This window comes from Cupriavidus sp. 291-E7 (assembly GCF_057798835.1).
The window spans coordinates 563,343-620,135 of record NZ_JBYOJV010000002.1 but is presented as its reverse complement, the minus strand read 5'-3'; the positions used below and the strand labels follow the sequence as shown (position 1 = coordinate 620,135).

Sequence of the window (56,793 nt, the reverse complement as noted above, 5' to 3'; positions counted from 1 at the left end):
CTTCACCCTTGGCCAGCGAACGCAGCAGACGGCGCATGATCTTGCCCGAGCGCGTCTTCGGCAGGTTGTCGCCAAAGCGGATGTCCTTCGGCTTGGCGATCGGACCGATCTCCTTGCCCACCCAGTTGCGCAGTTCGGCGGCGAGCTTAACGGCTTCTTCGCCGGTGGGACGCGAACGCTTGAGCACCACGAATGCACAGATGGCCTCGCCGGTGGTGTCATCGGGGCGGCCCACCACGGCGGCCTCGGCCACGATCGGGTTCGACACCAGCGCCGATTCGATCTCCATCGTGCCCATGCGGTGGCCCGAGACGTTCAGCACGTCATCGATGCGACCCATGATCGTGAAGTAGCCCGTCTCCTTGTCGCGGATCGATCCATCGCCGGCCAGGTACAGCGTGCCGCCCAGTTCCTCGGGGAAGTAGCTCTTCTTGAAGCGGTCCGGGTCGCCCCAGATCGTGCGGATCATCGACGGCCACGGACGCTTGATCACCAGGATGCCGCCACTACCATTCGGCACGTCCTGGCCGGTCTCGTCGACGATGGCGGCCATGATGCCCGGCAGCGGCAACGTGCAGGAACCCGGCACCAGCGGTGTGGCGCCCGGCAGCGGTGTAATCACGTGACCGCCGGTTTCGGTCTGCCAGAACGTGTCGACGATCGGGCAGCGTTCGTTGCCGATGTTCTTGTAGTACCACATCCAGGCTTCCGGATTGATCGGCTCGCCCACGGTGCCCAGCAGACGCAGGCTGGACAGGTCGTACTGCTTCGGGTGGATTTTCTCGTCGGCCTCGGCTGCCTTGATCAGCGAACGGATCGCGGTCGGCGCCGTGTAGAAAATGCTGACCTTGTGGCGCTGGATCATTTCCCAGAAGCGACCGGCGTTCGGGAACGTCGGCACGCCTTCGAACACGATCTGCGTGGCGCCGGCCGCCAGCGGGCCGTAGGCGATATAGGTGTGGCCGGTGACCCAGCCGATATCGGCGGTACACCAGAACATGTCTTCGGGCTTGACGTCGAAGGTCCAGCGCATCGTCATCAGCGCCCACAGCAGATAGCCGCCGGTGCTGTGCTGCACGCCCTTCGGCTTGCCCGTCGAACCCGAGGTGTAGAGCACGAACAGCGGATGCTCGGCGCTGACCGGCTCGGCCTCGCAGTGGTCGGGCTGACCCGCGGACACGTCTTCCATCCAGAGGTCGCGGCCTTCGGCCCACGCCACCTTGCCACCGGTACGGCGATAGACGATCGAATGCTTGACGGCTTCGCAGCCGCCCAGCGCCAGCGCCTCGTCGGCAATCGCTTTCAGCGGCAGTGCCTTGCCGCCGCGCATCTGTTCGTCGGCGGTGATCAATGCCACGGCGCCCACGTCCACCAGGCGTTCCTGCAGCGACTTGGCCGAGAAACCGCCAAATACCACCGAGTGCGTGGCGCCGATCCGCGCGCACGCCTGCATGGCCACCACGCCTTCGACCGACATCGGCATGTAGATGACCACGCGGTCGCCCTTCTTGATACCCAGCGCCTTCAGCCCGTTGGCAAAGCGGCTGACCTTTGCCAGCAGCTCCTTGTAGCTGACGCGCGATACCGTGCCGTCGTCGGCTTCGAAAACGATGGCGGTCTTATCGCCAATGCCCTTTTCGATATTGCGCTCGAGGCAGTTGTACGACGCATTGAGCTGGCCATCCTCGAACCACTTGTAGAACGGCGCGTTGCTCTCGTCGAGCACCTTCGTGAACGGCTTGTTCCAGTGCAGCAGCTCGCGGGCGTGGCGCGCCCAGAAACCTTCATAGTCCTTTTCGGCCTCGGCGCAGAGGGCGTTGTATGCCTCCATGCTGGGGATCGCGGCGTTCTTCGAGAACGACTCAGGGGGATTGAAAACGCGATGCTCCTGCATCACCGACTCGATGGCGGACATGGGTTGTCTCCTGGTTTGGCTTTGACTGCTTTGGGTGCAAGGTACGCCCGGCGCCTTACTTAAACCTGACGGTCGCACGCATCATCACTGCAGCGGATGCTGCGATGCAGCAGGTTTAGATGAGACGAGGTACGGGAGACTGGGGGCACAAGTGCAGTCGGCTCTACTAAGTTAGCACAGCTATAATGCGCCGGACCCAAATACCTGAATGCGGCGTACGCCCTTTCAGTCAGCTTGCGGCGCATTGCCTGGGCGCCGCGCCCGGCCCGCCAGGGCAGACCTTTCAGCGCTCGCGCCTTGCCCATTCACGCTCTCCTGTTGATCGCCGCGATGGCCCTTGTCGGTAGCAATGTCGGCCTGGGTAAATCGATCATCGCCGAAGTGCCGGTGCTGCTGTTTGCGCTGCTGAGATTCCTGATCGCCATCGTTTGCCTGTCGCCGTGGTATCGGCCGTCGCGCATGCGGCAAGTGTCGCGCGGTGAATGGCTGAACCTGTTCCTGATGGCGTTCTTTGGCACGTTCATGTTCACGCTGCTGATGCTCGGCGGCGTGCGGCTTACCAGCGCCGTGGCAGCGGGTGTGATCACCAGCACGATTCCAGCGACGGTGGCCATCCTGTCTTGGTTGTGGCTGCGCGAGCGATTGTCGCGGCGGACCGTGGCTTCGGTGTTGCTCGCGGTGGCCGGCATCGCCGTGCTCAATATCGCGCGCGGCAGCGGGCATGGCGCAGCGGGCGCTGACAGTGGCAACGCCATCATCGGCAACCTCATGATCCTCGGCGCGGTGCTCTGTGAATCGATCTACGTGATTCTGTCTCGGCGCCTGTCGCAAACGCTGGCCGCCATCGAGATCTGTGCCTACACCCATCTGATCGGCGGCGCCCTGATGCTGCCGCTGGGTATCGTGCCGCTGCTGACATTCGACTACGCCACCGTGAGCGCCACCACCTGGGCCATGCTGCTCTGGTACGCGCTGTCGGCCAGCGTGTTCTCGTTCTGGCTGTGGATGAAGGGCATCCGCCATGTGCCGGCGCAGTTGGCTGGCGTATTCACCTCGGTGCTGCCGGTGGCGGCGGCGGTCTACGGCATCGCGGTGCTGGGCGAGCAGCCCGGCTGGGCCCACGGCGTAGCGCTGGGCTGCGTGCTGGCCGGCATCGCACTGGCCAGTTGGCCGGGGCGGCTGGCAAGGCGGGCGTTCGACAGGCAGCCGCGCTAACCAATCGTTACCGGCCTGTGCTGTCAGGTGTCATGGGGTGCACGGTACAATCAGCGCCCGCCTTGATTGTCTTGTGACATTTACATTTTTCCGGCACCGTCTATGGCCCAATACGCCCCGCAACGCTCCGCCCCACTTCGCCCTATTCCTCGCATCATCTTTGCCTCGCGCTGGCTGCAACTGCCGCTCTACCTGGGCCTGATCGTTGCGCAGGGCGTCTACGTGTATCACTTCCTGGTCGAGGTCTGGCACCTGGTGTCGCACGTCACCACCTATGACGAAACCAAGATCATGCTGGTGGTGCTGGGCCTGATCGACGTGGTGATGATCTCGAACCTGTTGATCATGGTGATCGTTGGCGGCTACGAAACCTTTGTGTCGCGGCTGGGTATCGACAACCATCCCGACGAGCCGGAGTGGCTCGATCACGTCAACGCGGGGGTCCTCAAGGTCAAGCTGTCGATGGCGCTGATCGGGATTTCGTCGATCCACCTGCTGAAAACCTTCATCGACGCGGAGCAGCGCAGCCCGCACACGATCATGTGGCAGGTCATCATCCACGTGGCTTTCCTGGCTTCCGCGCTGGCGATGGCGTGGGTGGACCGGATGGTGTCCCATCCGCACGCGGCGCCGGGACATGGCGCGCCCGGCACCGATGGTGCGGCGCAGCAGGCACACTAGTCGTTCTTCCTCGCCGGGGTGATGTCTTCGCCCCGCACCGAACCCCGACAAAAGGTGTCGACGGCTGTATGCAACCCGTACAGCCGTCGCCGCCACGGTGTATCATCCCGGGCTGTGTTTCACCGCTGCCCTCCCCCCACAAAATGACAGTCATCAAGCAAGAAGACCTCATTCAGAGCGTCGCCGACTCGCTGCAGTACATCAGCTATTACCACCCGATGGACTACATCACCAGCCTGGGCCGTGCCTATGAGCTGGAACAGAGTCCGGCCGCCAAGGACGCAATTGCCCAGATCCTGACCAACAGCCGCATGTGCGCCGAAGGCAAGCGCCCGCTGTGCCAGGACACCGGCATCGTGACGATCTTCGTCAAGGTGGGGATGGACGTGCGCTGGGACGGCGCTACGATGGGCCTGTCCGACATGATCAACGAAGGCGTGCGCCGCGGTTACACGCACCCGGACAACGTGCTGCGCGCATCGATCGTCAGCCCGCCCGAAGGCGCCCGCAAAAACACCAAGGACAACACCCCGGCCGTGATCCACTACGAGGTCGTGCCGGGCAACACCGTCGACATCCAGGTAGCCGCCAAGGGCGGTGGCTCGGAAAACAAGTCGAAGTTCGTGATGCTGAACCCGTCCGATTCGATCGTCGACTGGGTGCTGAAGACCGTGCCGACGATGGGCGCCGGCTGGTGCCCGCCGGGTATGCTCGGCATCGGCATCGGCGGCACCGCCGAAAAGGCGATGGTGATGGCCAAGGAATCGCTGATGGAACACATCGACATTCAGGACATCATCGCGCGCGGCCCGCAGGACTGGATCGAAGAAATGCGCGTGGAACTGTACGAGAAGGTCAACGCGCTGGGCATCGGTGCGCAGGGCCTGGGCGGCCTGGCCACCGTGCTCGACGTCAAGATCATGGCATCGCCCACGCATGCCGCGTCGAAGCCCGTGGCAATGATCCCGAACTGCGCAGCCACGCGCCACGTGCACTTCACGCTGGACGGCAGCGGCCCCGCCAAGCTGGAAGCGCCCGACTTGTCGGCCTGGCCGAAGGTGGAGTGGGCACCGAACACCGAGACGTCCAAGCGCGTGGACCTGAACACGCTGACGCCGGAAGAAGTCGCTTCGTGGAAGCCGGGCCAGACGCTGCTGCTGAACGGCAAGATGCTGACCGGCCGCGACGCCGCGCACAAGCGCATCGCCGACATGCTGGCCAAGGGCGAGAAGCTGCCCATCGACTTCACGAACCGCGTGATCTACTACGTCGGCCCGGTCGATCCGGTACGTGACGAAGTGGTTGGCCCGGCTGGCCCGACGACGGCTACCCGCATGGACAAGTTCACCGAGACGATGCTGTCGCAGACCGGTCTGATCGCGATGATCGGCAAGGCCGAGCGCGGCCCCGTGGCGATCGAATCGATCCAGAAGCACAAGTCGGCCTACCTGATGGCCGTTGGCGGTGCCGCCTACCTGGTGTCGAAGGCGATTCACGGCGCGAAGGTGCTGGCCTTTGAAGACCTGGGCATGGAAGCCATCTACGAGTTCGACGTCAAGGACATGCCTGTGACGGTGGCCGTGGATAGCTCGGGCACATCGGTGCACAAGACCGGCCCCGCCGAGTGGCAAGCCAAGATCGGCAAGATTCCGGTCGCCGCGGCCTGATCGGCTACTGCTGTCCGGCTCCCCTCTCCCGCCTGCGGGAGAGGGGTTGGGGGAGAAGGCATTGCGGTTCGAATGGCGATGTAATTTCGCTTGAGCTGCGTGCCTTCTCCTCCGCCCCTCTCCCATGCATGGGAGAGGGGAAGAACCTCCTCCCTCTCCCGCGCGCGTGAACCCCTCCCCCATCGGCATCTTCGACTCCGGCCTTGGCGGCTTGTCCGTCCTGCGCGAAGTGCGCGCCATGCTGCCGCACGAGTCGCTGATCTACTTTGCCGATTCGCGCTACGCGCCTTATGGCGAAAAGCCCGAGCACTTTGTGGAGGCGCGCACGCTGCAGGTCTGTGAGTGGCTGGTGGCGCAAGGCTGCAAGGCCCTGGTCATCGCTTGCAACACGGCCACCATGCACGCCGTGCAGACGCTGCGCGAGCGCCTGGCAGTGCCGATCATCGGCGTCGAGCCGGGCCTCAAGCCCGCCGCATCGATCAGCCAAAGCAAGATCGTTGGCGTGCTGGCCACGGCCAATACGCTCAAGAGTGCCAAGTTCAATCGGCTGCTGGCGTCGCTTGCGCAGGAAAGCCGCTATCTGTGCGCGGCGGGTCATGGGCTGGTGTCATTGATCGAACAGGGCGATATCTCCAGCGCGGCAATCCGCGAGAAGCTCGCCGCGTATCTGCTGCCGATGCTCGACGCGGGCGCGGATACGCTCGTGCTTGGCTGCACGCACTACCCTTTCCTGTCGGACACGATCCGCGACATGGTGGGCAGCCGGCTCACGCTGATCGACACCGGCACCGCCATCGCGCGCCAGCTTGCACGCAAGCTGGCCGAGTTCGATATCGCCGCGGCCCCGGATGCGGAGCCGACGGTGCGCTATTTATCGACCAAGGACGCCGCGCATCTGCGCGACATGGCATGGTCGCTGCTGCTGGTGGAAGCCAGCGCCGAGACCGTGACGATCGAACCGGCGCCCGCCATCGACATCACTGCATGAAGCCGACGGGCTTGTGATTCCGCACGTCCGGCTTTACGGCATGTTCCTGCCGTAGCTGCGCCAGAAATTCGTCCGGCGTCAGCGCTTCTCCCAACACCACCGACTGGCGCTTGACCGTGGCGAAATCGCCCGGCGTCAGGCAATCCATGCCATTGAGATCGCGTCGAATGGCATCGGTCATGCGACTGGCATCGCCATCGAGCGCTTCGTCGACGAACATCGTCTCGCGCTGCGCGGGCTTGAGCGGCAGAAAGCGGATCTTGAACGAAAACCGCCGCAGCGCCGCCTCATCGATCCGGTCGAACAGATTCGTGGTGCAAACGAAGATGCCGTTGAAGCGCTCCATGCCCTGCAGCATCTCGTTGACTTCCGACACCTCGTAGTTGCGCACGGCCTGCTGGCGGCTTTGCATGAAGCTATCCGCTTCATCGAGCAGAAGCACGGCGCCATCCTCTTCGGCACGCGCGAACATCGCGGCGATTTGCTGCTCGGTCTCGCCCACGTACTTACTCATCAGATCGGACGCGCGGCGGATCATCAGCGGCAGGTCCAGCTCGGCGGCAATGTGTTCGGCGAGCGCGGTCTTGCCCGTGCCGGGCGGCCCATAGAAACATAGCGTGCCACGCTGGCGAGCGCCCAGCGCCTGCACGATCTTGTCCACGGCGTAGCGCGTTTCCAGGTTCAGGTTGTCCAGCCGATAGTGGGTGACGACGGGCCGCGCCTCCGCTTCGGGGCGCAAACCCATCGCACGGTCGGCATGTTCAAGCTGCCTCAGGATCAGCGCTTCCACAGGTTCATCGACATCGGGCCGTGCCAGCTCCACGAAGCGCGCCGCCGATTGCACCTGCGCCGGCGTCAGCGTCTTGCGCGCGGCCAGCGTTGCGATAAAGCCATCGCTGACCGACAGGTTGCCCAGGTGCTTGCGAATGATGTTCTCGCGCACTTGCGGCGGCGGAATCTTCAGCTCCAGATGAAACTGGAAGCGCCGCAAATAGGCCGGATCGATCTGACGAATCGAGTTCGAAATCCAGATGACCGGCACGGGATTCTGCTCGAGAGTCTGGTTGACCCATGCCTTGCCGTTGACGGAGGCGCGCGTGTCTTCCTGGCCAAACAGACTCATCAGTTCGCGCGCGCTGCCGGGAAACACGTCCTCGACTTCATCGAACAGCAGCGCCGTGCGCGGACGCCCGCGCAGAAAGGCCTGCGACACCTGCAGCGACCGGTAGCGATCCTTGCCCGACAGGCTGTTCCCGTCGCGGTCGAAGCAGTCCACCTCGTAGAGTTCGCAGCCGGCCTCGCGCGCCACCAGTCGTGCGAACTCGGTCTTGCCGGTGCCCGGCGTGCCATAGATCAGCACGTTCACGCCGGTCGCATTCTGCCGCGTGGCGTTGCCCAGCAACGCGGTCAGGTAGCGCGCATCGGTCTCGACATGCGGATAGTCGCTGGTGCCTAGCGTGGGCGGCGCGGCGGGGCGGGTAAAGACCGCCATCATCTCGGCCTCGCTCGCGTAGTTGCCAAGCAGCACGTGCAGCAGGCGGTCGGACAGGCGCATCAGATCGCCCAGATCCGTCACGCTGTTTTCGGGCAGCGGCTGTTCGATCAGGTTCAGCGTTTCCAGGCGCGATCCCGGCCGCAGCGAAGCCGCGATATCGGAGGGCGTGGCCCCCGTCAGCCCCGACAGGATCTGGAAGGCTTCCTGACTGTGCGCGACCTTGCAATCGACCATCACCGCGCGCAGATCGCGCTTGTATTTGGCCAACGCCGCATAGAGCAGCAGCTTGCGCTCGTGGTCGGGCAGGTTCAGCACGTGGCTGAGCATATCGATATTGCGCACCAGCAGTACGCGTTCGCCATCGAGCCGCGCGGCAATCGCCGCCGACGATGCGGCAAACACCGCGAACATGTCCTTGGCGTGGTGCTTCACGTATTCGTCGAGGTAGTAAAACAGCGCGCTTTCGTCGAATGCGCTGTTCCACTGGCCGTGGCGTTCCAGGAAGTCCTCGGGCGACAGGCGCGACGCGCCCTTCCAGGCCGGCATGTCAGCGCAGCGCGCGGACAGAAAGCGCTGCACGCGCAGCACCACGCCGTACGGCCACACCATCTCCTGTGCGCTGACAGTGAGCACGTCATTGATATTGCTGCGCAGGTTGAAACGCGGCCCGAGCGCGCAAACCACACGCAACGCGAATTGGGCACACATCCAGTCGAGCGCCGAGGTACCCACCGCGCCGGACGAGGCACGCAGTAGCGTGTTGCGGTCGTCCATCATGCGGTCGTCTTCAGCAAAACGGGTGAAATCCATGCTGGTTCCCTTCGCACAGGGCGTTGGGGCGCGTCCGGACCGCGGGGAGCGCCTTGCCTGTGCCGTGTCTGCCGCTAACTGGGGATTCCTTTTAATCGTAGCGCGGTTTTCCACGAGTGGGGCATCGGCGGCATGCGGCGGCGCGGCGTGGCCCACGTAACGCAAAGCCGGCATCCGCCCCGAATTGCTGCGGAACACGCAATGAAGCACGCGCAGAATACCTTCACGCATTGCACAATGTGCAACAAATAAGAATCATTATCGTTTATACTACTGCGCTGATACGCTGCCCAAGAGTGGCGCTCCCCCTGTAACCGGTTACTTCACAGCTGTGTTTCTTTGGAGCGTTATCATCATGGAATTGCTACTGAGCCTGCTGGTCGGATGTGGAATCTCGCTGATCCTCTTCTACCGCAAGTGATTGCGCCGTAAGGCGAGCACCTGTTGTTCCTCTCATGTTCGATCAACGATTTTTCAAGATCACCATCGCAGTCCTGCTGTTCCACGCCGGACTGCTGTACCTGATCCAGAGCGGGTTGGCTCGCAAGCTGACGGAAGCCATCGTCGCCCCCGAGATCATTGCCCGCATCATTCCGATGGAGCAGCCCAAGCCAGAGCCGCCTGCTCCCGAACCTCCCAAGGCGCAACCGACGCCACCCAAGCAGGTGAAGGTGGTCACGCCGCGCCCGACGCCGCCGAAGCCGCAACCGACGCCCACAGCAGTGGCCAACCTGCCGCCGACGCCGAACGCCATCGAAGCACCGCCGGCTCCGCCTGCCCCTCCGGCACCGGAACCGCCTTCCCCGCCACCGGTGGCGGCCAACTCCGCACCGCGCGCGGTTGGCATTGGCGAAATGGCATGCTCGCAACCGACACCCGTGTATCCTCGCCAATCACAGCGCATGGGTGAAACGGGCACCGCGACGATCCGACTGAACTTCGATGAGAAGGGCCAGGTCATCAAGGCAGTGGTCTCCAAGTCCAGTGGCTCGGACCGGCTCGACGAAGCCGCGCTAACGGCCGCCAAGGGAATCCGCTGCAAGCCCTATGTGGAAAATGGCCGCGCCGTGGCCGCGACCGCACAGCAACCGATCAAATTCGAGCTGAACTGATTTCCCGGAATTTTCCGATACCCTAAACACAGACACTTTCAGGAACCACCATGCAGGACCTCGGACTCTCACACCTCTGGTCGCAAGGCGATTTCGTCATGCGCGCGACCGCCATCATTCTGCTGATCATGTCGCTGCTGTCGTGGATCGTGATTCTCACCAAGGCGTGGGATCTGGTCCGCCTCAAGAAGATGGCGCATGGCGCCGAAAAGCGCTTCTGGCACTCGGACGACTTCGACCACGCGCTCGATACGCTTGGCGCCAGCGAATCCAACCCGTTCCGCACGCTGGCCGTCACCGGCAAGGAAGCCGCGCAGCATCACCGCGCCAGCCAGCCGCAACTGCATGACGCACTGGATATCTCGGACTGGCTGACCCGCTCGCTCAAGAGCTCGATCGACGAAGCCGTGGCCCGCATGCAATCGGGTCTCGCAGTGCTGGCCTCGGTCGGTTCGACCGCACCTTTCGTCGGCCTGTTCGGCACCGTGTGGGGTATCTATCACGCGCTGATCGGCATTGGCGCATCGGGCGTTCCGACCATCGACAAGGTGGCTGGTCCCGTGGGTGAGGCCCTGATCATGACCGCCTTCGGTCTGGCCGTGGCCATTCCCGCCGTGCTGGGCTACAACGCGCTGAGCCGCGGCAACAAGGGCGTGATCAGCAAGCTGAACCGCTTTGCGCACGACCTGCACGCCTACTTTGTGACCGGCGCCCGCGTGCGTCCGACCTCCGCGACCCGTGCCGCCGACGATGCGTCGATGCGCCTGGCCGTCAAGAACTGAGCGCGGATTCGTCGCGCCCAAAGGAAAGCATCATGGCATTCGGCACTCTCGACGGAGACGATGACGAGGTGATGAGTGAGATCAACATGACGCCACTGGTGGACGTCATGCTGGTGCTGCTGATCATCTTCATCATCACGATTCCCGTCATCAACCACGCGGTCAAGATCGACTTGCCGCGTGCAACGAACCAGCCCAACGACACAAAGCCGCAGAGCATCAACGTTTCCGTGGATGCCCAGGGCAAGGTGTTCTGGAACCAGGAAGCCGTGGACGAGGCGCAGCTGGAGCAACGCATCGCGGAAGCCGCCCAGCAGCAGCCGCAGCCTGAGCTGCACCTGCGTGCCGACCGCGAAGTGCGCTACGAGCGCGTGGCTGAAGTCATGGCCGCCGCACAGCACGGCGGCCTCGGCAAGATCGGCTTCATTACCGAACCGAAGCACTGATCGGCTGCATCGTTTCGCGATAGAAAGGGCACCCTGCGGGGTGCCCTTTTTGCTTTTGCGAGAAGCCTGCGGTACGCCACGTCCGGCGGTGAATCGACGTCAGCGTAGCAATGATTTCGTCACAGATGTAACTTCACTCCAAGTTACTTGTAATGATAACGGTTCTCATTTAAGATCTTGTTCATCGTGATTCGCACCGGCGAATCCAAGCAGACATCCCGTCCAGACGGAACACTTCGAACGGAGAAGACCATGAGCACCTTGAGCCTGCCGCTGTCGCAACCGCGTGAAGTCACGCGCCGCCGCCTTTCCCTGCGTCGCGTGGAGGTTGCCCCGCAGGCCCGCCGCGAAACGGCCGGGGCATCGTCAGCACTGGAATCGGTCAAGTCGGCCGTTGCCGCCCTGCCCGCCCGCCTGGAAGCGCTGATGCGCCAGGCGCCGGCCAGCAACGTCGACGCCCAGGCCGTGCCACTGGAAGCCATCATGCAAGGCGCCACGACGCTGCCAATCCTGCATAACGGCGACGTCTATACGCTGCGCGTGACGCGCTACGGCAAGCTGATCCTGACCAAGTAACGCGGGATCGCCTGCGAGCTTTGTAAAGACTTTTGTGGGGACCACCCGCCAACGGGTGTTGGGCAGTAGCCAGACGATCGGAACCCCAATCAGGCAAGCATTCCAAACCCCTTGCCCGACTGGCCGATGCCAGCCATGCCATCTTTTTATTCCGCCCCGCAGGCATTGCGCCTGCGGGGCTTTTTACTATGTGTCTGCCGCGCTAAGCCGTAGAGACCAAGGACGATCAGATACCAAGGGCCGCGATGCCGGCGCGCGCAATCTGCGCGTCTTCAGTCGACTTCACACCCGACACGCCAACAGCACCCACCACTTGGTTACTCACGACGATGGGTACACCACCCTCGAGCATGCCGTGCAGCACAGGCGCCGTCATGAACGAGTAGCGGCCATTGTTGATCATGTCTTCGTAGATCTTCGATTCGCGACGGCCCAGCGACGCCGTGCGAGCCTTTTCCGTGGCGATGTAGGCCGAGATCGGCGCCACGCCATCCAGGCGAATCGAGCCGAGCGGATGACCACCGTCGTCGACGACAACAATCGTGACAGCCCAGTTGTTGGCCTTGGCCTCGGCCTCGGCGGCGACCAGCACCTTTTTCACGTCATCAGCCGTCAGTACGGTTTTTTGCTGCATACCTCTCTCCATCGTTCAGGGTTGAGGCCGCAGTATATCGCGCTCAACCCCGGCAAAATGGCGCAATACCGGCCGCGCGAAGTTGAAACTGCTTCACCTGCGAGCGGCTTGACGCTCATCTTCCACCCTGCTCTGATGCACAGCGTCCCAATGCAAAAAGGCCCGCATCGCTGCGGGCCTTCCGTTTTGCGTTATGGCCTGCCTGATCCGGAATCAGGCCCCGTCGGTGAACGAATCGCGGCGATCGGTAACACGCGCCCCATCCGAATACACGTCGCGCTGTCCCGTGACGCGTGCACCGTCCGTATAAACGTCACGGTTGCCAATGCGTGCGCCGTCGGTATAGACGTCGCGCGTATCGGTAGCTCGCTGGCCACCGCTATAGATATCGTTTTTTACCGGCGCGGCGAATGCCGACGCCGAGAGCGCGGCGAGCGCACCAATTGCTGCGATGGCCGCAAGACGTTGTTTGAATGCCATGTGAATCCCCTTGTTCTGTTTGACGACGGGCGCCGCGCCATCAGGATGCAATTGCAGGAGGCGTTGCTGTGGGAGCGGCGTCACGTGAGGCAGTTTAGGGGGAAACCCCTAGGTCAATATCCAGATCGCTTGACTGGTCGCATCAAAAACTTTGAGCGATGAATTTCAAGGGGAACCAACACGCGCAATCTTCCACCACCGGGTACGAAAGAATTCCGGCCTTGATGAGCGCAACGCAACGCGCGGCAAAAGAAAAAGCCCCAGATCGGGGCTTTTTCTGACAAACAGCTTTCAATGACTCGCTTACGGTACCCGCTTAGTGGTGATGACCGTGGCCGTGGCCGTGGCCATGACCGTAGTAGCCACCGTGCCCACGCCAACCCGGGCCATAGTAATAACGGGGGCCACCACCGTAGTAGCGTGGCGCGCCGTAGTACACCGGTGCAGGGCGAACAACTACCGGCGGCGGGCCGTAATAAACCGGAGCCGGAGCCACAACCACCGCGGGAGGCGGTGCATAGTAGGCCGGTGCCGGCGGGTAGTAGGCGGGACCGCCCACCACGACGCCCGGAACACCGATCGCCACGTCGACGTTCACACGCGCCATTGCAGCGCCAGACGCCAGCGCGGCGGCCACACCGAATGCTGCGAACAACCAACGTTTCATGATCGTGCCTCTACGAGTTAGGAGGATTCCTGATACTCACTATTGTACGAGGTCACGGAATTGCAGGTGAAACGGCGGTATCGACATTGTTACTGGCGGTAACAGCGGGATCACAAATGGCAGGTGTTGTATCCGGCTTGCTTCCTGCGGTCGAAGCCACCACAATACCGGGCTTGCCGTGCGGTCGTGGAGAAATTGGTAGACTCAGCAGACTTAAAATCTGCCGCCTTTCCGGGCTTACGGGTTCGAGTCCCGTCGGCCGCACCAACGCTCTCCAGCTATCCGTTGCCGGAACCGATTCACACCAGAATCGCACAGAGCGCAGCGCCCACCACCATCAGGAAGACGAACAGCAAGCCCGCCAGAGCCAGTGGCTTGCGGCCAGCGCGCAGCAGATCGCCAATCCGTGTGTGCAGGCCAATGGCGAGCATTGCACAGGCCAGCAGCCAATTGTCCAGCGCGGTCAGCGCCGGCTTCCAGGTCACCGGCACCAGCGCGGCGGAATTCAGCGCCATCACGGCAACGAAACCCACCGCAAACCACGGGACAGAGCGCAGCAGCCCCTTCAGGTTCCGCGTACCACCCGCTTCCTGCGACCAGCTCGTGCGCGGCCACAAGGCCATCACCAGCAGCAGCGGACCCAGGGCCAGCACTCGCACCATCTTCGCTACCACTGCCGCATCGGCAGTGGCATCGCTCACCATCTTGCCCGACGCGATGACCTGCGCCACCTCATGCAGCGTGGCACCGGTAAAGATGCCGAAAGCGCGCTCGCTCACCGCGAGATGCCAATGCTGCGTGGCGAGTTCATACATCCACGGGTAGAGCAGCATGCCGAAGGTGCCGAACAGCACGACCGTCGCCACGGCAACGGCCGTCTGGCGGTCATCGGTGCGCAGCACCGACGACACGGCGATGGCTGCCGCAGCGCCACACACCGCGCTGCCGGCGCTTACCAGAATCGCCTCGCGGCGGCTCAGGCCGAAAAACGACGAACCCACCCAGGTACCAAACAGCAGCGTTGCCACCAGCATCAGCAACGGGACGATGACCCCACCCACGCCAAGTGCCGCGATTGCACCAAACGTCAGGCGAAGGCCATATAGGGCAACGCCAAGCCTGAGCATGTGATGGCGTGCCACCTGCATGCCCGGCGCCAGCGGCGTCAGCCAATGCTTGGGCATCGTATTGGCAGCGATCATCCCGGCAAACATCGCCAACGTCAGCGCCGACAGGCCGTATTGCGAGATGGCCGGATGACCGGCCATCACCTGGGCAAGCCAGGCAATCGCGCCAAGGGGGATCAGCGTCAGGATGCGCTTGCGCCACAGCGTGAGCGTGGACGGGGCAATGGCAACCGGGATCGAATGTGGGGCAGGAGCCGTGGACATGGCAGCGACGAGTTCTTTGTTCGATGCCTTGCAGCGTACGCACCCGTAGCTAACCCGTAAAACGGGTAATATCGTTATACCTAATTTGTTTTATCGATAAGCCTATGGACCAGCGTCCGCTCCGCCTGACCCTGCGCCAGCTGCAAGTGTTTGTTGCCGTCGCCCAGCACGGCAGTACAACTGCGGCGGCGGATGCGCTGGCCATGTCCCAGTCGGCAGTCAGCGCATCACTGGCCGAGCTGGAACGTGCCTTGAACGGCGCACTATTCGATCGCGTGGCGCGCCGACTGGCGATCAACGAGGCCGGGCGCCAGTTTTTCCCGCGCGCGCTATCACTGCTGGACCAGGCCCATGAACTGGAGCGGTTTGCGTCAGAAGGCGGCGTTCAGTTGCGGATTGCTGCCAGCAATACGATCGGCAGCTATATCTTGCCGGCGCTGCTGGCTGGCTTCCGTAACGCCCAGAGCGGCCCATGCACGCTCGACCTGCGTATCGGCAACACCCAGGACGTGCTGCACGCCCTGCTCAAATTCGAAGTCGACATCGGGCTGATCGAAGGCACCAGCCATGAGCGCGACCTGCGTAGCATGCATTGGTGCGACGACGAAATGGTGGTAGTTGTCGGGCCGACGCACCCGCTGGCGATGACCGCGGACCGCCCGGAGATATTGCACGAGATGCTGCGGGAAGCCGACTGGATCGTGCGCGAACCAGGCTCCGGCACGCGCGAAATCATCGAGGCGAGGCTGGTGCCGGCGCTCGGCGCTCTGCGCTTCGCGCTGGAACTCGGCAATGCGGAAGCTATCAAGCGCGCAGTGATGAGTGGATTCGGCGTCAGTTGCCTGTCGCTGCACGTGGTGCGGGACGAAATCGAGCGCGGACTGCTTGTGACGCTGCAAAGCGGCCTGCCGCGTGTGATCCGCCCCCTTCAGCTGGTGGTACATCAGGACAAATTTCCCACCCAGGGGCTGCTCGCCTTTACCGAATACCTGCGTGGCGCGGCCCCGGTTCAGGCTGGCTGAGGATCGCGCTGCCCATCACCATCCAGACGCGCGGAGTAGCGGTCAAGCAGATGGAACAACACTGGATTGAGCAGGATCGACAACAGCGCACCAGCGAGAATCAAGGCCTGCCCACGCTCTGGAAGAATGTTCAGGTAGACGCCAAGGCTGGCCAGGATAAATGAGAACTCGCCAATCTGCGCGAGGCTCACGGCGATGGTCAAACCCACGCGGTGGCTGTGTCCGAAAACTCGCACGATTGCCAGCGCCGCCAACGACTTGCCGACCAGAATGATCAGCAGCGTTGCGAGCACGCCCCAAGGATCGTTCACGAGCACCATCGGATCGAACAGCATGCCGACCGAGACAAAGAAAAGTACTGCGAATGCATCGCGCAATGGCAGCGACTCTTCGGCGGCACGATGGCTGAACTCCGACTCCGCCAGCACCATGCCGGCAAAGAACGCGCCGAGCGCGAACGACACACCGAATAGCGAATAGGCGCCAAACGCCACGCCCAGTGCGACGGCTAGCACGCCGAGTCGAAACAGTTCCCGGCTGCCCGTCCAGACAATGCGCTCGAGCATCCACGGAATGAAGCGCCGGCCGATCACCATCATCACCACAACGAACGCCACCACCTTGCCAAGCGTCGAGAGAATCTCGATCAGCACATCCATCGTTGCGGGTGCCGCCTTGGCCTCACCCTCCCCGCCGCCAAGCAGACCGGCCATTGCAGGCAGCAGCACGAGCGCAAGCACCATCGCCAGGTCTTCCACGATCAGCCAGCCCACGGCGATACGGCCTTGCTGCGATTCGATCAGGTCACGCTCCTGCAGCGCGCGTAGCAGCACGACGGTACTGGCGACCGACAAGGCCAGGCCATACACGAGTCCCTGCCCCCAATGCCAGTCGAAGCCCCAGGCAACCAGCATGCCCAAAGCCGTTGCAATGCTGATCTGCACGATCGCGCCGGGAATCGCGATCTTCTTCACGGCCATCAGGTCCTTGACGGAAAAATGCAGACCCACGCCAAACATCAGCAGAATCACGCCAAGTTCGGCCAGTTCCGGCGCCAGCGCCTGGTCAGCCGTGTAGCCGGGCGTGTGCGGCCCCACCACGATCCCGGCGCACAGATAGCCAATCAGGGGCGGCAGCCGAAACTTGTTGGCGATGGCCCCGAGAATAAACGCCAGCACGATGCCGCCGACAATGGTGCTGATAAGCGGGGTGGCGTGCTGCATGCGTTGGGGCTCCTTTCCGGTTGCCTGATGATCTGGGTGATGCCACTGAGTCGCCCACGCGCCAACCGCTACACCGCGCGCATTGGCACGCCGGGAGCGGGGTAACACATGAATCGCTGGTGGTACGGGAAGAGCGGCCGCGGACTGTGGGGAGCACGACAAATCGACATGCGCCACGGCAGGGGAAATGCATCGGAATACGACTACGCGAGGTGGCTTGCCACGACAGGCGCCGTCCCGAATGCGTACGGCCTGACATAATGTAACACGCTAAGCACGCGGCTCAGGATGAGAGCAATCCGAAAAAACGTAGGGATATTGGCGAATGCCGAGGCTGAAAAACATAACGGCGCCCATTGGGCGCCGTTTGCTTGCAACTGGAGGCGGAGGTCGGAATCGAACCGGCGTACACGGCTTTGCAGGCCGCTGCATAACCACTCTGCCACCCCGCCAGGTGACGATGCTGGATTGTATCCGCATTCGCTGCGTGCGTCGTAACTGCCGACTCAGCAGCAGGATTCAACCCTGCTAATGAAAAAGGGAAGCGCTGCTTCCCTTTGGGATTTGGAGCGGGAGACGAGTCTCGAACTCGCGACCTCAACCTTGGCAAGGTTGCGCTCTACCAACTGAGCTACTCCCGCATACAACTTTTACCTCAGTGGCAGCTTACGCTGCCGATCCGCCGACCTGACCATACTTCATCACGTCACCGGATGCCATTTAACCTGGAGCGGGAGACGAGTCTCGAACTCGCGACCTCAACCTTGGCAAGGTTGCGCTCTACCAACTGAGCTACTCCCGCAGGGCCATGCATCTTACCGAAAAGCAAACTATCGCGCAACTTCTTTTAACTACGCAGCTTTATGCTGGCAATTCACGCTAAGTACTGCTTATCTTGCTGCTTTCGTTTGCGTCGTCAGCAGCGAGAACGAGATTATTGCAAAAACCGAACCGGCTCGTCAACAACTTTTTGCAGGGAATTTCATTTTTGTGTGCGCGCCCCGCTGAGCGCATCGCTGCGCTCCCGGATCTGCGGCCACGCCAGCTTCATGTAATAGAACATCGACCAGAGCGTCAGCACGGCGGCCACGTAGATCATGACGGTGCCAAGCATCGAAGCATCCATGCCGAACAGCGTATCGTTGAACAGCAGCAGCGGAATAGCGATCATCTGCACCGTGGTCTTGAGCTTGCCCAGGAAGTTCACGGCCACGCTCTTCGACGCACCGATCTGCGCCATCCATTCTCGCAGCGCGGAAATCGTGATCTCGCGGCCGATGATCACCAGCGCGATCAGATCGGCCACGCGGCCCAGCGCCAGCAACGACAGCAGCGCCGCCGTGACCATCAGTTTGTCGGCCACCGGGTCCAGGAACGCGCCAAACGCCGAAGTCTGGTTCCAGCGCCGCGCCAGAAAACCGTCCAGCCAGTCGGTGGCGGCGGCGATGATGAAGAACGACGCCGCCGTCACGTTCTTGGTGTGCATCGGCAACCATGCCTCTGGCAGGTAATAGACCCCGACGACAAGCGGGATCATGGCCACGCGAAGCCAGGTCAGCAGGATGGGAATGTTCAGTGGCATGGGCGGTGCGTTCTTGCGCCAGAAACTGGCTGGGCTGCGATGTGGTTGCCAAGGCGGATTGCGCGATTGTCGCCGATTTCGGCCTGAACCCGTAAATTTCAGACCGAAAGTCGCCCACTACCTGCAAGGGGCCGCCTAGTGGAGCTGCCGGTAGATCTCTTCGGCCAGCGTGCGTGAGATGCCCTCCACGCTCGCCAGTTCGTCGACGCTGGCGGCCATTACCCCGCGCAGGCCGCCAAACCGCGTCAACAGCTTCTGCCGGCGACGGGCGCCGACACCTTCGATCTCTTCCAGCCGCGACGTCGTGCGGGCCTTGGCGCGCTTGGCGCGCATACCCGTGATGGCAAAGCGGTGGGCCTCATCGCGAATCTGCGCCACGAGCATCAGCGCCGCACTTCCCTGCCCCAGTTCCAGCGAAGGGCGGCCGTCGGCAAAGACCAGCGCTTCAAGCCCCACCTTGCGGCCCTCGCCCTTGGCCACACCGACCAGCAGGCCGATGTCGAGACCGAGTTCCTCGAACACCTGCCGCGCCACTTCGACCTGCCCCTTGCCGCCGTCGATCAGCACCACACGGGGCATGCGCGGCACGCCTTCCGCGCCCTCGGCATTGGGATCGCCGCCATCCTCCTGGATCTGCTCGACCAACTTCTGATAACGGCGCGTCAACACCTGGCGCATTGCCGCATAGTCGTCGCCCGGCGTGATGTCGGTGATATTGAAGCGGCGGTATTCGCTGTTCTGCATCTCGTGATGATGGAACACCACGCACGACGCCTGCGTGGCCTCGCCGGCCGTATGGCTGATATCGAAGCATTCGATGCGCAGCATGGCCAGGTCCTCCATGTCGAGGCCGATCGTCTCGGCCAGCGCGCGCGTGCGTGCCTCCTGGCTGCCCTGCTCCGCCAGCCGCCTGGCCAGTGCCAGACCGGCGCCCTGCGCGGCCATCTCCAGCCAGATCTTGCGCTGCCCCTGCGGCTGGCGCACCAGCGCCACCTTGCGCCCCGCCTGCATCGACAATGCCTCGACCACCGCGCCGTCGGCCGGAAGATGGCTGACGACGATGATCGGCGGCGGCGCCTGGTCCAGGTAGTGCTGGATCATGAATGCCGACAGCACCCGCATGGCGATGCGATCCACCGAGAGCGGTCCGGCATCCTGCACGATGGCCTCGGCGGCCTCGGTGCCCTGATCGCCGACCGGCTCGCCGATGTCGTCGCTTTCTTCGACGATCATCGCGGCCTCATCGGCGTGGGCGGGAAAATAAGCCTTATCGCCCAGATGCCGGCCGCCGCGCACCATTGCCAGGTTCACGCATGCGCGGCCGCCCTGCACGGCAACCGCCAGCACATCGATATCGCGTGCCTGGCCGACTTCTTCCACGGCCTGGCGCTTGAGCACGGTAGACAGTGCCGCAATCTGGTCACGCACCGCGGCGGCCTGCTCGAACTGCAGCTGCACGGCGTGAGACTCCATTTTCTGCTGAAGCCCTTCGAGTACCTCCGTCTCGCGGCCCTGCAGAAAGCGCGCGGCATTACCGACGTCGCGCGCGTAATCGTCTTCCGAAATCGCCTTCACGCATGGTGCCGTGCAACGATGGATCTGGTGCAGCAGGCACGGTCTCGTACGGTTGTTGAAAACCGTGTCTTCGCAGGTGCGCAGCTGGAACACCTTCTGCAAGATCTGCATGCTTTCGCGCACGGCATGCGCACTCGGAAACGGACCGAAGTACTGGTGCTTGCGGTCGGTCGCGCCCCGGTAGTAGGCCATGCGAGGAAATTTGTGGCCGGTCAGCTTCAGGAACGGGTACGACTTGTCATCCCGAAACAGGATGTTGTAGCGCGGCGCCAGCGCCTTGATGAGATTGTTCTCAAGCAGCAGCGCCTCTGCCTCCGTCCGCACCACCGTGGTTTCGATCCGCGCGATCTTGCCCACCATCATGGCGATACGCGGCGACAACTGCGTCTTGTTGAAGTAGCTCGACACCCGCTTCTTCAGATCGCGCGCCTTGCCCACGTAGAGCACGTTGCCATCGGCATCGAAGTAGCGATAGACGCCGGGCAGCCCCGGCATCCGCGCCAGGATGGGACGCGGATCGAACTCGGGCACGTCGGGCGGCTCGGCGACCGGCGCGGGCGCCGCATCGGGTTCGGGCAATACGGGATCGGTCGGAGAGACGGGTTCCTGCTCGGGCATCGGGGAGGCGATTGGACTGATATGGTGTGCGCACAGGGTGCGCCGACACGGGGCGCTGACCTAGAATCGCAAGTTTAGAGCAATTCGCCCGCGGGACTTCTTCCGGCACGGCCGCTCTCGTCTTGTCTTCAACGCCATCCGTATCATGCCAATCCGCTCCTGGGACATTTTCTGCACGGTCATCGACAACTTCGGTGACATCGGCGTGTGCTGGCGGCTGGCACGCCAGCTGGCGCAAGAGCACGGGCACGCGGTACGCCTCTGGGTGGATGACCTGGGCAGCTTTGCCCGGCTGGCCCCGGAAATCGACCCGGCCGCCACGCGTCAGCGCCTGGCCGGCGTCGACGTGCATCGCTGGGATCCGCGCCCCGACGCCCCTTTCGACGCCCCCGCGCCGCATGACGTCGTCATCGAGGCATTCGCCTGCCATTTGCCCGAATCGTTCCTGACAGCTATGGCGGCCGCGCCTCGCAAGCCGGTCTGGCTCAACCTGGAATACCTGAGTGCCGAGGACTGGGTCAGCGAGCACCACGCGATGGCGTCGCCACATCCGCGACTACCGCTGACCAAGCATTTCTTCTTTCCCGGCTTTGCGCACGGCACCGGCGGCCTCTTGCGCGAATCGATGATCGGCGCATCGCGCGACACCTTCCGCACCAGCCCCGCCGCGCAGGCCACGCTGTGGCACCGGCTGGGCGTGCAGCCGGCACACGACACCCTGAAGGTCAGCTTCTTTGCGTATGCCAACCCGGCCACGCCTGCGCTGCTGGAGCAATGGCGCGATGGCAGCACCCCGATCGAGTGTTTCGTCCCCCAGGGACTCGCCGCCGGACAGATCGAGCAATGGCTGGGCGCCGCGCTGACGCCTGGCGCCACGCACTATCGCGGCAACCTGATCGTGCACGGCATTCCGTTCGTCCGTCAGGAACACTACGACGAACTGCTCTGGACCTGCGACGTCAATTTCGTGCGCGGCGAAGACTCGTGCGTGCGCGCGCACTGGGCGGCCAGGCCAATGATCTGGCACATCTATCCGCAGGATGACCGGGCGCATCACATCAAGCTCGATGCCTGGCTGGAGCGCTTTGCGCGCGCCGGTGTGGCACCCGAGGCATCCGCCGCGCTAACCGCGTTCTCGCATGCCTGGAACGGTTATGGGACGCACCCCGACTGGGCGCAGTTGCAGGCGCAATTGCCGGCGCTGACCGCCGGCATGGACCGCTGGCAGAGGCAATTGCAGCACTTGGGCGATCTGGCCGCGAATCTCGTGGCCTTCAGCGAAAATCAGGTAAAATAACCGGTTGATTTTAATACTGATGGCGGGCCAGGTTTCCAGGCCAAGAACAAACTGCCGGCTGCACGCCTTCGCCATACCGATTTCCGGGAATCCATCGTTCCCGGACCATTTTTTTCAGGAAGACAGTTCAGATGAAAATCGCACAGGAACTCCGCGTCGGCAACGTGTTCATGATCGGTTCCGACCCGATGGTGGTTCAAAAGGCCGAGTACAACAAGTCGGGCCGTAACGCCGCTGTTGTGAAGATGAAGTACAAGAACCTGCTGACGGACGCCCCGGGCGAATCCGTCTTCAAGGCCGACGACAAGTTCGAAGTGGTCGTGCTGGAGCGCCGCGAATGCACGTACTCGTACTTCGCTGACCCGATGTACGTGTTCATGGACACCGAGTACAACCAGTACGAAGTCGAGAAGGACAGCATGGGCGACGCGCTGAACTACCTCGACGACGGCATGGCCGTGGAAGTGGTGTTCTACAACGACAAGGCCATCTCGGTGGAAATGCCGACCACGCTGGTCCGCGAAATCATCTACACGGAACCGGCCGTCAAGGGCGACACCTCGTCGGGCAAGGTGCTCAAGGGCGCCAAGATCAACACCGGCTTCGAACTGCAAGTGCCGCTGTTCTGCAACATCGGTGACAAGATCGAAATCGACACGCGCACCGGCGAATACCGCAGCCGCGCCAACTAAGTCTTACGGCGCCACGCAGTAAAAAAGGGCAGCTTCGGCTGCCCTTTTGTTTTGCTTTGCCTTGCCGCTCCACCTGCCTCAGGCAATCAGCTCCAGCTCCTTCAACAGGCGAAGCGCTGCGCGATACTCCCCTTCCTGTTGCAGCTTGTTCCAGTCAAGCGGCTTCCTGCGGCCAAACAGCTTGCGAATACGGCGCTGCGATGTCTTGCTGATCGACGCATCCAGCTCCGTCAGCAGTTGATCGGCCTTCTCAGGGTTGTTGCAGATCAATACCATGTCACATCCCGCATCGAGCGCAGCCTTTGCGCCTTGCGTGACGGTACCGGCCACGCTGGCACCCTCCATGCTGAGGTCGTCGCTGAAAATCACGCCCTCGAAGCCAAGTTGCGTGCGCAGGACATCCTGCAGCCAGAAGGAAGAGAAACCAGCCGGATTCGGGTCCACCTTCGGATAGATGACGTGGGCCGGCATGACCGATGCCAGCGCCTGGCCCATCCAGTCATAGGGCTTGGCGTCGTGCGCGAGGATTTCGTCGAGCGTCCGTTCATCAACCGGCACCGCAACATGCGAATCGGCTTCCACGTAGCCGTGCCCAGGAAAATGCTTGCCGCAGTTGGTCATGCCCGCCAGCAGCAGACCATGCGTCAGATGGTTGGCCAGCATCGTGACCACGCGCGGGTCCGTATGGAAGGCGCGATCGCCAATCACGCCACTGCGACCAAAATCCAGGTCCAGCACCGGCGTAAAGCTCAGGTCGACGTCACAAGCCCGCAGTTCGGCGGCCAGCACATAGCCGCAGGCGATGGCGGCCTTGGTAGCCAGCAGTACATCGCGATCCCACAATTGACCGAGCTTGGCCATTGCCGGCAGGTGCGTAAAACCATCGGTCTTCGCGCGCTGCACGCGTCCGCCTTCATGGTCGATGCAGATCAGCACATCGTCCCGGACATTGCGAATGGCGCGGGTCAACGCAACCAGTTGCGCGCGCGATTCGAAGTTGCGCGCGAACAGGATGACGCCACCAGTGAGCGGATGCGCGATGCGACGCTCATCTTCCGCATTGAGCTGCTTGCCCACGACGTCGAGCACCACGGGACCCGGGCGCTTGCCGGTCAATTTCTTATTCATATCGATTCAGTTCGAGGCAGGTTCAGGCAGCGGACCAGCCTGACCAGTCCGCTCCGCGATCGCAAAGGCGACCGCATAGTCATGTTCATCGCTGACACTGACACGAATCGTCAGGCCGCGTTCCCGCACCCATTCGGCAAGTTCGCCCGTGCATTGCGGCGTCGGCTCGCCCGACGGCAGGTTCAGGAGCTCCATTGCGCGCCAGCTCATCGGCCAACGCATGCCCAGGCCGATGGCCTTCGAGAAGGCCTCCTTGGCGGCGAAGCGGGTGGCAAGGAATGCCAGGCCGCGCTTTTCCGAGCGCGCCTTGCGTGCGTGGTAGACCTTCAGCTCGCGCGGGCCGAGTACTTTTTCGGCAAAGCGGCCGCGCGTGCGGTCCATCACGCCCTGCACGCGATCGATCTGGATGATGTCGGTGCCGATCCCGTAGATCACGCGGACTGCCCCGGTACGGGATAACGGGTGCCCAGGCGCGCGGCCACCATGATCGCCTTCATCTCGCGCACCGCATTCTGCCAGCCGACAAACACCGCGTGCGCAACGATGGCATGCCCGATGTTCAGCTCTTTGATACCCGGCAGCGCCGCAATGCGCTGCACGTTCGTGTAGTGCAGGCCGTGGCCGGCGTTCACAACCAGTCCATGCTTCTGGCCGGCGTTCACGCCCTCGGCCACGCGCAGGAACTCCGCTTCTTGCGCATCGGCCGTATGGGCATCGGCATAGGCGCCCGTATGAATCTCGATGACCGGGGCCTTGCACGCCGCGGCGGCGGCAATCTGCTCAGGATCCGCATCGATGAACAGCGAAACACGGATGCCCGCATCGGCCAGCTGACGGCACGCGGCACTGACCTGCTCGAAGTGACCGACCACGTCGAGGCCGCCTTCGGTGGTCACTTCCTCGCGCTTCTCCGGCACCAGGCACACGTCCTGCGGCTTGATCTCGCACGCGATGTCGAGCATCTCGGACGTAATCGCGCACTCCAGATTCATGCGCGTGGCCAGCTTGGGCCGCAGCGCGCGCACATCGGCATCGCGGATATGGCGGCGATCCTCGCGCAGGTGCAGCGTAATCAGGTCTGCGCCGGCTTCTTCGGCCTGCAGCGCAGCCTGAATCGGATCGGGATAGACAGTGCCGCGCGCATTACGCAGCGTGGCAACGTGATCGATATTGACGCCAAGGTCGATGACCCCGGGATTCGCGTGGAAGATCATGCCAGCTTGCTCAGAGGAATTAGGGAATCAAAGGTACTGCAGATCGATCAGGATCTGGCGCGTTTTCAGCGGCTCACCCTGCAAATAATAATGCAGCAGGAACCGCATCAGGGCGCGGCTTTGCGTAACGGTCTGCGCGCGCGCGTAGTCGTCCTGCCCCATGTCGAGCAGGGTCTGGCCCGACACCACCGGCCAGCTCGATGGATCGCTCGCATGGGCGCGCCGCACGCCACGCTCAGGCTGATAAACGTAATCCAGCCCCGGCTGCACGCGCTCTCCAGTCTTGATGCACTGGTCGAACGCCACGGCAAAGCCGGTCTCCTGCAGCAGCACGCGCTCGAAGCTGCGCAGCACCAGGCTGGCCGATTCGCCGTGCGCCAGCCGCGTCAGCGTGATCATGTAGTGCTTGAACAGTGCCGGATGCGCGTCCTCGCGCGGGCAGAATCGCAGCAGCAGCTCGTTCAGGTAGAAGCCGGACAGCAGTGCGTCGCCCGACAGCGGCAGCAAGCCGCCCATGTACTCGGCCTTGGTCAGCGTCTTGACTTCGCCACGCCCGGTCCACGACAACGAGATCGGATGAAAATGCTGCAGCACGGCGCGCAGTGCGGAATGCGGACGCTTGGCGCCCTTGGCGACCATCGCCATGCGGCCGTGATCGCGCGTGAAGACGTCCAGGATCAGACTCGTTTCGCGGTAAGGATAGGCGTGCAGCACGAATCCCGCCTCGTTGGCCACGCGAAGTTCCGAACGGGCCGGCACGATGCGCATCGCGCGGTCCATCATCTCGCGCCCCGCCGCCACGGCCGGATTCAGTGCCGGGATTGCCCCGGACTCCAGCACCTCGGCGGCTTCCTCGGCGATTGGATCGGCGCTGCGCGCACGCGGCGCGGCGCGGCGCACGTCAGGCATCCTGGTCACTCGTAGCCGTAGGCCCGCAATCCAGCTTCGTTGTCGGCCCAGCCGCTCTTGACCTTGATCCACATCTCCAGGTAGACCTTGCCATCGAACAGCTTTTCCATGTCGAGGCGCGCCTCGGTGGAAATCTGCTTGAGCTTGCTGCCCTTGTTGCCGATGATCATCGCCTTGTGCGCATCGCGCTCGACCAGGATCGTGGCAAAGATCCGACGCAGCCGGCCTTCCGTTTCAAACTTGTCGATCACGACAGTGCTCGTGTACGGCAGCTCGTCGCCAGTCCAGCGGAATACCTTCTCGCGAATGATTTCCGACGCCAGGAAGCGCTCGCTCCGGTCGGTCATCGCGTCGACGTCGTACATCGGCTCGCCTTCGGGCAGGAACGGCCGGATGATGCCCAACAGGCGCTGGATATGATCGCGCGTCTTGGCCGACATCGGCACCACTTCCGTAAACGGAAAGCGCTGCCCCATCTGTTCCAGGAACGGCATCATCACTTCGGAGCGGCCTTCGCCGATGCGGTCGAGCTTGTTGCAGACCAGCAGCACGGGCACATTCTTCGGCAGCAGCGACAGCACCTTTTCATCGTCGGCGCCGAAATAGCCGGCTTCGACGACGAACAGCACCACGTCCACCGACGACAGCGTCGACGTGACAGCGCGGTTCAGCGAGCGGTTCAGCGCGCTGGCATGGCGCGTCTGGAAGCCCGGGGTATCGGCAAAAACATACTGCGTATCGTCCGTGGTCTGAATACCGACGATCCGATGGCGTGTGGTCTGCGCCTTGCGCGACGTGATACTGATCTTCTGGCCAACCAGCGCATTCATCAACGTGGACTTGCCGACGTTGGGACGGCCAACGATGGCCACGGTGCCGCAGCGGAATGCCGGGGCACCGGACGGTTCCGCAGCGTCCTGCTGCGGAGGGAGAGAATCGGTCATTCCTTCAACCTGAGAGACAACTGGGGATCCGGTGGCACCGGCTGCTTGCGCGTCTTGCCCGTGCGCTCGGCACGGCTGCGCTTGAGCAACTGGGGCACGAGCTTCTGGACTTCATCAAGCGCGAGCTTGGCCGCCGCCTGCTCGGCCGCGCGGCGCGACGCGCCAGTGCCGAACACGCGCACCTCCAGTTTAGGCACGATGCACTCGACTTCAAATTGCTGGCTATGCGCCGCACCGTGTGTAGCGATGACGTTGTACTGCGGCAAGGCGATCTTGTGGCCCTGCAGGTACTCCTGGAGCAGCGTTTTGGCATCCTTGCCCAGCGTGCGAGGATCCACCTGCTCCAGAATGGGGATATACAGCTTGCGGATCAATGCCCGGGCGGCATCGAATCCGCTATCGAGGAACACCGCGCCGACAATGGCCTCGAGCGCATCCGCGAGTATCGAGGGGCGACGGAAACCACCGCTCTTCAACTCGCCTTCGCCAAGGCGCAGCGCATCGGACAGCTGCAGCATCTGGGCGATCTCGTACAGCGCCTGCTGCTTGACCAGATTGGCCCGCACGCGCGACAGATCGCCCTCGTCCAGCTTGCCGAACATGCCATACAGCATGTCGGCCACCGCGCAGTTCAGCACCGAATCGCCCAGGAATTCGAGCCGCTCATTGTGCTGCGCGCTATGACTGCGATGCGTGAGCGCCTGCTGCAGCAATTCGGGCTTGCTGAATCGGTAGCCGAGACGTTGCTGCAAGGCGTCGAGGGTCATGTCTTTACTGCGTTCCCGAATAGGTAATCAAAAAACTCAATGGTCCGTAGACCTTCACTTCGGTCCGGTATTCGAAGCCGATGGAGCGAATACGCCCGGTATCGTCCTCATTCACATCCAGATCCTCGCCCCGGATCGAGGTGATATTGTCGATCTGGGCCTGCTTGTCGAAATTGGCGGCCACATCCTTGCGGTTGGACGCCCGGTCCTTGGCATAGTTGACGGCACGCTTGACCGAGAAATACTCCAGCGCGCTCGGTATCGACTTCAGCGCCGGCAAAGCCACCGCGCCTACCAGAATAACCACGATCAGCAGTGAACCCATCGAAAATCCACGTGATTTTTTAACCACAAAACCACGGACTTTCCCCCGATTACCCCAAAACTTCTGACCCATCGCGCTGCCCTCGTTTTTGAGTGTTTTGCGCTGCGTAGTACCGTCGAGCTATCGACGAGCGATTACTTGAACGATCCCACGCGCCCGAAATTGCCCAGATTCATCCAGATCATGAACGCTTTGCCGACGATGTTCTTGTCCGGCACAAAGCCCCAGTATCGGGAATCCAGGCTGTTGTCACGGTTATCCCCCATGACGAAATAGTGACCTTCCGGCACTTTACACGTCAGTCCCTGCTGATTGTAAGTGCAGTTTTCGCGGAACGGAAAATCAGGATCGGCACCTGCCACAAAAGCCGGCCGGTCCGCGTCGTTCAGAATGCCATGTTCAGGTCCGCCCGGCAGCTTTTCGGTGAAATGCTTCGAATAGGCCAGACGCTCTTCGTCCAGATAGTCCGGCAGCTGGCTGTACTCCGCCGGCTTGCCATTGATCGTCAGCTTCTTGTTTTCGTAACGCACCACGTCGCCCGGCACCCCGACCACACGCTTGATGTAGTCGAGCGACTCATCCTTCGGGTAACGGAACACCATCACGTCGCCACGTTGCGGCTCGCCAACATCGATGATCTTCTTGTTCACCACGGGCAGGCGAATGCCGTAGTCGTACTTGTTCACCAGAATGAAGTCGCCGATCAGCAGCGTCGGGATCATCGAGCCGGACGGAATCTTGAACGGCTCCACCACGAACGATCGCAGCACGAACACGGCCAGGATCACCGGGAAAAAGCTTGCCGAATATTCAAGCCACCACGGCTGGCGCATTTTTTCCTCGGCCAGCTTCGCGCGCGAGCGATCCAGCTCCGCCGTGCCCTGCCCCGCCTGCGTGTACTGACGCTGAGAGTCGAACTCGGCCAGGGCCAACTGCGTCACGCTGCGGCGCTGGCGCTCGAATACCAGCTTGTCAGCAACCCAGGCAATGCCCGTAATGACGACCAGCACGAAAAGGATCAGTGCAAAATTCATGACGGCTTGGAGTGATGTCGATTTATTGGTATTGCCAGCTTGTTATGGCCAGTCGCGCGCTTACTTGTCGTCCACCTGCAGGATCGCCAGGAAGGCCTCCTGCGGGATTTCCACAGTTCCCACCTGCTTCATGCGCTTCTTGCCAGCCTTCTGCTTTTCCAGCAGCTTCTTCTTACGGGAGATATCGCCGCCGTAGCACTTCGCCAGCACGTTCTTGCGCAGCGCCTTGACGTTTTCACGCGCAATGATGTTCGAGCCGATGGCCGCCTGGATGGCCACGTCATACATCTGGCGCGGAATGATTTCGCGCATCTTGGCTGCCACCTCGCGCCCGCGATATTGCGAGTTCGAGCGGTGCACGATCACGGACAGTGCGTCGACCTTGTCGCTGTTGATCAGGATATCGACCTTGACCACATCCGACGGGCGATATTCCTTGAACTCGTAATCCATCGACGCATAACCGCGCGAGACCGATTTCAGGCGGTCAAAGAAATCCATGACGATCTCCGCCATCGGAATTTCGTAGGTCAGCTGCACCTGCTTGCCGTGGTAGCTCATGTTGATCTGCGAGCCGCGCTTCTGCGTGCACAGCGTGATCACCGAGCCGACGTAATCCTGCGGCATGTACAGGTTCACCGTGACGATCGGCTCCAGGATTGCCTCGATCTTGCTCGGATCGGGCATCTTGGCCGGATTCTCAACGGTCACCATCGTGCCGTCACGCAGCTGCACCTGATAGACCACGGTCGGCGCCGTCGTGATCAGGTCCATGTCGAATTCGCGCTCCAGGCGCTCCTGCACGATTTCCATGTGCAGCAGGCCCAGGAAGCCGCAGCGGAAGCCGAAACCGAGCGCCTGCGACACTTCCGGTTCGAACTGCAGCGACGCATCGTTCAGCCGCAGCTTTTCCAGCGATTCGCGCAGCGCTTCGTACTGGTTGGACTCCACCGGGTACAAACCGGCGAACACCTGCGGCTTGACTTCCTTGAAGCCCGGCAGCGGTGCCTCGGCGCGGCGTGCGGTCGTGGTGATCGTGTCGCCCACCTTGGCGGCCTTCAGTTCCTTGATGCCGGCGATCACAAAACCCACCTGCCCCGCCGTCAGCGCGTCGCGCTGGACCGACTTCGGCGAGAACACGCCCACCTGCTCCACCAGGTGCTGCGCGCCCGTAGCCATCAGCAGGATCTTGTCCTTGGTACGCAGCGTGCCATTGACGACGCGCACCAGCATCACCACACCGACGTAGTTGTCGAACCACGAGTCGATGATCAGGGCCTGCAGCGGCGCGGCGGCGTCGCCCTTGGGCGGCGGCACCTTGGCGATCAGCGCCTCGATGACGTCCTCCACGCCCTGGCCGGTCTTGGCCGAGCACGGCGTGGCGTCACTGGCGTCGATGCCGATGACGTCTTCGATTTCTTGCTTGGCGTTGTCCGGATCGGCCTGCGGCAGGTCGATCTTGTTGAGCACCGGCACCACTTCCACGCCGAGTTCGATCGCGGTGTAGCAGTTGGCAACGGTCTGGGCTTCCACACCCTGCGACGCGTCCACCACGAGCAGTGCGCCTTCGCAGGCCGACAGCGAGCGGCTGACTTCGTAGCTGAAGTCCACATGCCCCGGCGTGTCGATCAGGTTCAGGTTGTAGACCTGGCCGTCGCGCGCCTTGTAGCTCAGGGCTGCGGTCTGGGCCTTGATGGTAATGCCGCGCTCTTTCTCGATGTCCATCGAATCGAGCACCTGCGCTTCCATTTCCCGATCGGACAGCCCGCCGCAGCGCTGAATGATCCGGTCGGCCAAGGTGGATTTGCCGTGGTCGATGTGGGCAATGATCGAGAAATTACGAATATGGTCCATCTAGTGATCTGGAAAACGCCAGCGCTGCCGGGCAAGTCATGATGGCACCGGAGCGGCAAAAAAGGTGGGGCGCACGGTTTTGCGCCAATCCGCGATTTTACCGGATTTTCAAGGACTTCCGTCGCGCGAAATGCCTCTGCGAGGGCTGGCTGATGGCCCTCCGGGATGGCGCCTTGCGCACCCCGCCAAAAAACGATCGCGCCGGAGGGCTTCCGGCGCGATCGTCTGGCCTGAAAACGGCCGGATCACGGCCGTCGCGGGTCTCCGCGATACTTAGCGGCCCTGACTCGGGCGCAGCGTCAGTACCTGGGTGGCGTCGCCACGACGCACAAACACGGCCGCCATCCGGTTCTTGTCCAGCACCTTGACGAGGTCATTGAACTGGCGGGCGCCGGTCACGTCGGTATCGCCCAGACGCAGGATGATGTCACCAGGCCGGATGCCGGCGCGGGCCGCGGGGCCATCGGCCGTATCGACTTCCACCCCCGACTTGATCTTCAGTTCACGCAGCTTTGCCTCGGCAATGTCGTTGACGACCAGGCCCAGCGCGTTCGGTTTTGCCGCCTGCTGCTCCTCTCCGCCACTGTTGCCACGACGATCACCCTTTCGTGCCGCCGCCTTGGCATTGTCCGGCTCAAGCTCGGCCACAGTGATCTGCACCTCGCGTGTCTGCCCCTTGCGCCACACCTGCAACGGCACGCGCGTGCCGGGCTTGGTGTCGCCGACCATACGCGGCAGATCCGAAGCCTTCTCGATGTCGCGGCCGTTGAACTTCAGGATGATATCGCCGGCCTCGATACCGGCCTTCTCGGCCGGACCACCCGGTTCGACGCTGCCCACCAGTGCGCCTCGGGCACGACCCAGGCCCAGCGAATCGGCGGCTTCCTTGGAAACATCGCTGATCGCCACGGCAATACGCCCGCGTGTGACCTTGCCATTCGCCTTGAGCTGCTCGGTCACCCGCATGGCTTCGTCGATCGGAATCGCGAACGAAATGCCCATGTAGCCACCGCTGCGGCTATAGATCTGCGAGTTGATGCCGATGACTTCGCCTCGCAGGTTGATCAGCGGACCGCCCGAATTGCCGGGATTCACAGCCACATCGGTCTGGATGAACGGCAGGTAGTCGCCCGTATCGCGCCCCTTGGCTGACACGATGCCGGCGGTGACGCTGTTATCGAGGCCGAACGGCGAACCGATGGCCAGCACCCATTCGCCCGGACGGATCTTGTCCGAATCGCCCAGCGCCAGGCGCGGCAGCCCGGACGCCTCGATCTTGAGCAGCGCCACATCGGTACGTTTGTCCGAACCGATCAGCTTGGCCTTGAACTCCCGCTTGTCGGGCAGCGTGACGTAGATGGTCTCGGCGTCAGCCACCACGTGGGCGTTGGTCATCACATAGCCATCCTGGCTGATGATGAAACCCGAACCCACGCCGCGGCTCTGCTCCTCGCCCTGGGGCGGCGTCTGCGGCTGGCCACGGCGCGGCGGCGTAGGAGCACCAGGCATCGGCACGCCAAAGAAACGGCGGAAGAACTCGGCCATCTCATCGTCTTCAGGCGAATTGCCGCGCGCCCGGACCCGCTCCGTGGTGCGGATATTGACCACGGCAGGACTGGCCTTTTCAACCAGATCGGTGAAATCAGGCAGGTTGTAATTCGAGGCCGCAGCCTGGGCATGGCCCAGTTCGGAAACGGCCGGGCCAAGCACGAGCATGGCCACCATGACCATAGCCCGCGCCAGGGCAGGGGATCTGGAAATCATCGACGAACTCCCGGGAGAATCAGCGAGAAACGGATGCTTCGCGGCAGGCTGGCCGGGGGGCACCTGCGAAGCGTACTGCCTGGTGGTCCGGCGCGGGATTCGCTGCCCCGCCGCCACGCCAAGAATCTGCTCAGTGTAACGCCTTGGGAGGGCGATACTCCACGCCGGCCGCGAACTGCTTCACGGTTGCCGCGGGGACTTCGCCAACTACCGTGATCCAGTAGTCGGACACCCGCCGCACCACCACCTGGGTGGCACCTAGTGAAGCCACGCCCTCACGGCGGGCACGTTGTTCCGATACCGGCTCGATGAACACCGACAATCCGGTCAGGCCGTCGCTGTACACAACCTGCAGTACCTCGAACACACCGGCAGGCTTGCTGCCTTGCGTGGGCGCGCGTAGCTCGCCCAACGGACGACGCACCTCGCGAATCTTCTGAAAGCCCTTGATCGGGCTGTTGATCGTCCACCCTTCATCGGCGATATTCGCTGACTGGTAGCTGACTTCGTAGTGATTCCACGAACTGGCACCCTTGATCGCATTCAGGATGCGCTGCTTGTCGGATGGCACGCCAATATCGACCTGCGAGAAAGCCACCTGCTCCAGCACCTTGCCGCCCTCGCCGATCGTCTGCGCACGCATCAACAGGCCGGAATTCTTGTCCGCCCACAGGCGCACCGCATAACGGGCCGTATCGTGCGGCTCCAGCGCGAACACCTCGCACTCGACACCGGCAACGCGCTCAGCCGGCAGCTTGCGCATGTCATAGAGATCGAGCACATCGCTCTTGTTCGTGGCCAGCAGCGCAGGGAAACGGTCTTTCGCCTCCTGCTTCTCGATCACGACGAGCTTGGCTTCCGGGATCAGGCTGTGCACCACATCGTTCTGACGCAGCACTTCGCGCGGCTTGCCGTCGAGCGTTTCCAGCCGCTCGTACTCGTTGTTCACGAGGTCGCTGTAGTGCTGGATCCGCGAGGCGTGCATGACGCTGCCGCGCTGATAAATCAGCGTGCCGACGTAGTTCTCGCGCTGAGCGGCGCGGTGGATCTTGTTGAGCCACGCGGTGGCATCGCGTCGATTCAGCGTGCTGTCGGACGGCTGCGCGGTAGCTGCGGCAGCGGTCAGACACAAGGCCAGAAAAAAGGACCTCCGCAGGCCCTTCTTTCCGTGTACGCCCGCTACATCGGCGGGCGACCGTCCTTTATGCATGTCCGGCATTATTCCTGCGAATTATCCTGGGAGAAGTTGGCACCGTTGGCCACCGTGCGCATGGTCGGCACAAAGGCATCCGTTGCCACGGACGTGCGATGCGCACGCAGGTATTCATCGAGTCGCGGATCACGGATCATCTGCGCGTTGTCCGCCGACACCGTGACGATACCGCCCGGCGCCGCGGGGGCGCCTGCCTTCATCGCACCACCCGGCAGTTGCTCGACACGCGCCACGATCGCATCCGGTGCACCGGCATCGGCCGGGCCACGCATCTGCGGCACGACCACCCAGCTGACCGCTGCCACGGCGGCGGCAATTGCGGTGCCGGGCATCACGCGGCGGACCCACGACGGGCGCACCAGCAGGCGATGGCGGCCCGCGGCGGCCACGGCCGGAACCAGCACGTGCGGCTCGGCCTCGAGCGTTGCGGAAAACCGGGAAAGAAAATCGGAGGTCGACCCCGCGTGCGTCAGTTCTTCAGACCGCAGCGTGTCACCGATCAGTTGATACATCGACCAGTCGGCCATCCCGGTATCGTCTTTGGCGATACTGAGTGCCGCGTCGACTTCGTGCGCCGTCAGTTCTCCGTCCATCAGGATGGAGATCTGCTCCGCTGCTTCCATTACATGAACCGACTGCTTATGAGCCTGACCCATTTCCAACCCCAAGAAATTCCATAAAACACCGATAAATCCCGTCACTGCTTGTCGTTTATCGATGCAGGAATAGGCTGCAACGCTGGCTGCACGACATTCTCACTTACCACCGCTTGCCCTCTGCCGTTCCCAGCAGGGGCCGCAATTTCTCTGCGATCGCTTCGCGCGCCCGGAAAATCCGTGAACGCACCGTACCGATCGGGCACCCCATCGCCTCCGCGATCTCCTCATAGCTGAGGCCTTCGATCTCGCGCAGCGTGATGGCGGTGCGTAATTCCTCCGGCAATGCTTCCATCGCGCGATTCACCGTATCGGCAACCTGGCGCGTGTGCAGCATGGACTCCGGCGTATTGATATCCCTTAGTTGTTCACCGCCCGCAAAAGTTTCAGCCTCTTCGGCATCGATATCGCTGGACGCCTCCGGTCGGCGCCCCTGGGTAGCCAGGTAGTTCTTGGCGGTGTTGACCGCGATCCGATACAGCCAGGTGTAGAAGGCGGACTCCCCCCTGAACTGGGGCAAGGCGCGGTATGCCTTGATAAAGGCATCCTGCGCCACATCCTCCACTTCGGCGGGATCACGGACAAGGCGCGAGATCAGGCGGATGATCTTGCGGTGGTACTTGACCACCAGCAGCTCAAAGGCCTTCTTGTCGCCCTGCTGGACGCGTTCAACTAGAAGCTGATCGGCTTCGCGTTCGCTCACGAATGGTTCACCTGCTGCAGTGTATCTCTTGGTTTCGTCGTCACGACAAGCGTTGTATTTTACCTACGATCGGTGCGCCATCGGGTGTTGCAAAGCGCATTCTGTGACCGTGGCTACGCAATTTGGTTCCATCGCCGCCCACTGCGGTTGCACCTGCGTGCAACCCCGTAACGCCACGGCGGAACGATCTGGGGAGATGCGGGATGGGGCCGGAGCCCATTGGCATTGCAACAGGCCCCGGCATTGCGCGATTGGTGTCGCGCGGGTCAGATACGGCGGAAAACCAGCGTGCCGTTGGTGCCGCCAAAGCCGAAGTTGTTCTTCACAGCCACATCGATCTTCATGTCGCGCGCCGTGTTGGCCACGTAGTCCAGGTCGCACTCGGGATCCTGGTTGAAGATGTTGATGGTCGGCGGCGACACCTGGTTATGGAGCGCCAGCACCGTGAAGACCGATTCCAGGCCACCGGCACCACCCAGCAGGTGGCCGGTCATCGACTTGGTCGAATTGACGGCGACCTTGTAGGCGGCATCGCCCAGGGCCAGCTTGATAGCGTCGGATTCGTTCTTGTCGCCCAGCGGCGTCGACGTGCCGTGCGCGTTGAGGTAATTCACCTCGTCCGCGTTCACACCGGCATCCTTCAGTGCCGCCACCATGCAACGGCGCGGGCCGTCGGTGTTCGGGGCGGTCATATGGAAGGCGTCGCCGCTCATGCCAAAGCCCACGAGCTCGGCGTAGATGCGTGCGCCGCGCGCCTTGGCGGACTCGTACTCTTCCAGCACCATCACACCGGCACCCTCGCCCAGCACGAAGCCATCACGGTCCTCGTCCCAGGGACGCGAAGCGGTTGCCGGATCTTCATTGCGGGTCGACAGTGCGCGGGCCGCGGCAAAACCACCGATGCCCAGCGGGGAAACCGTCGATTCAGCGCCACCGGCCACCATCACGTCGGCGTCGCCAGCCTGGATCAGGCGGGCAGCCAGACCGATGCTGTGCAGGCCGGTCGTGCAGGCCGTCACGGCCGCCAGGTTCGGGCCCTTAAGGCCGTGGATGATCGACAGGTGGCCCGAGATCATGTTGATGATCGAACCCGGCACGAAGAACGGCGAAATCCGGCGCGGACCGCGGTTGGCCAGCGTCATCTGGGTGTCTTCGATCATCGGCAGACCGCCGATGCCGGAACCGACCAGCACGCCGACGCGCTCGGCATTGGCCTCGGTAATTTCCAGGCCGCTATCCTTCAGCGCCTGCGTACCGGCTGCAATGCCGAAATGGATAAAGGTATCCATATTGCGGGCTTCCTTGGCCGGGATGTAATCCTCGGCGTTGAAGCCCTTCACTTCGCCGGCGAAATGCACAGCCAGGGCGGAGTGATCGAATTTGGTAACGGTGGCAATGCCGGACTTGCCGGCAACCAGGTTGGCCCAGCCTTCGGCAACCGTGTTTCCGACCGGAGACACAAGGCCAAGCCCAGTGACGACGACGCGACGACGGCTCACTATTTTTTCCTACGAGTGCGTGAAGTGGAACCGGAATGCTTCAGGATCTCCCGGGGTCTGCCGACAAACAATGTCATGCGGCACACGCTGCTTGAGATCTTTCCGATTCAGCTTCTTCGAACAGACGAAAGCCACAGAAAACGGCATGACAGGACCGTGACGGCCCCGCCCATGCGCCTTCTGTGGCTCGGAATATGATGACGACGGCTTAGGCCTTGACGTGCGCGGTAGCGTAGTCGATGGCTTGTTGCACGGTCGTGATCTTCTCGGCTTCCTCATCCGGAATTTCCATGCCGAATTCATCTTCCAACGCCATCACGAGTTCAACCGTGTCCAGCGAGTCCGCACCGAGATCATTCACGAACGACGATTCGTTCTTGATATCTGCCTCGGCCACGCCAAGCTGTTCAGCCACGATTTTCTTGACGCGTTGTTCGATATTGTCCATGTAACCCTCCAGGGAAGTTCGACAAAAAGTGGGCGCATTTTAGCAGGTTTAGACCACAAAAAATCCGCCTGCCAATCTTTGCAAGAATCGCGCCCGATTGGTTTCAAAAACAGCTGCTTCAACCGGCTTCTTTCGGCTTCTCCCTCGAAACCGAAGCCGGCTCAAATCCTCAATTCATGTACATGCCGCCATTCACGTGCAGCGTAGTGCCCGTGATGTAGGCGGCCTGCGGTCCGGCCAGGAACGCCACCGCGTTGGCGATGTCTTCCGGCTGACCCAGACGGCCCAACGGAATGCGCGTCTTCAGGGCGGCGTGCTGTTCGTCCGACAGGACCTTGGTCATATCGGTATCGATAAAGCCAGGCGCCACGCAGTTCACCGTCACGTTGCGGCTGCCGATTTCGGCTGCCAGCGCGCGGGTCATGCCTTCAACGCCGGCCTTGGCCGCCGCGTAGTTCATCTGCCCCGGGTTGCCCGTCGAGCCGACCACCGACGTGATGTTGATGATACGTCCACCGCGGGCCTTCATCATCGGGCGCAGCACGGCGCGCGCCAGGCGGAACACCGCGGTCAGGTTGGTGTCGATGACTGCGGTCCAGTCGTCGTCCTTCATGCGCATGGCCAGCTGATCCTGCGTGATGCCGGCGTTGTTCACCAGCACCGCCAGGCCGCCGTGCGTCTTCACGATCTCGTCGATCACGGCTTCGCAGCGCGCGGCATCGTTCACGTTCAGCACCACACCGTTGCCCTTCAGGCCTTCGGCCGACAGGTATTCACCGATGCCGGCAGCGCCCGATTCGCTCGTGGCCGTGCCGATAACCGTGGCACCCTGGCGGGCGAGTTCCAGCGCAATGGCACGTCCGATGCCGCGCGAGGCGCCAGTCACCAGCGCGACCTGATTTTCCAGAGTCTTGCTCATCTCGTTCCCTTTCTTATTTCAGCAGCGCCAGCGTTTCCTGCAGCGATGCCGGATCGAAGATTGCACCACCGACGAGGTTGCCGTCGATGCGCTTGGTCATGCCGGCCAGCACTTTACCCGGACCGCATTCGATCACGTGAGTCACGCCTTCGGCCGCCATCTTCTGCACGCACTCCACCCAGCGCACGGGCGCCGCGGCCTGGCGTACCAGCGCATCCTTGATCTGGGCCGGATCGTTGACGATGGCCACATCCACGTTGTTGACCAGCGGAATCGACGGCGCGGCAAATGCCAGGCCGGCCATGCGATCGCGCAGGCGATCCGAGGCAGGCTTCAACAGCGATGAGTGGAACGGGGCCGAAACCGGCAGCGGCAGCGCGCGCTTGGCGCCCTTGCCCTTGGCGATTTCGCAGGCCTTCTCCACCGCACCCTTGTGGCCCGCGATCACGACCTGCGCCGGGGCATTGAAGTTCACGGCTTCCACCACGCCGGCACCGGCCGCCGCCGCTTCGGCACATGCCGCGCGGACGTCGTCATCGGACAGGCCCAGGATGGCTGCCATCCCGCCCTCGCCCACCGGCACGGCTTCCTGCATGGCTTGCGCACGGAAGCGCACCAGCGGCACGGCGTCCGCGAACGGGATCACGCCCGCCGCCACCAGCGCCGAATACTCGCCGAGGCTGTGGCCGGCCACCAGGGCCGGTGCGGGACCGCCGGCATCGAGCCAGGCACGGTACACGGCAACCGCGGCGGTCAGCATGACCGGCTGCGTGTTGGTCGTCAGGTTCAGCTCTTCCGCAGGGCCTTCGGCAATCAGCTTGCCGATGTCCTGGCCCAGCGCCGTCGAGGCTTCCTCGAGCGTGGCGCGCACCACGGGGTTATCGGCAAACGCGTTCAGCATGCCAACCGCCTGCGAACCCTGTCCGGGGAATACGAATGCGAATTTCATCGGAAATCCAATCCTAGCTATTCATCTTGTCGAACGGTGCGGCACCGGCTGGCAACTCGCACCGGCCGCATATTACATGCGCAGCAGCACCGCGCCCCAGGTGAAGCCGCCGCCGACGCCTTCCATCAGCACCGTCTGGCCGGGCTTGATGCGGCCATCGCGCACGGCCACGTCCAGTGCCAGCGGAATCGATGCAGCCGACGTGTTGCCATGTTCGTGCACCGTAGCCACCATGCGCTCGCTCGGCAGGCCCAGCTTCTTGGCCGTGCCCTGCATGATGCGGATGTTGGCCTGGTGCGGGATCAGCCAGTCGATTTCATCGGCCTGCATCTCGGCCGCGGCAATCGCCTCGCGCGCCACCTTGTCCAGCACGGTCACTGCCAGCTTGAATACCGCCTGACCATCCATGTACAGGAAGGCGTTGCCGGTAATAGCGCCGCCGGACACATGGCCGGGCACGCACAGGATATCGACATAGTTGCCGTCGGAATGCATGGCCGACGACAGGATGCCAGGCTCGTCCGAAGCGGACAGCACCACGGCGCCGGCGCCGTCGCCAAACAGCACGCAAGTGGTACGGTCGTTGAAATCGAGAATGCGCGAGAACACTTCCGCACCAATCACGAGCACGTTCTTGTGCGAACCGCTGCGGATGAACTTGTCAGCGGTCGCCAGCGCATAGACGAACCCCGAGCAGACGGCCTGCAGGTCGAACGCCGCGCAGTTGTTGGCGATGCCAAGCTTCTGCTGCACCAGACAGGCGGTGCTCGGAAACACAAAGTCGGGCGTCGACGTGGCCACGATGATCAGATCGATATCCTGGCGGTCGATACCGGCCGCGGCAATTGCCTGCTCGGCGGCCTTGACGGCCAGATCGCTCGACGTGACATCAGGCTCGGCCCAGTGGCGCGCCGAAATGCCGCTGCGCGAGACGATCCACTCGTCGCTGGTCTCGATACCCTTCTCGGCAAGCTGTGCGGCCAGGTCGTGATTCGTGACGCGCCGCGGAGGCAGGTAGCTCCCCGTGCCGATGATTTTTGCGTACTTGGTCATGAGTATGTCGGATCGTGGTGCTCGCCAGTCCACCGTGGCCGGGCCATCAGGCGGACCGTCCAGCCACCCGCCCTGACGGGCGCGCGGCCTCAGGCGGCACGGGTATCGGAATGTGGGTCCGGTGAGTCTGTCTCCGGGCCAGCCGTCGCGGCGCCAGCGGCACCGGACTTGTTGGCGAAGGCCTTGGCGATGCGCTCGATGACGCCATTTCTGGCCGCATCATACCCGCGTTTGATCGCCCACTCAAAAGAATGGGCATCCGCGGAACCGTGGCTCTTGATCACGAGCCCACGCAGGCCCAGCAGCGATGCGCCGTTATAGCGCGCGGGGTCGAGCCGACGCGCCAGGCGCGACAGCACCGGCATTGCCACGGCCGCCAGCAGCTTGGTGAACCATGAGCGCGTGAATTCTTCCTTGATCATGCTGCCGATCATCTTGGCCAGGCCTTCGGTGCTCTTGAGCGCCACATTGCCGACGAAGCCGTCGCACACGACGATATCGGTCGTGCCCTTGAAGATGTCGTTGCCTTCCACGTTGCCGTAGAAGTTCAGTCCGGAAGTGCGCAGCAGCTCGCCGGCGGCCTTCACCACCTCGTTGCCCTTGATCACTTCCTCGCCAATATTGAGCAGGCCCACCGTGGGGTGGTCCTTGTGGTCCACCACCGCGACCATAGCCTCGGCCATGCGCGCGAACTGCAGCAGGTGCTCCGGCTCGCAGTCGGCATTGGCGCCGAGATCCAGCACCGTGGTGCCCCAGCCTTGCTCATTGGGAATCGTGGTGGCGATGGCCGGACGCTCGATGCCTTCGAGCGTCTTGAGCACATAGCGCGAAACCGCCATCAGTGCGCCAGTGTTGCCAGCGGAAATACAGGCGCCGGCCTTGCCTTCCTTGACTTGCGTCACGGCCACGCGCATCGAAGAGTCCTTCTTCTTGCGCAGCGCCACTTCCACCGGGTCATCCATCGTGATGACTTCGGTCGCGGGCACGATGGTCACGCGTGGATGATCGCTTGCGTGCAGCTTTTTCAGCTGCGCGCCGATAGCGTCAGGCAAGCCGACGAGGATCATCTCGGCGTCGTCGTGACGGGAAAGAAAACTGATCGCCGCCGGCACTGTCACGGAGACTCCGTGATCACCGCCCATGCAGTCGATAGCGAGCTTGATCGTCATTGTTTCCTGATACGGAAAGCGCGCCGGCACCCACCGCATTGGTTCGCGGGGGCGCAACCAGCCGGACACGCGGATACGCTGCCGTGCGGGCGCCGAGCGCCCAACAAAAAAGCGGCAACGAGCTTGCCGCTTTCCTGTTTTACACCTGACAACGTGCGCGAGCGAGACACACGGTCACGCCAGACGACCTGGTCAGTCGTTCTTGGTCTTGATGACCTTGCGACCACGATAGTAGCCGTTCGGGCTCACGTGGTGACGCAGGTGGGTTTCGCCCGTGGTCGGCTCAACGGCCAGGGGCGCAACCGACAGATGGTCGTGCGAACGATGCATGCCGCGCTTGGACGGCGACTTCTTGTTCTGTTGAACAGCCATGATGACTCCTTCGAGAATTTTGCGATATTAACACACGCATCCTGCGCAAGGCGTAGCCGGGGCCCGGCCGGATGCTTGACCAACTACCATGAAGCCCTGCCACCGGCCACGCTCCGCGCGGCTTCAGTGCTTGGTCTTCAGGCCAGCCAGCGCCGCGAAGGGCGATGGCCGCTTTTCTTCCTCGGGTGCAGCCTCGGGCTCCACCTCGCCGTCTGCGCCGGTCACGAGCGAGTCGTGAACCGTCGGGCAGACCACATGCTTCGGTGCCGTCGGCAACGCCAACAGCACTTCATCTTCAATCAGTTCCAGCGCCGAAAACTTCTTCGAACCCACGATCACGTCGAGTTCGTCGTCATCCATCGGTGCCTCGTCGGCGGCCGCTTCACTGACCACCACTTCAAAACACATCTTCGTTGCGACCGGCTCGGGATACACGCCCAGGCAGCGCTGGCAATCGAGCCAGACGCGGCCGTTCACCGTCACGTCGATAAACAGGCGCTGCGATACCGGCGCACCGGGTTCAACAGCCTCTTCACGCGTAAAGCCGCTCAAGGTGTACGCAAAAGCCTCATCCGCGGCCGATGCTGGCGCATCGGCTGCCGTCTCGGCTAAGATGCGCGGCAAATCGCGCACTGGCACCTCTCCCGCCACATTGCCACCTTTGCGGCAGAAGGCGAAGAGATCGGTTTCACGCAGGTCGAAGGCCACGGCGGACGCCGTTGGCTGGGTCGGCTGACTCATACTGAATCGCAGTAATGCCTTGTTCGCCACACACAATCGGCAACGCATGTGCCTGTGCAGCCAAACGCGCGATTATACGTGGAATTTCCCGGAACGGTCAAAGTATACGAACCACCGCGCGAACCGCGCCCGTTCTTCATCGCTTTCTTGCGCACGCCTATATATATGTCTTCCGACGCCCGCCCTACCCTGATCCTCGGGTCGAGCTCCCCATACCGCCGCGAACTGCTGGCGCGCCTGCAGATTCCATTCGAGGTAGCAACGCCCGATATCGATGAAACCCCGCTGCCCGGCGAACGCCCCGATGGCACCGCATTGCGTCTCTCGCGCCTGAAAGCCGAAGCCATCGCCGCGCGACATCCAGGCGCACTGGTCATCGGATCCGACCAGGTCTGCACGCTCGACGGCATGCAGATTGGCAAACCCGGCACCCATGAAAAAGCGCTGGCGCAACTTCAGCTGATGCGTGGCAACACCGTCACATTTCACTCCGCCCTTTGCCTGCTCGACAGCCGCACCGGCGTAGCGCAATTGTCCGACGTACAAACACTCGTCACGTTCCGCGACCTGACCGATGCGGAGCTGGATGCCTATCTGCGCATCGAGACGCCCTACGACTGCGCCGGCAGCGCCAAGGCCGAAGGACTGGGTATCGCGCTGCTTTCCCGCGTGGAATCGGACGATCCCACCGCATTGATCGGCCTGCCGCTGATCGCGCTGACCGGCATGCTGCGCCAGGCCGGCTACCCGTTCTTTGGAGCCTGACTCATGGCTGGCACGCTTTTCCTGATTCCCAACACCCTCGGCAAGCGCGACGAGCACGACCCGGTGATCGACGTCATCCCCGCCGGCGTGCAGCAGATTGCCGCGCAACTGGACTACCTTGTCGCCGAAAACGCCAAGACCGCGCGCGCATTCCTGAAGAAGCTCGGCGAAACCGCCCCACTGGCCCACGCAATCCAGCAGATCGAAATCCGCGAGCTGAACGTCAATACCAAGGCCGATGCATTGGGCGCGCTACTCGATCCCATCGCCGCCGGCCGGAATGGCGGACTGCTTTCGGAGGCCGGCGTACCGGCCGTGGCCGACCCTGGCGCCGATCTGGTACGACTCGCTCATTCGAGGGGTATCAAAGTGCGGCCGCTGGTGGGCCCCAGCTCGATTCTGCTGGCCGTGATGGGATCGGGCCTGAACGGCCAGAGCTTCGCGTTCAATGGCTACCTGCCAGTGGATGCCGACGAGCGCGCGAAGAAACTGCGCGATCTGGAGCAACGATCGCGCAAGGCGCAGCAAACGCAGGTGTGGATCGAAACGCCATATCGCAACGGGGCGTTGCTGGAAGCGCTACGCCAGCATTGCTCGGGCACGACCTTGCTGTCGATTGCCGTAGACCTGACGCTGCCGTCAGAGACCATTGTCACGCTGCCGATCTCGGCCTGGCGGCCGGATCGCCTGGAACTGCACAAGCGCCCGGCGATTTTCTCGCTGCTGGCACAGTAACCAGCAGCCGGAGGCCCCCGTTCCCGTCGCGGGAGGGGGCCGCTTGCACGCTTAACGCACCACCGGCGCGTTGACGCTCAGCATCACTTTCATCGCAGCGGATCCCACCGCCGCGCCAAACCGCTTGGCCACGCGCTCGGCGATGTTTTCCTTGACGGTGTAGTCGACGATGTCTTCGGCCTTGAACACGTCGCGCGCCACAAAGTCCGCGCTGCCCAGACCGTCAGCCAGACCCAGTTCCACGGCACGCTCGCCTGACCAGAACAAGCCCGAGAACAGTTCCGGGTCGCTCTTGAGCCGGTCGCCGCGGCCTTCCTTGACTACGTTGATGAACTGCTGGTGGATCTGCTTGAGCATCGACTCGGCATATACCTTCTGACGCGGCACCTCGGGCGAGAACGGATCGAGCATGCCCTTGTTGGATCCCGACGTGTATAGACGCCGCTGCACGCCAATCTTGTCCATCAATCCCGTAAAACCGAAGCCGTCCATCAGCACGCCGATCGACCCGACGATACTGGCCTTGTCGACGTAGATCTTGTCGGCCGCCGCGGCCACGTAATAGCCGCCCGACGCGCAGATTTCCTCCACCACGACGTAGAACGGCTTGTCCGGATAGATCTTGCGCAGGCGGTGGATCTCATCATTGATGATGCCGGCCTGCACCGGCGAACCGCCCGGCGAGTTGATCTTCAGAATCACGCCCGCTGCCGAAGTGTCGGCAAACGCCGCCTGCAGCGATGCGTTGATGGACTCCGCGCTGGCTGGCGTGCCGGCCGCGATTTCCCCTTCCAGCGTCACCATTGCCGTGTGGCGGCCACTGGTGCTGGTCAGTCCGTCGCCCTTGAAGTCGATGATCGCGAACAGGATCAGTGCGAGGATGCCCAACCCGACCAGGCGGAAGAAGATCTTCCAGCGCCGCGCCGCGCGTTGTTCGCGCAGACTGGCCAGCAACACCTTTTCCAGGACATCGCGCTCCCAGCCACCGCCGGCACCGCTCGTACCCACCGGCGTACTGGCCGTGCCGGCCATGCGTGAGCGACGTTCGTCGGCCTCGCGCCGTGCGGCGTCGTCTCCCGCCTTCAGCTCCTCTTCGAGCGGAAAGTCGGCGCGCTTCACCGTTTCGAGTTTCTCGTCGCGCGTGGCTGGCGCCTCGGGTTGCTGGTCGGCTTGACCCGGCTGATCGGATGGCGATGGCGGTTTTTGCTGTTCTGTCATGCAGGTGGACTCAAGCGTCAAACGATGACCCGGCTCCGCTCAGCTGGCGTCGGGCGAAAAAAAAGGGGCTTCGGGCTGCCAGTAGACGGCGCCCTCCCGTTCCTCGATTCGGAGTTTGGCCAACGCAGCGCCCCGGCAAGGGCCGCCTACGCACAGGCCGGTGTCCGGCGCATAGGTTGCGCCATGTGTCGCGCACATCAAGTATAGGCCCGCACTATCGAAAAAGTGCCCTTCCTGCCAGTCCAGCTCCATCGGAACATGGGCGCACTGGTTCAGGTAGCCGTGTACCACACCGTCGTAGCGGATCACGAATGCGCCGATGTCGCGTGCCGACGGCACGGTCGCCACGCGCACGGTGAAACGCACGCCCGCGCCGCCGTCGACCAGTTCTTCCGCCGCGCACAGCCGGCGTGGCTCCAGGCTGCGGTCAGGCATTCGCGAGCAGCCACTCCTGCAGGTCGGCAATCGAGGCGGCGCAATGCACCGGCGACATCGCACGCAGCGAATCGGCGGGATGTGCGCCGTAGCATACTCCCAACCCCTGCGCACCGGCATTGATCGCCATCTGCAGGTCATGCGTCGTATCGCCAATCATCAGAGTGCGCCCGATGTCCTGGCCCAGTTCACGCGTCAGCTCATGCAGCATGGCCGGATGCGGCTTCGAGAATGTCTCATCCGCGCAGCGCGTGGCATCGAACAACTTGCCCAGGCCGGTACTGGCCAGCGCACGCTCCAGCCCCACCCGGGTCTTGCCGGTGGCGACACCCAGGAAATAGTGCTCGGCGTGAAGCGCTTCGAGCATCTCGCGCACGCCCTGGAACAGCACCAGTTCAGCATCGCGCGTCAGGAAGTGATAGCGATAACGCTCGGCCAGGCGCGGGTAATCCACCGGGTCGAGCGTAGGCACGGCGTAGGACAGCGCATCCTTCAGGCCCAAGCCGATGACGTGGCTGGCAGCGCTGTCGTCAGGCACCGGCAAGCCCAGGTCGCGGCTGGCCAGTTGAATGCACTTGGCGATGGTGGGCGTGGAATCCATCAGGGTTCCATCCCAGTCGAAAACGATCAGGTCGAAGCGCTGCCTGGCCATTGAGGTCCTTGGTCGATGCGGAAAGTGTTGCGGATATAGGTTACGGCGCGTGCGCCAGTCTTCACTGGGCGGCCCCAAGCGGCGTCAATTGTTGCAAAAACTCAACACATTCAGCAGGCAGCGGTGCCGATACCGTGGTCGGCGCACCGGTATTCGGATGAACGAACGTCAGCCGATGCGCGTGCAGGAACATCCGCTTGATGCCCGGATTCGCCCCGCTCCGTGAAAGTGCCTTGTTGAGCGCAAAATCGCCGTACTTCTCATCACCGACGATCGGGAATCCCGTGGACTGCAGGTGCACGCGGATCTGGTGCGTACGGCCGGTCTTCAGTTCGGCCTCCAGCAGGGTGTATCCCTCGAACGCCTTGACGCGGTTGAAGATCGTGTGTGATGGCAACCCGTCAGCCTGCACACGCACGCGCCGCTCACCGTCGGCCGTGCTGTACTTATATAGCGGCAGCTTCACGTGTTGGCGCGCGTTCGGAAATTCGCCTGCCACACAGGCAAAGTAGCGCTTGTCCATGCCATTGCCGCGCATTTGCTCGTGCAGGTTCACAAGCGCCGACCGTTTCTTGGCCAGCACCAGGATTCCCGAGGTCTCCCGATCCAGGCGGTGCACCAGCTCCAGGAATTTTGCCTCGGGACGCGCGCGCCGCAATTGCTCGATGACGCCGAAGGCCACGCCCGAACCACCGTGGACGGCCACGCCCGCGGGCTTGTCGATTACGAGCAGATGGGTGTCTTCGAACAGCACCGGAAACTCGCCGGCCGGCACATAGGCGGCGTCGCCAGCCGCCTTTTCCGCCACACGCATCGGCGGTATCCGCACCACATCGCCCAGCTTCAGCCGGTAAGTGGCATCGATCCGCCCCTTGTTGACCCGCACTTCGCCGGAACGCAATACCCGGTAGATGTGACTCTTGGGCACGCCCTTGGCCACCTTGAGCAGGAAGTTGTCGATGCGCTGACCTTCCGAACTCTCGTCGATCGTGACATACGCCACCTGGAGTCCACTCGCGCGGGAACGCGGCTCCGTTTCAATTTGATGGCGTAACTCATTCATTTTCAATATAATTTCCCAGCCATTCCCAGCCAAAGACCGGGAGTGTGCGACCTGTGTAAGCGATGTTTGGCGCGAACCCCAACCGGAATGCCAGCCATTTTGCGGCAAACCGGAACGGAATATGCAGGACGACCCGGCAATTGTTTTGGGTAGTCCCACCAGTATCCGCGCGAGATTCCGCATTTTACACTTCGGGTTGCCGCCAGCCCGGCCCGTCTCCCGCATGTTGCGTACCCCGCAGGCGCCAGACAGGCAAATGGTGGCAATCAGCAGCACGCACGCGCCGCGCCGGCGCGCAGGAAGCCGCCCAGAGGCAGCTTCGGCAATCAGCCGGCCGACACGTGGAAACAGAGTGTTCAGGTAGAAAAGAATTCAGTGTGGGTGCCGGCAACAGAACAGGCATCCACATCGGTGAGAGAAGACCGCCCGCACCGGGAACCGGTGCCGGCCCGGCAGGAGACACCCTGCCATCTGACCTGCAGTATCGGCCGCGATCCGTCGATGGTCGTCGTAGTTCGACGATTCGACGCAGGCGCCCGAGCGCAGAACGCGAAGAAGCAGCGGCGCGCCCGCCAGCGGACAGGTCAGATTGGCAATGGCATGCAACTGCTGCGTCCGGATGATTGCTCTTTGACGCGTCCTGGCCATCCCGGCCCCGGCTGCGATGAGGTAGCGTTGCCTGTGCCGCTGGCACGGCTGACCGCCACCCCTCGCCCCCGGCCCGCCGGCATCCGCCAGATATCGCTGCATCAGGAGCAGTGCCCATTTGCCCTCTCCCTATCCAGCAGCGGACCCGCCGCAGCCTTATTGCGGATGACCGGACGCCGACAGCCTCTCCTTTCACCCGCGCCCAGCCGCCTGCGTTGCAAAACGCGACGGCAACTTAGGCAATTCTCCCGCCCTCGCTCTCTTTCCTCGCGTGCTCCCTGGACCGTCGCGGGCATGACCCATTCATGACCCATAGCGTGCCTGCGACACTGGAGTGAGGTATTGCGATGAAACGCATGCTGTTTAACGCGACGCAACAGGAGGAGTTGCGCGTCGCGATCGTCGATGGACAGAAACTGATCGACATCGACATCGAAACTGCCGGGCGCGAACAGCGCAAGGGCAATATTTACAAGGGTGTCATCACCCGCATCGAGCCGTCGCTGGAAGCCTGCTTCGTCAATTACGGCGAAGAGCGCCACGGCTTCCTGCCTTTCAAGGAAGTGGCTCGCGCCTTCTTCAAGGATGGCGTGGACGTGCGCAATGCGCGCATCCAGGATGCGCTGCATGAAGGCCAGGAACTGATCGTCCAGGTGGAAAAGGAAGAACGCGGCAACAAGGGCGCAGCCCTGACCACGTTCATCTCGCTGGCCGGCCGCTACCTGGTTCTGATGCCGAACAACCCGCGCGGCGGCGGCGTGTCGCGCCGCATCGAGGGCGAAGACCGCCAGGAACTGCGCGAGACGATGGCGCAGCTGCAGGTACCGGAAGGCATGAGCATCATCGCCCGCACCGCCGGTATCGGCCGTGCCGCCGAGGAACTGCAGTGGGATCTGAACTACCTGCTGCAACTGTGGAAGGCCATCGACGGCGCCGCCGGAGACAACAAGGCCCCGCTGCTGATCTATCTGGAATCGAGCCTGGTGATTCGCGCCATTCGCGATTACTTCCAGCCCGATATCGGCGAAATCCTGATCGATACCGACGAGATCTACGAGCAGGCCCGCGCCTTCATGAGCGTGGTCATGCCCGACAACATGAACCGCGTGAAGAAGTACCGGGACGATGTGCCGCTCTTCTCGCGTTTCCAGATCGAACACCAGATCGAATCGGCGTATTCGCGCATGGTGATGCTGCCTTCCGGCGGCGCCATCGTGATCGACCATACCGAAGCCCTCGTATCCGTCGACGTGAACTCGGCCCGCGCCACCAAGGGCGCGGACATCGAGGAAACCGCGCTGCGCACGAACCTGGAAGCGGCTGACGAAATCGCCCGCCAGCTGCGCCTGCGCGACCTGGGTGGCCTGATCGTGATCGACTTCATCGACATGGAGTCCGGCAAGGCCCAGAAGGACGTGGAAACACGCCTCAAGGACGCGCTGCGCCACGACCGCGCCCGCGTGCAGATGGGCAAGATCAGCCGCTTCGGCCTGATGGAGCTGTCGCGTCAGCGTCTGCGTCCGTCGCTGTCCGAGGGCTCGCACATCACCTGCCCGCGCTGCAATGGAACGGGTCATATCCGCGATACCGAATCGTCCGCCCTGCAGGTGCTGCGCATCATCCAGGAAGAGGCGATGAAGGAAAACACAGCCGCCATCCACTGCCAGGTGCCGGTGGAAGTGGCCGCTTTCCTGCTGAACGAAAAGCGTCAGGACATCAACCTGATCGAACTGCGCTTCAAGGTCAATGTGCTGCTGATTCCGAACAAGCATCTGGAAACGCCGCACTACAAGCTGGAGCGCCTGCGCCACGACGACCCGCGTCTGGAAGATTCGACCGCCAGCTACCGCATGGCCGAGGCCGCCGCGAAGGAACTGGAAGCCGACACCAGCTACAGCAGCCGCAAGAAGGAAGACGCCCGTCCGCGCCAGGAAGCTGCCGTCAAGGGCATCACGCCCGACGCGCCCGCACCGGTTTCCGTCCCGCGCCCCGAGCGCGCACCGAAGCCCGAAACGGCCGCGGCCCGCCCGACTCCGGCCACGCAGCCCGTGGCCAGCGGCGGTTTCATCGCCTGGCTGAAGGGCCTGTTTGGCACGAAGCCGGCACCGGCGCCTGCCGCCGAGCCGGTGAAGTCGGCTGCCGAAACCCAGGCTCGCGGCGAAGGCCGCCAGGGCCGTGGTGAGCGTGGCGAACGCGGCCAGCGTGGTGAGCGTGGCGAAGGCCGCCAGGGTCGCGGCGAACGTGGCGAACGTGGCGAGCGTGGTGAACAGCGCGGCGAGCGCGGTGAGCGCCAGGGCCGTGGCCAACGCGGCGAGCGTGGCGAGCGCACCGAACGCGCCGAAGCACAACGCGGTGAGCCGCGCGAGCAACGCGAACCGCGCGAGCAACGTGAACCACGCGAGCCGCGCGGCGAACGCCAGCCGCGTGCGCCGCGTGAAGGCCAGGCAGCCGTCACGCCGGCCGGCGCCCCGGCCGAGCGCGCCGAAGCGCGCCGCGAGCGCAACCAGGAACGTCGCGAGCGTCAACGCGAACGCCAGCGCGAGCGCGCAGAGGCACGCGATACCGAGGAAGCGCTGAACGTCGAAGGCGCTGCACCGCAGTCGGCGCTGGAAGCAGCCCATGCCGCGCCGGCCGTCATCGCTGCCTTGGATATCCCGGCTGGCGCCCAGGGTGTGGAAGCCGCAACCGCTGAAGCCGGTGAAGGCGAAGGCGAGGAGCGCCGCCGCCGCAACCGCCGTGGCCGCAACCGCTACCGCCGCGAGCGCGACGAAGGCACCAGCCTCGAAGTCAACGAAGGCAACCTGGCCGAAGTCAGCGCCGGCGTGACCGAGTCGGAAGAGGAATCGGCATCGGCAACCGCTCCGGTGGCCCAGTTCGCCGAACCGGCCGAGCCCGTCCACGCACCGGTAGCGCAAGCCGCCGTGGTCCAGGCTCCGGTTGAAGCCGTGGTCGCAGCAGCCGCCGTCGTGCGTACCGAGCCGGCCGCGCCGGCGGTAGCCGAGCCTATCGCTTCGGCACCTGCCGCCGAACCGGTCTTCGCCGCCGTGGCCCAGCCCCAACCGGCTCCGGTCGTGACGCCGGCCCCGGCGTACCAGGCCGATGAACGCCCGGCAGTGGAAGCACCGGCACCGGTTGCAACCGCCCCGGCCATTCCCGAGCCTGTCTTCGTGACGCCGGAAGTGGCGCCCACGCCATTTGCCGCCGTCGAAGTACCGGCACCGGCTCCGGCAGTAGCAGTGCAAGCGGCGGCCGTTCCGGCCCCGGCAAGCACGAGTACGCCGGCACTGGAATCGATGCTGGCCTCCGCCGGCCTCGAATGGGTACGGACGGACAGCGTCAAGCACGCCGCCGCGCAGGAAGCCGCTGCGCGCATCGTGCCGGCGCCGCGCGTCCCGCGCGAGCGCAAGCCGCTGCCTCCGCTGCCGGAAGGTCCGATGGTCCTGGTGGAAACCGGTAGCAGCCAGCGCGAAATGGCGCAGCAGCAACAGCAACAGCAGCAGTAACCCGCTGCGGGCTGGACAACCAGAAGGGACGGCGATTGCCGTCCCTTTTTTCGTTTGTGCCGCCAACCCGACCTGGCGCAGTCTGATTTGACGCAAAACCGCCCGCTGTACTGCTGTGCCTTGCCTCAATCTGTGCTTCTGTCACGACAGTGTCGCACCCCGGCGAATTGCCGCCCTCGGCTAGAATGGCAAACAGAACGGCCCCTGCGCGCCCCGCGCACCAGACGGCCGTGGCCCCACACTGCCATGACCGATACTGTCATCCCGATTCTCGACCTGCGTGACCATCGATTCCGATCGATGGTGCCGAGCATTCCATCGCGCCTTCTGGCACCGACTGGACTCGTTGCCGACACGCGGGGCCGGCCGCTGCATGACCTGCGCATCTCCGTTACCGATCGCTGCAACTTCCGCTGCGTCTACTGCATGCCGAAGGAAGTGTTCGACAAGGACTACACGTTCCTGCCGCATTCGGAGTTGCTGAGTTTCGAGGAGATCGAGCGGGTTGCGCGCCTGTTCGTCGCCCAGGGCGTCGAGAAGATCAGGCTGACCGGCGGCGAGCCGCTGCTGCGCAAGAACATCGAGCGACTCGTGGAAATGCTGGCTCGCATCGAAACGACGTCCGGCAAGCCGCTGGACCTGACACTGACCACCAATGCATCGCTGCTGGCGCGCAAGGCGCAATCGCTGCGCGATGCCGGCCTGACGCGCGTGACAGTCAGCCTTGATGCCATCGACGACACGACGTTCCGCAAAATGAACGACGTGGATTTCGCCGTGCGCGACGTTCTCCACGGAATCGAAGTGGCTCAGGCGGCCGGCCTGGCACCGATCAAGGTGAACATGGTCGTCAAGCGGGGCACCAATGACCAGGAAATCGTGCCAATGGCGCGGCATTTCCGTGGAAGCGGCATCATCGTCCGCTTCATCGAGTTTATGGATGTCGGCGCCAGCAACCATTGGCAGATGAACGAGGTGCTGGCCTCGGCGGACGTCGTGCGCCGCATCGACGAGGTGTTCCCGCTGGAAGCCGTACAGGCCAACTATTCGGGCGAGACCGCCGAACGCTGGCGTTATCGCGACGGCAACGGCGAGATCGGCGTGATCTCAAGCGTTACGCACGCGTTTTGTGGCGACTGCAGCCGTATCCGGCTGTCGACCGAAGGGCGGCTTTACCTGTGCCTGTTCGCCACGGAAGGCTACGATCTGCGGGCGCTGCTGCGCGACGGACATAGCGACCTGGCCATTGGCAACGCCATCGCCCAAGTGTGGCAGGCGCGCACCGATAACTATTCAGAGCAGCGCAGCGATCCCGCCATCCGCGCCGCGCGCGCCGAGAGCAAGATCGAAATGTCGTATATCGGCGGCTGATGATTGCGCGCGACGACATCACAGGCCTGATCCTGGCCGGCGGCCGCGGCAGCCGGATGGGTGGCACGGACAAGGGCCTGCAGCCATTCCAGGGCATGCCGATGGTGCAGCACACGCTGCAGCGGTTAGTTCCGCAAACCGGCCGGCTGCTGATCAATGCCAATCGCAATCCGGATCGCTACGCCGCGTTCGGCGTCCCGGTCGTCGCCGATGCCATTCCAGACTTCGCTGGTCCATTGGCTGGCATGCTGGCGGGACTGGACCAGTGCCAAACGGCATGGATGGTCACGGCGCCCTGCGATAGTCCATTCCTGCCTGCCGATCTGGTAGCGCGCCTGACCCAGGCCATCGAGGCACAAGGTGCCGACCTGGCTGTTCCGGTGACCGTTGACGCCGACGGGCGCCAGCGATTGCAGCCGGTGTTTTGCCTGATGCCGGCCACGGCCGCGGCCAGCCTGCGCGCCTACGTCGATGCCGGCAATCGCAAGATCGAAAGCTGGGTGACCAGCCAGCGCCTGGCGCAGGTCGTGTTCGAGGATGCCCAGGCCTTTGCAAATATCAACACGCTTGACGAGCTGCGCCAGCACGAGGCAGACCAACGATCAGGCTAGACTTCTTCCCAGAATCCCTTCATCGCCGCCACGCGCCATGCCTTCGTTGCAATCCGTCATCTCCTGCCAGTCCGACTATGACCCCACTGCCCTGCCGGTGGACCAGGCCAATGCCATCATTGCCGACGTCCTGGAGCCGGTGCAAGGCGTCGAACAACTGACGATTCGCGCCGCATTGGACCGCGTGCTGGCGCAGGACGTGATCTCTCCGATCGACGTGCCGGCGCACGATAACTCGGCGATGGACGGCTACGCATTCTCCAGCCAGGCGCTAAAACAGGGCGACGACAGTATCGCGCTGGAAGTCATCGGCACAGCGTACGCGGGGAACGCATTTGCTGGCGAGGCGCACGCGGGACAGGCCGTGCGCATCATGACCGGCGCGATCATGCCGACCGGTTGCGACACCGTGATCCCGCAGGAATTCGTGGAAATCCAGGCTGGTGGCAACCTGATCCGCTTCGCGCCGGACGCCGTACGCGCTGGCGACAATCGCCGGCTGCGTGGCGAGGATCTGGCGCGCGGTCAGGCTGCACTACACGCGGGCCGGATCCTGACACCGGCCGATCTGGGCATGCTGGCATCGCTTGGCGTCGCCGAGATAAAAGTCCGCCGCCGGCTCCGCGTGGCCTTCTTCTCGACCGGCGACGAACTGCGCTCGATTGGTGAGCCGCTCGACCCCGGCTGCGTCTATGACTCGAATCGATATACGCTGCATGGCATGCTGCGCCGGCTCAATGTGGACTTGATCGATATGGGTGTGGTCCGCGACGATCCCGAGATCATGGAGGCGGCGTTCCGGAGTGCCTGCGAAAACGCCGACGCGATCATCACCTCTGGTGGCGTGTCGGTTGGCGATGCCGACTATACGAAGCAAATCATGGAAAAGCTCGGCGACGTCACGTTCTGGAAGATTGCGATGCGCCCAGGCCGGCCAATGGCCTTCGGCCAGATTGCATCGAATGGCCACAAAGCCGTGCTGTTTGGACTGCCGGGCAACCCAGTGGCGGTAATGGTCACCTTCTATCATTTCGTGCGCGGCGCCCTGCACCGCCTGATGGGTGCCGACATCGCGCCACTGCCGCGCATTCGCGTCCGAGCCACGATGCCGATCCGAAAGAAACCCGGGCGCACGGAATTCCAGCGTGGCATTGTCGCGGCGGGCGCCGACGGCAACCTGGAGGTTCGCCTGACGGGCCAGCAAGGATCAGGCGTGCTGCGTTCGATGAGCGAGGCGAATTGCCTTGTCGTACTCGATCACGATCAAGGTTCGGTTGAAGCCGGCGACACCGTGCAGGTGATCTTGTTCGATGGCCTGATCTGATTTCGCGCCCTGCTGATTTCGCACCGGGGCGTCAGAAACCGTCCCGCCACGCGGAACAAGGCAGGCATGAATGCAAAGGATTCATGCGGCCCGTCGATGGGTAGTCGATCAATGGATTGTGTACAGGTGTCGGGTGTCGTTTTTGTGCCGCACTCTTTGCAAGAAAGCACGTAAGGCTACGATAAATGCCTCATCCGTCGGTGGGGCAGTCTAGGCGTCGCAGGCCCCAATCGCTACACTTGCAGCACGAAAATCCGAATCCCCCAATATCTTGTCTGTCGTTATGCACCAGGAGATCGCGTACCTCCATCCCGTCAAGACTGCCCGCGCGCTCGTGCTCGTGTATCTGTGCTTTTCGGTACCAATCGTAGCTATGGGCCTATTTGTTGCCTTTGTGCGATATGGCGACCTGCCGGGCATCGCGGTCTTCACGGCTCTGATCCTCAACGCACTAATCGGTTTTGGCCTGCTCTGGCTCGGTTGCCGCGCCTACAACTGGGTGGCCGCCCGTTTTGGCGGCATCGAGGTTCACATCCGTGAACTGAGCCCCGAAGACCGCCAATAAGCTGACATCAAACCGCTGGTAACCGCTGGCAAGCCTCCGTCAAGCCAGCCGGTCCTCGTGCTGCTGCCCCGCGACGTCGTCCGGCGGGGCAGTTCCGGCTTCCGTGCCGGAACCGAGCGCACCTGACGTTCCGAGCAACTGCTCAGCCATCTCTCCCGGCAATGCCTCCACGGTGCGCAACTTGCGCTCCATCTGCCGCGTCCGCACTTCTGCCTGCTCGATATTGCGCGCCGCGCGTACCAGCGTATCGCGCGTCTTGGCCAAGACCTCGCCAAACTTGCCAAACTCGGTCTTGACGGCACCCAGCACCTCCCAGACCTCACTGGACCGTTTCTCCAGCGCCAGCGTTCGAAACCCCATCTGCAGGCTGTTAAGCAGCGCCGTCAGCGTCGTCGGGCCAGCCACGGTAACCCTGAAATCGCGTTGCAGCATGTCCGTCAGACCCGGTCGGCGCAAGACCTCGGCATAGAGGCCTTCGGTCGGCAGGAACAGGATGGCGAAATCCGTGGTGGCCGGCGGAGCCAGGTATTTCTCGGCAATCGTCTGCGCCTCGCGGCGTACAGCTACTTCCAGTTCGCGGCTGGCCGCATTCACGCCGTCGGCATCACCGCGCTCCTGTGCATCCGCCAGCCTTTCGTACTGCTCCTTCGGGAATTTTGCGTCGATGGGCAGCCAGACCGGGCTGCCACCGACCTCCCGGCCTGGCAAACGAATGGCGAACTCCACCCGCGCCCCTGAATTGCGCACGGTCTCGACGTTCTTGCCGTATTGCTCCGGCGTCAGGATCTGTTCGAGCAACATGGCCAGTTGCACTTCGCCCCAGGTGCCGCGCGTTTTGACATTGGTCAGCACCCGTTTGAGATCGCCCACGCCCTGCGCCAGCATCTGCATTTCGCCAAGCCCGCGGTGCACCTGCTCCAACCGGTCAGATACCAGCTTGAACGATTCGCCAAGGCGCTGCTCCAGCGTCGCGTGCAGCTTCTCGTCCACCGTACGGCGCATTTCTTCGAGCTTGGCCGCGTTGTTGGCTTCGATATCGCGCAGCTTTTGCTCGAGAGTCGTCCGTACATCCGCCAGGCGTCGCTCGTTCGCCTCCGACATCTGTGCCAGCTGTTGCTGCTGCACCGTAGCGATGCTCGTCAGCTGCGTCGATAGCTGCTGTTGAAAACGGAGCATCTGCTGCCCCGATTCGCTGCGATTGCCGCGTGCCGTTTCGGCCAGCTCGGCGCGCAGTTCGCGCTCAAGCCGCTCCAGGCCACGCGCAGTGTCCTCGCGCACGTCGTCTCGCAGATCGCCGAGAATCGGCAGCAGGTCCGCGGATGCACCACGCGACTGGCGCATCAGCAGCACGACCAGGAGAATCACGGCCGTCAC

53 protein-coding genes and 4 tRNA genes (2 of these 57 running past the window's edge) are annotated in these 56,793 nt (G+C 63.1%); 19 read left to right on the top strand and 38 right to left on the bottom strand.

What is annotated here, in order from left to right; genetic code table 11:
• Positions 1-1,915 carry the 5' portion of an acetate--CoA ligase gene (gene acs, locus AC3FLX_RS05910; protein WP_488694682.1) on the bottom strand. It extends 68 nt beyond the left edge of the window, so 1,915 of the gene's 1,983 nt are visible here — the first part of the coding sequence; the start codon lies at positions 1,913-1,915; its stop codon lies beyond the left edge, outside the window.
• Positions 1,916-2,212: 297 nt separating this feature from the next.
• Between acs and AC3FLX_RS05905 the strand changes: the two genes are divergently transcribed.
• The 4 genes from AC3FLX_RS05905 to murI all read left to right on the top strand — a co-directional run bounded on the left by AC3FLX_RS05905 (position 2,213) and on the right by murI (position 6,466).
• Positions 2,213-3,130, top strand: coding sequence for a DMT family transporter (locus AC3FLX_RS05905; RefSeq protein WP_488694680.1), 918 nt, complete (start codon positions 2,213-2,215; stop codon positions 3,128-3,130).
• Between the two features lie 102 nt (positions 3,131-3,232).
• Positions 3,233-3,811: a TIGR00645 family protein gene (locus AC3FLX_RS05900; RefSeq protein WP_488694678.1), complete on the top strand. Its 579-nt coding sequence runs from the start codon at positions 3,233-3,235 to the stop codon at positions 3,809-3,811.
• A 143-nt stretch (positions 3,812-3,954) separates the two neighbouring features.
• The gene (locus tag AC3FLX_RS05895; RefSeq protein WP_488694676.1) at positions 3,955-5,478 is read left to right on the top strand and encodes a fumarate hydratase; all 1,524 of its coding nucleotides are present in this window, start codon (positions 3,955-3,957) and stop codon (positions 5,476-5,478) included.
• A gap of 166 nt (positions 5,479-5,644) precedes the next feature.
• Entirely contained in the window at positions 5,645-6,466 is an 822-nt protein-coding gene (gene murI, locus AC3FLX_RS05890; protein WP_488694674.1) for a glutamate racemase, read from the top strand.
• Here murI and AC3FLX_RS05885 read toward each other — a convergent pair.
• Positions 6,456-8,771: an AAA family ATPase gene (locus AC3FLX_RS05885; RefSeq protein ID WP_488694672.1), complete on the bottom strand. Its 2,316-nt coding sequence runs from the start codon at positions 8,769-8,771 to the stop codon at positions 6,456-6,458. The two genes, murI and AC3FLX_RS05885, sit on opposite strands and share 11 nt — an antisense overlap.
• Before the next feature lie 455 nt (positions 8,772-9,226).
• Here AC3FLX_RS05885 and AC3FLX_RS05880 point away from each other — a divergent pair, with 455 nt between their 5' ends.
• From AC3FLX_RS05880 to AC3FLX_RS05865, 4 genes are all read left to right on the top strand, one after another.
• A complete protein-coding gene (locus AC3FLX_RS05880; protein WP_488694670.1) occupies positions 9,227-9,883 on the top strand; it encodes an energy transducer TonB in 657 nt (218 codons plus the stop codon).
• Between the two features lie 50 nt (positions 9,884-9,933).
• On the top strand, positions 9,934-10,665 hold the full coding sequence (locus AC3FLX_RS05875) for a MotA/TolQ/ExbB proton channel family protein (protein WP_488694668.1): 732 nt from the start codon (positions 9,934-9,936) through the stop codon (positions 10,663-10,665).
• Between the two features lie 32 nt (positions 10,666-10,697).
• Complete coding sequence (locus AC3FLX_RS05870) at positions 10,698-11,111, top strand: ExbD/TolR family protein (protein WP_488694666.1); 414 nt, start codon at positions 10,698-10,700, stop codon at positions 11,109-11,111.
• A gap of 252 nt (positions 11,112-11,363) precedes the next feature.
• Complete coding sequence (locus AC3FLX_RS05865; protein ID WP_488694664.1) at positions 11,364-11,687, top strand: hemin uptake protein HemP; 324 nt, start codon at positions 11,364-11,366, stop codon at positions 11,685-11,687.
• Between the two features lie 226 nt (positions 11,688-11,913).
• On the opposite strand, the gene AC3FLX_RS05860 is transcribed toward AC3FLX_RS05865, so the two are convergent.
• From AC3FLX_RS05860 to AC3FLX_RS05850, 3 genes are all read right to left on the bottom strand, one after another.
• Positions 11,914-12,321 (bottom strand): heme-binding protein, encoded by a 408-nt coding sequence (locus AC3FLX_RS05860; protein WP_488694662.1) that lies wholly within the window; start codon positions 12,319-12,321, stop codon positions 11,914-11,916.
• Positions 12,322-12,534: 213 nt separating this feature from the next.
• Entirely contained in the window at positions 12,535-12,801 is a 267-nt protein-coding gene (locus AC3FLX_RS05855; RefSeq protein ID WP_333682293.1) for a hypothetical protein, read from the bottom strand.
• A gap of 316 nt (positions 12,802-13,117) precedes the next feature.
• Positions 13,118-13,468 (bottom strand): hypothetical protein, encoded by a 351-nt coding sequence (locus tag AC3FLX_RS05850; protein WP_488694659.1) that lies wholly within the window; start codon positions 13,466-13,468, stop codon positions 13,118-13,120.
• A 180-nt stretch (positions 13,469-13,648) separates the two neighbouring features.
• On the opposite strand from AC3FLX_RS05850, the gene AC3FLX_RS05845 reads away from it, so the two are divergent.
• Positions 13,649-13,735 (top strand) — tRNA-Leu (locus AC3FLX_RS05845).
• Between the two features lie 32 nt (positions 13,736-13,767).
• Here the strand turns inward: AC3FLX_RS05845 and AC3FLX_RS05840 are convergent.
• On the bottom strand, positions 13,768-14,859 hold the full coding sequence (locus tag AC3FLX_RS05840) for a YeiH family protein (protein WP_488694657.1): 1,092 nt from the start codon (positions 14,857-14,859) through the stop codon (positions 13,768-13,770).
• 104 nt (positions 14,860-14,963) lie between these two features.
• Between AC3FLX_RS05840 and AC3FLX_RS05835 the strand changes: the two genes are divergently transcribed.
• Positions 14,964-15,881 (top strand): LysR family transcriptional regulator, encoded by a 918-nt coding sequence (locus tag AC3FLX_RS05835; protein WP_488694655.1) that lies wholly within the window; start codon positions 14,964-14,966, stop codon positions 15,879-15,881.
• Here the strand turns inward: AC3FLX_RS05835 and AC3FLX_RS05830 are convergent.
• The 6 genes from AC3FLX_RS05830 to uvrC all read right to left on the bottom strand — a co-directional run bounded on the left by AC3FLX_RS05830 (position 15,869) and on the right by uvrC (position 20,879).
• The gene (locus AC3FLX_RS05830) at positions 15,869-17,104 is read right to left on the bottom strand and encodes a cation:proton antiporter domain-containing protein (RefSeq protein WP_488694653.1); all 1,236 of its coding nucleotides are present in this window, start codon (positions 17,102-17,104) and stop codon (positions 15,869-15,871) included. The two genes, AC3FLX_RS05835 and AC3FLX_RS05830, sit on opposite strands and share 13 nt — an antisense overlap.
• A gap of 378 nt (positions 17,105-17,482) precedes the next feature.
• Positions 17,483-17,556, bottom strand: a tRNA-Cys gene (locus AC3FLX_RS05825).
• A gap of 113 nt (positions 17,557-17,669) precedes the next feature.
• Positions 17,670-17,745: transfer RNA gene (locus AC3FLX_RS05820), tRNA-Gly, on the bottom strand.
• An 85-nt stretch (positions 17,746-17,830) separates the two neighbouring features.
• A tRNA-Gly gene (locus AC3FLX_RS05815) sits at positions 17,831-17,906 on the bottom strand.
• A gap of 180 nt (positions 17,907-18,086) precedes the next feature.
• Entirely contained in the window at positions 18,087-18,686 is a 600-nt protein-coding gene (pgsA, locus tag AC3FLX_RS05810; RefSeq protein WP_488694651.1) for a CDP-diacylglycerol--glycerol-3-phosphate 3-phosphatidyltransferase, read from the bottom strand.
• 135 nt (positions 18,687-18,821) lie between these two features.
• The gene (gene uvrC, locus AC3FLX_RS05805) at positions 18,822-20,879 is read right to left on the bottom strand and encodes an excinuclease ABC subunit UvrC (protein ID WP_488694649.1); all 2,058 of its coding nucleotides are present in this window, start codon (positions 20,877-20,879) and stop codon (positions 18,822-18,824) included.
• A gap of 145 nt (positions 20,880-21,024) precedes the next feature.
• On the opposite strand from uvrC, the gene earP reads away from it, so the two are divergent.
• Both earP and efp read left to right on the top strand, forming a co-directional pair.
• Positions 21,025-22,176: an elongation factor P maturation arginine rhamnosyltransferase EarP gene (gene earP, locus AC3FLX_RS05800; protein ID WP_488694647.1), complete on the top strand. Its 1,152-nt coding sequence runs from the start codon at positions 21,025-21,027 to the stop codon at positions 22,174-22,176.
• 131 nt (positions 22,177-22,307) lie between these two features.
• Positions 22,308-22,868, top strand: coding sequence for an elongation factor P (efp, locus tag AC3FLX_RS05795; RefSeq protein WP_488694645.1), 561 nt, complete (start codon positions 22,308-22,310; stop codon positions 22,866-22,868).
• A 78-nt stretch (positions 22,869-22,946) separates the two neighbouring features.
• On the opposite strand, the gene nagZ is transcribed toward efp, so the two are convergent.
• The 21 genes from nagZ to AC3FLX_RS05690 form a co-directional block, all read right to left on the bottom strand.
• Complete coding sequence (gene nagZ, locus AC3FLX_RS05790) at positions 22,947-23,996, bottom strand: beta-N-acetylhexosaminidase (RefSeq protein WP_488694643.1); 1,050 nt, start codon at positions 23,994-23,996, stop codon at positions 22,947-22,949.
• 6 nt (positions 23,997-24,002) lie between these two features.
• Positions 24,003-24,431: a holo-ACP synthase gene (gene acpS, locus AC3FLX_RS05785; protein ID WP_488694641.1), complete on the bottom strand. Its 429-nt coding sequence runs from the start codon at positions 24,429-24,431 to the stop codon at positions 24,003-24,005.
• A complete protein-coding gene (gene pdxJ, locus AC3FLX_RS05780) occupies positions 24,428-25,210 on the bottom strand; it encodes a pyridoxine 5'-phosphate synthase (RefSeq protein WP_488694639.1) in 783 nt (260 codons plus the stop codon). Before pdxJ ends, acpS begins: the two co-directional genes overlap by 4 nt.
• A 27-nt stretch (positions 25,211-25,237) precedes the next feature.
• A complete protein-coding gene (recO, locus tag AC3FLX_RS05775; protein WP_488694637.1) occupies positions 25,238-26,119 on the bottom strand; it encodes a DNA repair protein RecO in 882 nt (293 codons plus the stop codon).
• Positions 26,120-26,124: 5 nt separating this feature from the next.
• On the bottom strand, positions 26,125-27,063 hold the full coding sequence (gene era, locus AC3FLX_RS05770; protein WP_488694635.1) for a GTPase Era: 939 nt from the start codon (positions 27,061-27,063) through the stop codon (positions 26,125-26,127).
• Positions 27,060-27,830: a ribonuclease III gene (rnc, locus tag AC3FLX_RS05765; protein WP_092594258.1), complete on the bottom strand. Its 771-nt coding sequence runs from the start codon at positions 27,828-27,830 to the stop codon at positions 27,060-27,062. The genes era and rnc overlap by 4 nt, the downstream gene beginning before the upstream one ends.
• Positions 27,831-27,834: 4 nt before the next feature.
• The gene (locus tag AC3FLX_RS05760; protein WP_488694632.1) at positions 27,835-28,155 is read right to left on the bottom strand and encodes a DUF4845 domain-containing protein; all 321 of its coding nucleotides are present in this window, start codon (positions 28,153-28,155) and stop codon (positions 27,835-27,837) included.
• 134 nt (positions 28,156-28,289) lie between these two features.
• Positions 28,290-29,189, bottom strand: coding sequence for a signal peptidase I (lepB, locus tag AC3FLX_RS05755; protein ID WP_488694630.1), 900 nt, complete (start codon positions 29,187-29,189; stop codon positions 28,290-28,292).
• A gap of 60 nt (positions 29,190-29,249) precedes the next feature.
• Positions 29,250-31,043 (bottom strand): translation elongation factor 4, encoded by a 1,794-nt coding sequence (lepA, locus tag AC3FLX_RS05750; protein WP_488694628.1) that lies wholly within the window; start codon positions 31,041-31,043, stop codon positions 29,250-29,252.
• 273 nt (positions 31,044-31,316) lie between these two features.
• The gene (locus AC3FLX_RS05745) at positions 31,317-32,807 is read right to left on the bottom strand and encodes a DegQ family serine endoprotease (protein ID WP_488694626.1); all 1,491 of its coding nucleotides are present in this window, start codon (positions 32,805-32,807) and stop codon (positions 31,317-31,319) included.
• 130 nt (positions 32,808-32,937) lie between these two features.
• Complete coding sequence (locus AC3FLX_RS05740; RefSeq protein WP_488694624.1) at positions 32,938-34,017, bottom strand: MucB/RseB C-terminal domain-containing protein; 1,080 nt, start codon at positions 34,015-34,017, stop codon at positions 32,938-32,940.
• 8 nt (positions 34,018-34,025) lie between these two features.
• Positions 34,026-34,676 carry a sigma-E factor negative regulatory protein gene (locus tag AC3FLX_RS05735; RefSeq protein ID WP_488694622.1) on the bottom strand — a complete coding sequence of 217 codons (651 nt, stop codon included), beginning with the start codon at positions 34,674-34,676 and terminating at the stop codon, positions 34,026-34,028.
• A gap of 103 nt (positions 34,677-34,779) precedes the next feature.
• Positions 34,780-35,379 carry an RNA polymerase sigma factor RpoE gene (rpoE, locus tag AC3FLX_RS05730; RefSeq protein WP_488694620.1) on the bottom strand — a complete coding sequence of 200 codons (600 nt, stop codon included), beginning with the start codon at positions 35,377-35,379 and terminating at the stop codon, positions 34,780-34,782.
• Positions 35,380-35,645: 266 nt separating this feature from the next.
• Entirely contained in the window at positions 35,646-36,878 is a 1,233-nt protein-coding gene (fabF, locus tag AC3FLX_RS05725) for a beta-ketoacyl-ACP synthase II (protein WP_488694618.1), read from the bottom strand.
• A 208-nt stretch (positions 36,879-37,086) separates the two neighbouring features.
• Positions 37,087-37,326, bottom strand: a complete 240-nt coding sequence (gene acpP / locus AC3FLX_RS05720) for an acyl carrier protein (protein ID WP_008644813.1) — start codon at positions 37,324-37,326, stop codon at positions 37,087-37,089.
• A 169-nt stretch (positions 37,327-37,495) separates the two neighbouring features.
• Positions 37,496-38,245, bottom strand: a complete 750-nt coding sequence (gene fabG, locus AC3FLX_RS05715) for a 3-oxoacyl-ACP reductase FabG (RefSeq protein ID WP_488694617.1) — start codon at positions 38,243-38,245, stop codon at positions 37,496-37,498.
• Between the two features lie 13 nt (positions 38,246-38,258).
• Positions 38,259-39,194: an ACP S-malonyltransferase gene (gene fabD, locus AC3FLX_RS05710; protein ID WP_488694616.1), complete on the bottom strand. Its 936-nt coding sequence runs from the start codon at positions 39,192-39,194 to the stop codon at positions 38,259-38,261.
• A 72-nt stretch (positions 39,195-39,266) separates the two neighbouring features.
• The gene (locus AC3FLX_RS05705; RefSeq protein ID WP_488694614.1) at positions 39,267-40,247 is read right to left on the bottom strand and encodes a beta-ketoacyl-ACP synthase III; all 981 of its coding nucleotides are present in this window, start codon (positions 40,245-40,247) and stop codon (positions 39,267-39,269) included.
• A gap of 89 nt (positions 40,248-40,336) precedes the next feature.
• Positions 40,337-41,416 (bottom strand): phosphate acyltransferase PlsX, encoded by a 1,080-nt coding sequence (gene plsX / locus AC3FLX_RS05700; RefSeq protein ID WP_488694613.1) that lies wholly within the window; start codon positions 41,414-41,416, stop codon positions 40,337-40,339.
• A 192-nt stretch (positions 41,417-41,608) separates the two neighbouring features.
• Positions 41,609-41,788, bottom strand: coding sequence for a 50S ribosomal protein L32 (gene rpmF / locus AC3FLX_RS05695; protein ID WP_008644820.1), 180 nt, complete (start codon positions 41,786-41,788; stop codon positions 41,609-41,611).
• A gap of 123 nt (positions 41,789-41,911) precedes the next feature.
• Positions 41,912-42,529 (bottom strand): YceD family protein, encoded by a 618-nt coding sequence (locus AC3FLX_RS05690; RefSeq protein ID WP_488694732.1) that lies wholly within the window; start codon positions 42,527-42,529, stop codon positions 41,912-41,914.
• Between the two features lie 165 nt (positions 42,530-42,694).
• On the opposite strand from AC3FLX_RS05690, the gene AC3FLX_RS05685 reads away from it, so the two are divergent.
• Both AC3FLX_RS05685 and AC3FLX_RS05680 read left to right on the top strand, forming a co-directional pair.
• Positions 42,695-43,294 carry a Maf-like protein gene (locus AC3FLX_RS05685; protein ID WP_488694611.1) on the top strand — a complete coding sequence of 200 codons (600 nt, stop codon included), beginning with the start codon at positions 42,695-42,697 and terminating at the stop codon, positions 43,292-43,294.
• A 3-nt stretch (positions 43,295-43,297) separates the two neighbouring features.
• Positions 43,298-44,029, top strand: a complete 732-nt coding sequence (locus AC3FLX_RS05680; RefSeq protein WP_488694609.1) for an SAM-dependent methyltransferase — start codon at positions 43,298-43,300, stop codon at positions 44,027-44,029.
• A gap of 51 nt (positions 44,030-44,080) precedes the next feature.
• Here the strand turns inward: AC3FLX_RS05680 and AC3FLX_RS05675 are convergent, their stop codons facing one another.
• From AC3FLX_RS05675 to AC3FLX_RS05660, 4 genes are all read right to left on the bottom strand, one after another.
• A complete protein-coding gene (locus tag AC3FLX_RS05675) occupies positions 44,081-45,247 on the bottom strand; it encodes a S49 family peptidase (protein ID WP_488694607.1) in 1,167 nt (388 codons plus the stop codon).
• Between the two features lie 39 nt (positions 45,248-45,286).
• Positions 45,287-45,682, bottom strand: a complete 396-nt coding sequence (locus AC3FLX_RS05670) for a Rieske (2Fe-2S) protein (RefSeq protein WP_488694605.1) — start codon at positions 45,680-45,682, stop codon at positions 45,287-45,289.
• Positions 45,675-46,334, bottom strand: a complete 660-nt coding sequence (locus AC3FLX_RS05665; protein ID WP_488694603.1) for an HAD-IA family hydrolase — start codon at positions 46,332-46,334, stop codon at positions 45,675-45,677. Before AC3FLX_RS05665 ends, AC3FLX_RS05670 begins: the two co-directional genes overlap by 8 nt.
• Before the next feature lie 61 nt (positions 46,335-46,395).
• Complete coding sequence (locus tag AC3FLX_RS05660) at positions 46,396-47,397, bottom strand: RluA family pseudouridine synthase (protein ID WP_488694730.1); 1,002 nt, start codon at positions 47,395-47,397, stop codon at positions 46,396-46,398.
• A gap of 995 nt (positions 47,398-48,392) precedes the next feature.
• On the opposite strand from AC3FLX_RS05660, the gene AC3FLX_RS05655 reads away from it, so the two are divergent.
• The 5 genes from AC3FLX_RS05655 to AC3FLX_RS05635 all read left to right on the top strand — a co-directional run bounded on the left by AC3FLX_RS05655 (position 48,393) and on the right by AC3FLX_RS05635 (position 55,419).
• The gene (locus AC3FLX_RS05655; protein WP_488694602.1) at positions 48,393-51,548 is read left to right on the top strand and encodes an Rne/Rng family ribonuclease; all 3,156 of its coding nucleotides are present in this window, start codon (positions 48,393-48,395) and stop codon (positions 51,546-51,548) included.
• A gap of 246 nt (positions 51,549-51,794) precedes the next feature.
• Complete coding sequence (moaA, locus tag AC3FLX_RS05650) at positions 51,795-52,919, top strand: GTP 3',8-cyclase MoaA (protein WP_488694600.1); 1,125 nt, start codon at positions 51,795-51,797, stop codon at positions 52,917-52,919.
• Entirely contained in the window at positions 52,919-53,530 is a 612-nt protein-coding gene (gene mobA / locus AC3FLX_RS05645; RefSeq protein WP_488694599.1) for a molybdenum cofactor guanylyltransferase MobA, read from the top strand. The genes moaA and mobA overlap by 1 nt, the downstream gene beginning before the upstream one ends.
• Before the next feature lie 37 nt (positions 53,531-53,567).
• Positions 53,568-54,854 (top strand): molybdopterin molybdotransferase MoeA, encoded by a 1,287-nt coding sequence (gene moeA / locus AC3FLX_RS05640; protein WP_488694597.1) that lies wholly within the window; start codon positions 53,568-53,570, stop codon positions 54,852-54,854.
• Between the two features lie 283 nt (positions 54,855-55,137).
• Positions 55,138-55,419, top strand: coding sequence for a hypothetical protein (locus AC3FLX_RS05635; protein ID WP_092594280.1), 282 nt, complete (start codon positions 55,138-55,140; stop codon positions 55,417-55,419).
• Positions 55,420-55,458: 39 nt separating this feature from the next.
• On the opposite strand, the gene rmuC is transcribed toward AC3FLX_RS05635, so the two are convergent.
• A protein-coding gene (gene rmuC / locus AC3FLX_RS05630; protein ID WP_488694595.1) for a DNA recombination protein RmuC crosses the window boundary here: on the bottom strand, positions 55,459-56,793 show its 3' portion. 36 nt of this gene lie beyond the right edge of the window; 1,335 of the gene's 1,371 nt are visible here — the last part of the coding sequence; its start codon lies beyond the right edge, outside the window — the gene reads right to left on this strand; it ends in the stop codon at positions 55,459-55,461.

Coding starts and splice junctions, on each gene's coding strand:
- AC3FLX_RS05900 (WP_488694678.1), top strand. CDS start 3,233: ATGGCCCAATACGCCCCGCAACGCTCCGCCCCACTTCGCCCTATTCCT.
- AC3FLX_RS05895 (WP_488694676.1), top strand. CDS start 3,955: ATGACAGTCATCAAGCAAGAAGACCTCATTCAGAGCGTCGCCGACTCG.
- AC3FLX_RS05885 (WP_488694672.1), bottom strand. CDS start 8,771: ATGGATTTCACCCGTTTTGCTGAAGACGACCGCATGATGGACGACCGC.
- AC3FLX_RS05880 (WP_488694670.1), top strand. CDS start 9,227: ATGTTCGATCAACGATTTTTCAAGATCACCATCGCAGTCCTGCTGTTC.
- AC3FLX_RS05875 (WP_488694668.1), top strand. CDS start 9,934: ATGCAGGACCTCGGACTCTCACACCTCTGGTCGCAAGGCGATTTCGTC.
- AC3FLX_RS05870 (WP_488694666.1), top strand. CDS start 10,698: ATGGCATTCGGCACTCTCGACGGAGACGATGACGAGGTGATGAGTGAG.
- AC3FLX_RS05865 (WP_488694664.1), top strand. CDS start 11,364: ATGAGCACCTTGAGCCTGCCGCTGTCGCAACCGCGTGAAGTCACGCGC.
- AC3FLX_RS05860 (WP_488694662.1), bottom strand. CDS start 12,321: ATGCAGCAAAAAACCGTACTGACGGCTGATGACGTGAAAAAGGTGCTG.
- AC3FLX_RS05855 (WP_333682293.1), bottom strand. CDS start 12,801: ATGGCATTCAAACAACGTCTTGCGGCCATCGCAGCAATTGGTGCGCTC.
- AC3FLX_RS05850 (WP_488694659.1), bottom strand. CDS start 13,468: ATGAAACGTTGGTTGTTCGCAGCATTCGGTGTGGCCGCCGCGCTGGCG.
- AC3FLX_RS05840 (WP_488694657.1), bottom strand. CDS start 14,859: ATGTCCACGGCTCCTGCCCCACATTCGATCCCGGTTGCCATTGCCCCG.
- AC3FLX_RS05835 (WP_488694655.1), top strand. CDS start 14,964: ATGGACCAGCGTCCGCTCCGCCTGACCCTGCGCCAGCTGCAAGTGTTT.
- AC3FLX_RS05830 (WP_488694653.1), bottom strand. CDS start 17,104: ATGCAGCACGCCACCCCGCTTATCAGCACCATTGTCGGCGGCATCGTG.
- pgsA (WP_488694651.1), bottom strand. CDS start 18,686: ATGCCACTGAACATTCCCATCCTGCTGACCTGGCTTCGCGTGGCCATG.
- uvrC (WP_488694649.1), bottom strand. CDS start 20,879: ATGCCCGAGCAGGAACCCGTCTCTCCGACCGATCCCGTATTGCCCGAA.
- earP (WP_488694647.1), top strand. CDS start 21,025: ATGCCAATCCGCTCCTGGGACATTTTCTGCACGGTCATCGACAACTTC.
- efp (WP_488694645.1), top strand. CDS start 22,308: ATGAAAATCGCACAGGAACTCCGCGTCGGCAACGTGTTCATGATCGGT.
- nagZ (WP_488694643.1), bottom strand. CDS start 23,996: ATGAATAAGAAATTGACCGGCAAGCGCCCGGGTCCCGTGGTGCTCGAC.
- pdxJ (WP_488694639.1), bottom strand. CDS start 25,210: ATGATCTTCCACGCGAATCCCGGGGTCATCGACCTTGGCGTCAATATC.
- recO (WP_488694637.1), bottom strand. CDS start 26,119: ATGCCTGACGTGCGCCGCGCCGCGCCGCGTGCGCGCAGCGCCGATCCA.
- era (WP_488694635.1), bottom strand. CDS start 27,063: ATGACCGATTCTCTCCCTCCGCAGCAGGACGCTGCGGAACCGTCCGGT.
- rnc (WP_092594258.1), bottom strand. CDS start 27,830: ATGACCCTCGACGCCTTGCAGCAACGTCTCGGCTACCGATTCAGCAAG.
- AC3FLX_RS05760 (WP_488694632.1), bottom strand. CDS start 28,155: ATGGGTTCACTGCTGATCGTGGTTATTCTGGTAGGCGCGGTGGCTTTG.
- lepB (WP_488694630.1), bottom strand. CDS start 29,189: ATGAATTTTGCACTGATCCTTTTCGTGCTGGTCGTCATTACGGGCATT.
- lepA (WP_488694628.1), bottom strand. CDS start 31,043: ATGGACCATATTCGTAATTTCTCGATCATTGCCCACATCGACCACGGC.
- AC3FLX_RS05745 (WP_488694626.1), bottom strand. CDS start 32,807: ATGATTTCCAGATCCCCTGCCCTGGCGCGGGCTATGGTCATGGTGGCC.
- AC3FLX_RS05740 (WP_488694624.1), bottom strand. CDS start 34,017: ATGCATAAAGGACGGTCGCCCGCCGATGTAGCGGGCGTACACGGAAAG.
- AC3FLX_RS05735 (WP_488694622.1), bottom strand. CDS start 34,676: ATGGGTCAGGCTCATAAGCAGTCGGTTCATGTAATGGAAGCAGCGGAG.
- acpP (WP_008644813.1), bottom strand. CDS start 37,326: ATGGACAATATCGAACAACGCGTCAAGAAAATCGTGGCTGAACAGCTT.
- fabG (WP_488694617.1), bottom strand. CDS start 38,245: ATGAGCAAGACTCTGGAAAATCAGGTCGCGCTGGTGACTGGCGCCTCG.
- fabD (WP_488694616.1), bottom strand. CDS start 39,194: ATGAAATTCGCATTCGTATTCCCCGGACAGGGTTCGCAGGCGGTTGGC.
- AC3FLX_RS05705 (WP_488694614.1), bottom strand. CDS start 40,247: ATGACCAAGTACGCAAAAATCATCGGCACGGGGAGCTACCTGCCTCCG.
- plsX (WP_488694613.1), bottom strand. CDS start 41,416: ATGACGATCAAGCTCGCTATCGACTGCATGGGCGGTGATCACGGAGTC.
- rpmF (WP_008644820.1), bottom strand. CDS start 41,788: ATGGCTGTTCAACAGAACAAGAAGTCGCCGTCCAAGCGCGGCATGCAT.
- AC3FLX_RS05690 (WP_488694732.1), bottom strand. CDS start 42,529: ATGAGTCAGCCGACCCAGCCAACGGCGTCCGCCGTGGCCTTCGACCTG.
- AC3FLX_RS05685 (WP_488694611.1), top strand. CDS start 42,695: ATGTCTTCCGACGCCCGCCCTACCCTGATCCTCGGGTCGAGCTCCCCA.
- AC3FLX_RS05680 (WP_488694609.1), top strand. CDS start 43,298: ATGGCTGGCACGCTTTTCCTGATTCCCAACACCCTCGGCAAGCGCGAC.
- AC3FLX_RS05675 (WP_488694607.1), bottom strand. CDS start 45,247: ATGACAGAACAGCAAAAACCGCCATCGCCATCCGATCAGCCGGGTCAA.
- AC3FLX_RS05670 (WP_488694605.1), bottom strand. CDS start 45,682: ATGCCTGACCGCAGCCTGGAGCCACGCCGGCTGTGCGCGGCGGAAGAA.
- AC3FLX_RS05665 (WP_488694603.1), bottom strand. CDS start 46,334: ATGGCCAGGCAGCGCTTCGACCTGATCGTTTTCGACTGGGATGGAACC.
- AC3FLX_RS05660 (WP_488694730.1), bottom strand. CDS start 47,397: ATGAATGAGTTACGCCATCAAATTGAAACGGAGCCGCGTTCCCGCGCG.
- AC3FLX_RS05655 (WP_488694602.1), top strand. CDS start 48,393: ATGAAACGCATGCTGTTTAACGCGACGCAACAGGAGGAGTTGCGCGTC.
- moaA (WP_488694600.1), top strand. CDS start 51,795: ATGACCGATACTGTCATCCCGATTCTCGACCTGCGTGACCATCGATTC.
- mobA (WP_488694599.1), top strand. CDS start 52,919: ATGATTGCGCGCGACGACATCACAGGCCTGATCCTGGCCGGCGGCCGC.
- moeA (WP_488694597.1), top strand. CDS start 53,568: ATGCCTTCGTTGCAATCCGTCATCTCCTGCCAGTCCGACTATGACCCC.
- AC3FLX_RS05635 (WP_092594280.1), top strand. CDS start 55,138: ATGCACCAGGAGATCGCGTACCTCCATCCCGTCAAGACTGCCCGCGCG.